The 51599-nt window shown below is 38.3% G+C and carries 46 protein-coding genes, 7 tRNA genes and 1 other annotated feature; of the genes, 7 read left to right on the top strand and 46 right to left on the bottom strand.

Annotated features, from left to right (window positions below; all coding sequences use genetic code 11):
- Window position 1 precedes the first annotated feature (1 nt).
- The 7 genes from MLOOGBEN_RS27785 to MLOOGBEN_RS27755 all read right to left on the bottom strand — a co-directional run bounded on the left by MLOOGBEN_RS27785 (window position 2) and on the right by MLOOGBEN_RS27755 (window position 1158).
- Window positions 2–77, bottom strand: a tRNA-Lys gene (locus MLOOGBEN_RS27785).
- A 1-nt stretch (window position 78) separates the two neighbouring features.
- Window positions 79–153 (bottom strand) — tRNA-Gln (locus MLOOGBEN_RS27780).
- A gap of 26 nt (window positions 154–179) precedes the next feature.
- A tRNA-Asp gene (locus MLOOGBEN_RS27775) sits at window positions 180–256 on the bottom strand.
- A 55-nt stretch (window positions 257–311) separates the two neighbouring features.
- A tRNA-Glu gene (locus MLOOGBEN_RS27770) sits at window positions 312–383 on the bottom strand.
- A gap of 8 nt (window positions 384–391) precedes the next feature.
- Window positions 392–482 (bottom strand) — tRNA-Ser (locus MLOOGBEN_RS27765).
- A gap of 8 nt (window positions 483–490) precedes the next feature.
- Window positions 491–565 (bottom strand) — tRNA-Asn (locus tag MLOOGBEN_RS27760).
- A 119-nt stretch (window positions 566–684) separates the two neighbouring features.
- The gene (locus MLOOGBEN_RS27755) at window positions 685–1158 is read right to left on the bottom strand and encodes a SprT family protein (RefSeq protein WP_179161489.1); all 474 of its coding nucleotides are present in this window, start codon (window positions 1156–1158) and stop codon (window positions 685–687) included.
- 94 nt (window positions 1159–1252) lie between these two features.
- Between MLOOGBEN_RS27755 and cmpA the strand changes: the two genes are divergently transcribed.
- Window positions 1253–1366, top strand: a complete 114-nt coding sequence (gene cmpA, locus MLOOGBEN_RS27750) for a cortex morphogenetic protein CmpA (RefSeq protein WP_095251326.1) — start codon at window positions 1253–1255, stop codon at window positions 1364–1366.
- A gap of 50 nt (window positions 1367–1416) precedes the next feature.
- Here the strand turns inward: cmpA and MLOOGBEN_RS27745 are convergent, their stop codons facing one another.
- The 6 genes from MLOOGBEN_RS27745 to acpS form a co-directional block, all read right to left on the bottom strand.
- A complete protein-coding gene (locus tag MLOOGBEN_RS27745) occupies window positions 1417–3606 on the bottom strand; it encodes a Tex family protein (RefSeq protein ID WP_179161488.1) in 2190 nt (729 codons plus the stop codon).
- A 173-nt stretch (window positions 3607–3779) separates the two neighbouring features.
- Window positions 3780–4130: a type II toxin-antitoxin system PemK/MazF family toxin gene (locus tag MLOOGBEN_RS27740; protein ID WP_034673264.1), complete on the bottom strand. Its 351-nt coding sequence runs from the start codon at window positions 4128–4130 to the stop codon at window positions 3780–3782.
- 4 nt (window positions 4131–4134) lie between these two features.
- Window positions 4135–4416 carry a CopG family ribbon-helix-helix protein gene (locus MLOOGBEN_RS27735; protein ID WP_095251323.1) on the bottom strand — a complete coding sequence of 94 codons (282 nt, stop codon included), beginning with the start codon at window positions 4414–4416 and terminating at the stop codon, window positions 4135–4137.
- Window positions 4417–4601: 185 nt separating this feature from the next.
- Window positions 4602–5765 carry an alanine racemase gene (alr, locus tag MLOOGBEN_RS27730; RefSeq protein ID WP_179161487.1) on the bottom strand — a complete coding sequence of 388 codons (1164 nt, stop codon included), beginning with the start codon at window positions 5763–5765 and terminating at the stop codon, window positions 4602–4604.
- A 126-nt stretch (window positions 5766–5891) separates the two neighbouring features.
- Complete coding sequence (locus tag MLOOGBEN_RS27725; RefSeq protein ID WP_179161486.1) at window positions 5892–6902, bottom strand: LolA family protein; 1011 nt, start codon at window positions 6900–6902, stop codon at window positions 5892–5894.
- 130 nt (window positions 6903–7032) lie between these two features.
- Window positions 7033–7383 (bottom strand): holo-ACP synthase, encoded by a 351-nt coding sequence (gene acpS / locus MLOOGBEN_RS27720; protein WP_179161485.1) that lies wholly within the window; start codon window positions 7381–7383, stop codon window positions 7033–7035.
- A gap of 99 nt (window positions 7384–7482) precedes the next feature.
- On the opposite strand from acpS, the gene MLOOGBEN_RS27715 reads away from it, so the two are divergent.
- Window positions 7483–8076, top strand: coding sequence for a rhomboid family intramembrane serine protease (locus MLOOGBEN_RS27715; protein WP_179161484.1), 594 nt, complete (start codon window positions 7483–7485; stop codon window positions 8074–8076).
- 14 nt (window positions 8077–8090) lie between these two features.
- Here the strand turns inward: MLOOGBEN_RS27715 and MLOOGBEN_RS27710 are convergent, their stop codons facing one another.
- The 8 genes from MLOOGBEN_RS27710 to MLOOGBEN_RS27675 form a co-directional block, all read right to left on the bottom strand.
- Entirely contained in the window at window positions 8091–9530 is a 1440-nt protein-coding gene (locus MLOOGBEN_RS27710; protein ID WP_179161483.1) for a PH domain-containing protein, read from the bottom strand.
- Entirely contained in the window at window positions 9523–10002 is a 480-nt protein-coding gene (locus MLOOGBEN_RS27705; RefSeq protein ID WP_179161482.1) for a PH domain-containing protein, read from the bottom strand. The genes MLOOGBEN_RS27710 and MLOOGBEN_RS27705 overlap by 8 nt, the downstream gene beginning before the upstream one ends.
- A 66-nt stretch (window positions 10003–10068) precedes the next feature.
- Window positions 10069–11031: a UV DNA damage repair endonuclease UvsE gene (gene uvsE / locus MLOOGBEN_RS27700; RefSeq protein ID WP_179161481.1), complete on the bottom strand. Its 963-nt coding sequence runs from the start codon at window positions 11029–11031 to the stop codon at window positions 10069–10071.
- Between the two features lie 102 nt (window positions 11032–11133).
- Entirely contained in the window at window positions 11134–12627 is a 1494-nt protein-coding gene (gene cshA, locus MLOOGBEN_RS27695; RefSeq protein ID WP_306430777.1) for a degradosome RNA helicase CshA, read from the bottom strand.
- Window positions 12628–12982: 355 nt separating this feature from the next.
- Complete coding sequence (locus MLOOGBEN_RS27690; RefSeq protein ID WP_179161479.1) at window positions 12983–13672, bottom strand: alpha/beta hydrolase; 690 nt, start codon at window positions 13670–13672, stop codon at window positions 12983–12985.
- 92 nt (window positions 13673–13764) lie between these two features.
- Complete coding sequence (locus MLOOGBEN_RS27685; RefSeq protein ID WP_179161478.1) at window positions 13765–15144, bottom strand: UDP-N-acetylmuramoyl-tripeptide--D-alanyl-D-alanine ligase; 1380 nt, start codon at window positions 15142–15144, stop codon at window positions 13765–13767.
- 60 nt (window positions 15145–15204) lie between these two features.
- Window positions 15205–16287: a D-alanine--D-alanine ligase gene (locus MLOOGBEN_RS27680; protein ID WP_179161477.1), complete on the bottom strand. Its 1083-nt coding sequence runs from the start codon at window positions 16285–16287 to the stop codon at window positions 15205–15207.
- Window positions 16288–16416: 129 nt separating this feature from the next.
- Window positions 16417–17193 (bottom strand): hypothetical protein, encoded by a 777-nt coding sequence (locus MLOOGBEN_RS27675; RefSeq protein ID WP_179161476.1) that lies wholly within the window; start codon window positions 17191–17193, stop codon window positions 16417–16419.
- 305 nt (window positions 17194–17498) lie between these two features.
- Here MLOOGBEN_RS27675 and mgtE point away from each other — a divergent pair, with 305 nt between their 5' ends.
- The 3 genes from mgtE (at window position 17499) to uptA (ending at window position 20893) form a co-directional block, all read left to right on the top strand.
- Window positions 17499–18857 (top strand): magnesium transporter, encoded by a 1359-nt coding sequence (gene mgtE / locus MLOOGBEN_RS27670; protein ID WP_179161475.1) that lies wholly within the window; start codon window positions 17499–17501, stop codon window positions 18855–18857.
- Between the two features lie 158 nt (window positions 18858–19015).
- Complete coding sequence (locus MLOOGBEN_RS27665; RefSeq protein WP_179161474.1) at window positions 19016–20197, top strand: FtsW/RodA/SpoVE family cell cycle protein; 1182 nt, start codon at window positions 19016–19018, stop codon at window positions 20195–20197.
- Between the two features lie 99 nt (window positions 20198–20296).
- Window positions 20297–20893, top strand: a complete 597-nt coding sequence (uptA, locus tag MLOOGBEN_RS27660; protein WP_179161473.1) for an undecaprenyl phosphate transporter UptA — start codon at window positions 20297–20299, stop codon at window positions 20891–20893.
- Window positions 20894–20914: 21 nt separating this feature from the next.
- Here the strand turns inward: uptA and MLOOGBEN_RS27655 are convergent, their stop codons facing one another.
- The 3 genes from MLOOGBEN_RS27655 to argS all read right to left on the bottom strand — a co-directional run bounded on the left by MLOOGBEN_RS27655 (window position 20915) and on the right by argS (window position 24533).
- Window positions 20915–22096, bottom strand: a complete 1182-nt coding sequence (locus MLOOGBEN_RS27655) for a NupC/NupG family nucleoside CNT transporter (protein ID WP_179161472.1) — start codon at window positions 22094–22096, stop codon at window positions 20915–20917.
- Window positions 22097–22353: 257 nt separating this feature from the next.
- The gene (locus MLOOGBEN_RS27650) at window positions 22354–22815 is read right to left on the bottom strand and encodes a DinB family protein (RefSeq protein WP_179161471.1); all 462 of its coding nucleotides are present in this window, start codon (window positions 22813–22815) and stop codon (window positions 22354–22356) included.
- 23 nt (window positions 22816–22838) lie between these two features.
- The gene (gene argS, locus MLOOGBEN_RS27645) at window positions 22839–24533 is read right to left on the bottom strand and encodes an arginine--tRNA ligase (RefSeq protein ID WP_179161470.1); all 1695 of its coding nucleotides are present in this window, start codon (window positions 24531–24533) and stop codon (window positions 22839–22841) included.
- 56 nt (window positions 24534–24589) lie between these two features.
- Window positions 24590–24798 (bottom strand) — a binding site (T-box leader).
- 102 nt (window positions 24799–24900) lie between these two features.
- Between argS and MLOOGBEN_RS27640 the strand changes: the two genes are divergently transcribed.
- Entirely contained in the window at window positions 24901–25155 is a 255-nt protein-coding gene (locus MLOOGBEN_RS27640) for an alpha/beta-type small acid-soluble spore protein (RefSeq protein ID WP_179161469.1), read from the top strand.
- Window positions 25156–25179: 24 nt separating this feature from the next.
- Here the strand turns inward: MLOOGBEN_RS27640 and MLOOGBEN_RS27635 are convergent, their stop codons facing one another.
- From MLOOGBEN_RS27635 to MLOOGBEN_RS27590, 10 genes are all read right to left on the bottom strand, one after another.
- Window positions 25180–25962, bottom strand: a complete 783-nt coding sequence (locus tag MLOOGBEN_RS27635; protein WP_179161468.1) for an ABC transporter permease — start codon at window positions 25960–25962, stop codon at window positions 25180–25182.
- 6 nt (window positions 25963–25968) lie between these two features.
- Window positions 25969–26772, bottom strand: a complete 804-nt coding sequence (locus MLOOGBEN_RS27630; protein WP_179161467.1) for an ABC transporter permease — start codon at window positions 26770–26772, stop codon at window positions 25969–25971.
- Window positions 26769–27746, bottom strand: a complete 978-nt coding sequence (locus MLOOGBEN_RS27625; protein WP_179161466.1) for an ABC transporter ATP-binding protein — start codon at window positions 27744–27746, stop codon at window positions 26769–26771. Before MLOOGBEN_RS27625 ends, MLOOGBEN_RS27630 begins: the two co-directional genes overlap by 4 nt.
- 242 nt (window positions 27747–27988) lie before the next feature.
- Complete coding sequence (gene tkt / locus MLOOGBEN_RS27620) at window positions 27989–29992, bottom strand: transketolase (protein WP_179161465.1); 2004 nt, start codon at window positions 29990–29992, stop codon at window positions 27989–27991.
- 33 nt (window positions 29993–30025) lie between these two features.
- Window positions 30026–30997: a class II fructose-bisphosphatase gene (glpX, locus tag MLOOGBEN_RS27615; RefSeq protein ID WP_179161464.1), complete on the bottom strand. Its 972-nt coding sequence runs from the start codon at window positions 30995–30997 to the stop codon at window positions 30026–30028.
- Between the two features lie 171 nt (window positions 30998–31168).
- Window positions 31169–31819, bottom strand: coding sequence for a dihydroxyacetone kinase subunit DhaL (gene dhaL, locus MLOOGBEN_RS27610; RefSeq protein WP_179161463.1), 651 nt, complete (start codon window positions 31817–31819; stop codon window positions 31169–31171).
- A gap of 13 nt (window positions 31820–31832) precedes the next feature.
- The gene (locus MLOOGBEN_RS27605) at window positions 31833–32837 is read right to left on the bottom strand and encodes a dihydroxyacetone kinase subunit DhaK (protein WP_179161462.1); all 1005 of its coding nucleotides are present in this window, start codon (window positions 32835–32837) and stop codon (window positions 31833–31835) included.
- 1 nt (window position 32838) lies between these two features.
- Window positions 32839–33300, bottom strand: coding sequence for a ribose 5-phosphate isomerase B (gene rpiB / locus MLOOGBEN_RS27600; protein WP_179161461.1), 462 nt, complete (start codon window positions 33298–33300; stop codon window positions 32839–32841).
- Window positions 33301–33530: 230 nt separating this feature from the next.
- Window positions 33531–34808, bottom strand: coding sequence for an MFS transporter (locus tag MLOOGBEN_RS27595; protein WP_179161460.1), 1278 nt, complete (start codon window positions 34806–34808; stop codon window positions 33531–33533).
- Between the two features lie 264 nt (window positions 34809–35072).
- Complete coding sequence (locus tag MLOOGBEN_RS27590; RefSeq protein ID WP_179161459.1) at window positions 35073–36188, bottom strand: MDR/zinc-dependent alcohol dehydrogenase-like family protein; 1116 nt, start codon at window positions 36186–36188, stop codon at window positions 35073–35075.
- Between the two features lie 488 nt (window positions 36189–36676).
- Here MLOOGBEN_RS27590 and MLOOGBEN_RS27585 point away from each other — a divergent pair, with 488 nt between their 5' ends.
- Complete coding sequence (locus MLOOGBEN_RS27585) at window positions 36677–37459, top strand: DeoR/GlpR family DNA-binding transcription regulator (RefSeq protein ID WP_179161458.1); 783 nt, start codon at window positions 36677–36679, stop codon at window positions 37457–37459.
- 139 nt (window positions 37460–37598) lie between these two features.
- On the opposite strand, the gene MLOOGBEN_RS27580 is transcribed toward MLOOGBEN_RS27585, so the two are convergent.
- The 12 genes from MLOOGBEN_RS27580 to MLOOGBEN_RS27525 form a co-directional block, all read right to left on the bottom strand.
- The gene (locus MLOOGBEN_RS27580; protein ID WP_179161457.1) at window positions 37599–38756 is read right to left on the bottom strand and encodes a mannitol-1-phosphate 5-dehydrogenase; all 1158 of its coding nucleotides are present in this window, start codon (window positions 38754–38756) and stop codon (window positions 37599–37601) included.
- A gap of 1 nt (window position 38757) precedes the next feature.
- Window positions 38758–39195: a PTS mannitol transporter subunit IIA gene (locus MLOOGBEN_RS27575; RefSeq protein WP_179161456.1), complete on the bottom strand. Its 438-nt coding sequence runs from the start codon at window positions 39193–39195 to the stop codon at window positions 38758–38760.
- Window position 39196: 1 nt separating this feature from the next.
- Entirely contained in the window at window positions 39197–41320 is a 2124-nt protein-coding gene (locus MLOOGBEN_RS27570) for a BglG family transcription antiterminator (protein WP_179161455.1), read from the bottom strand.
- A 204-nt stretch (window positions 41321–41524) separates the two neighbouring features.
- Complete coding sequence (locus tag MLOOGBEN_RS27565; RefSeq protein WP_179161454.1) at window positions 41525–42943, bottom strand: PTS mannitol transporter subunit IIBC; 1419 nt, start codon at window positions 42941–42943, stop codon at window positions 41525–41527.
- A gap of 238 nt (window positions 42944–43181) precedes the next feature.
- Window positions 43182–44984, bottom strand: a complete 1803-nt coding sequence (glmS, locus tag MLOOGBEN_RS27560) for a glutamine--fructose-6-phosphate transaminase (isomerizing) (protein ID WP_179161453.1) — start codon at window positions 44982–44984, stop codon at window positions 43182–43184.
- 455 nt (window positions 44985–45439) lie between these two features.
- The gene (glmM, locus tag MLOOGBEN_RS27555) at window positions 45440–46789 is read right to left on the bottom strand and encodes a phosphoglucosamine mutase (RefSeq protein WP_179161452.1); all 1350 of its coding nucleotides are present in this window, start codon (window positions 46787–46789) and stop codon (window positions 45440–45442) included.
- 38 nt (window positions 46790–46827) lie between these two features.
- On the bottom strand, window positions 46828–48057 hold the full coding sequence (locus tag MLOOGBEN_RS27550; protein WP_179161451.1) for a CdaR family protein: 1230 nt from the start codon (window positions 48055–48057) through the stop codon (window positions 46828–46830).
- On the bottom strand, window positions 48050–48883 hold the full coding sequence (gene cdaA / locus MLOOGBEN_RS27545; protein ID WP_179161450.1) for a diadenylate cyclase CdaA: 834 nt from the start codon (window positions 48881–48883) through the stop codon (window positions 48050–48052). Before cdaA ends, MLOOGBEN_RS27550 begins: the two co-directional genes overlap by 8 nt.
- Before the next feature lie 132 nt (window positions 48884–49015).
- On the bottom strand, window positions 49016–49639 hold the full coding sequence (locus MLOOGBEN_RS27540; RefSeq protein ID WP_179161449.1) for an anti-sigma factor family protein: 624 nt from the start codon (window positions 49637–49639) through the stop codon (window positions 49016–49018).
- Window positions 49640–49655: 16 nt separating this feature from the next.
- Window positions 49656–50219 carry an RNA polymerase sigma factor SigW gene (sigW, locus tag MLOOGBEN_RS27535; protein WP_179161448.1) on the bottom strand — a complete coding sequence of 188 codons (564 nt, stop codon included), beginning with the start codon at window positions 50217–50219 and terminating at the stop codon, window positions 49656–49658.
- A 184-nt stretch (window positions 50220–50403) separates the two neighbouring features.
- The gene (gene rocF, locus MLOOGBEN_RS27530; protein ID WP_179161447.1) at window positions 50404–51303 is read right to left on the bottom strand and encodes an arginase; all 900 of its coding nucleotides are present in this window, start codon (window positions 51301–51303) and stop codon (window positions 50404–50406) included.
- Between the two features lie 217 nt (window positions 51304–51520).
- A tRNA-Ala gene (locus MLOOGBEN_RS27525) sits at window positions 51521–51596 on the bottom strand.
- Between the last annotated feature and the right edge of the window lie 3 nt (window positions 51597–51599).

Below are 51599 nucleotides of genomic sequence, written 5' to 3'. Positions count from 1 at the left end.
TTGGTGAGCCATGAAGGACTCGAACCTTCGACCCTCTGATTAAAAGTCAGATGCTCTACCAACTGAGCTAATGGCTCTTGGCTGGGCTAGCTGGATTTGAACCAACGCATGTCGCAGTCAAAGTGCGATGCCTTACCGCTTGGCTATAGCCCAATATTATTTTAATTCCATTAAGAAAATGGCGGTCCGGACGGGACTCGAACCCGCGACCTCCTGCGTGACAGGCAGGCATTCTAACCAACTGAACTACCGGACCAAATGTGTTTTAAATAAGAAACAGGAAATGAGCTAAAATCATCTCCCGTCCCTGATGACCCCTACGGGATTCGAACCCGTGTTACCTCCGTGAAAGGGAGGTGTCTTAACCACTTGACCAAGGGGCCAATTTTTATGGCGGAGAAGGAGGGATTTGAACCCTCGCGCCGGTTACCCGACCTACACCCTTAGCAGGGGCGCCTCTTCAGCCTCTTGAGTACTTCCCCATAAAAAATGGCTCCGCAGGTAGGACTCGAACCTACGACCGATCGGTTAACAGCCGATAGCTCTACCACTGAGCTACTGCGGAATAATTAAACTTTTAGGTACCAAACAAGGACAATCACCTTGTCGACTCTTTACATTATAATGACGATGTATGATAAAGTCAACATGATTTTCAGAGAAAATAAGCTGCATATTATTTCCTTATACTTCATGTAACTCTTTTACCTTTTTAAGCTTGCCTCTACACTTTCCACACACATAGCGACTTGTATTAATACTTCGTTTTCTTTTATATTGCTGCAGGCATTTTGTACATTCATAAAGGAGAATTTTATTAGGGGTGCGTTTTTTAGGTTTGTCTAGCAGCGGGCTGCAGAATCTTGGTGCACCTACTTTTTTCAATAACATTTTAAAATCTGGATCACGGTGCTGATACCCTTTTCCTTCTATGTGGAGATGGTAATGGCAGAGTTCATGTTTAATAATCCCGATTAGTTCGTTTAAACCCAGTTGGTCTAAGTATTTTTTATTGATGTCGATGTTATGAGTCCCAAGTAGATATCTTCCCCCGGTTGAACGCAGCCTGCTATTAAAGGAGGCTTTATGCCTAAAAGGCTTGCCAAAGAATTCAATCGAGACTTTTTCGACTATTTTTTGTAGTTCTTTATCCTCCATTTGCTTTCCCTCCAAACATAAAAGCGAACGTGACAACCTATTATAGCATATATTGTAGATACCTATAATGATCTACTTTTCGGGAGGGTTAACTATGCCGACTTGGTTTCAGAACCAAATGAAAAGAGCTTTCTACGAGAAGGACCGATACCAAATTAAACTGCTAAACCAATGCTGGTTTTTTTACAGAAAAAAGCACATTTCATAAGAAAGAGTGCAACTCACTAGGTGGGTTGCATTCTTTCTTCTACATTACTCTTATTTAGCTGGCGGCAGCATCGTTAATGCTACTCTGCCTTTTTTCATATCAACTGAGTCCACCCAAACGGTTACCACATCACCAACAGATACGATATCCAAAGGATGTTTCACAAAACGATTACTTAGCTTAGAAATATGAACGAGACCATCCTGCTTAACGCCGATATCTACAAACGCGCCAAAATCCACCACATTTCTAACTGTACCCTGCAGTTCCATTCCTGCACTTAAATCTTCTAATTTAAGAACATCCTTTTTCAATAATGGACGCGGCAGGTCATCACGCGGGTCACGTTCTGGTCTTACCAGTGCGTCGATGATATCTTTTAGTGTTAATTCACCAATTGACAGTTCTGCAGAAACTGATTTTAAATCAAGACCACCAAGGGCATCTCTTAATTCAGCACTTCCTAAATCATCTGTTGAAAAGCCCAAACTCTCTAATAACTTTTTCACTTCATTATAGCTTTCCGGGTGAATTCCCGTCTTGTCTAACGGCTGTTTCCCATCTAATACACGCAAGAAACCAATGGCTTGTTCATATGTTTTAGCCCCTAGACGAGGGACTTTCTTTAATTGCACCCTGCTCGTGAACTTCCCTTCTTCTTCCCTTTTCTTCACAATATTGTGTGCCGCCGTTTTTGTCAGCCCTGCAACATATTGCAGCAAGGAGGCTGAAGCTGTATTTACATTCACACCTACACGGTTAACCGCAGTTTCAACAACAAAATGCAATGACTCGGAAAGGCGCTTTTGGGTAACATCATGCTGGTATTGACCAACTCCAACTGATTTCGGATCAATCTTCACTAACTCGGCAAGTGGATCCTGTAATCTTCTTGCAATTGAGACCGCACTTCTTTCTTCTACTTGAAAATTAGGAAACTCTTCTCTCGCTATATCAGAGGCAGAGTACACGCTGGCACCCGCTTCATTCACAATTAGATAATAGATTTCATCATCCATTTCTTTCAGGATGTCTGCTACGAATTGTTCGGTTTCCCTTGAGGCCGTTCCATTGCCTATGGCAGCCATCTCTACTTTATAATCCCGAAGAATTTGAATGAATTTTTCTTTCGCTTCCTTTGTCTTTGAGACGGGTGGATGCGGATAAATCACATCAATCTTCAACACCTTACCTGTTTCATCCACAACCGCTAGCTTACAGCCTGTCCGGTAAGCCGGGTCAACGCCAATAACCACTTTTCCTTTCAAAGGCGGCTGCAAAAGGAGGTTACGAAGATTTTCAGAGAATATATGAATCGCTTGCTCTTCACCTTTATCATTTAGTTCACCCCGAATTTCCCTTTCAATCGAGGGTTGGATAAGCCGCTTATAGCTATCTTCTATTGCTTCAATGACAAAAGGTGCTGCGGGTGAATGCTGGACGCGTACCCATTTTCTCGATAGATAAGAAAGGACTATGTCATTATTCATCTTTATGGATACCCTTAAGATATCTTCCTTTTCACCACGATTTAACGCAAGGATTCGATGGGGAACAATTTTATTTACTGGCTCCTCATATTCATAGTACATTTCATAAACTTTTTTCTCGTCTTTTTCCGCATCTTTTACTGTTGATTCCACTTTACCTGACTTAAATGTTTCGTTACGAATCCATTTCCGTCCCTCTGCATCATCGGAAATCATTTCAGCAATGATATCTTTCGCACCAGCAATAGCGTCTTCAACCGTAAGGACTTCTTTTTCATCCGATAAAAATTCCTTCGCCTTTTCCTCAATTGAAGTTTTAGGAAATGTTAATAACCATTCTGCTAATGGTTCTAGCCCCTTTTCCTTTGCAACCGTCGCTTTTGTACGTCGTTTTTGTTTATAAGGACGATATAAATCTTCCACCTCTTGAAGCTTTTCTGCTTTCGTTATTTTATGTGATAGTTCTTCGGTTAATTTTCCTTGTTCTGCAATGGTCCGAAGTACTTCTTCTTTCCTTTGCTCAAGGTTTTGTATGTATTGCCAGCGTTCCTGGATATTTCGTATTTGGACTTCATCTAGTGCCCCTGTCATTTCTTTACGGTAGCGGGCGATAAATGGCACGGTGTTGCCCTCATTCAATAACGAGATTACACTCTTTACCTGCTTATGAGGTATGGTTAACTCGGCAGCTACCTTCCCAAGAAGCTGTTCATCTTTTACAACTGTATCATTCACTTCACAAACCTCCATCCATTCCTATTACCATATTGTATCAAATTACCTCAATCGATTCATTAAAGGAGCAGTTTCTTCTTATAAATAAAAAAATAGCAAGCTAATGAGCTTGCTAAAGGCAGAAACAAATATGAGGTTAGAGCATACGTATAAAAAAACGCTCTTTCTAAAAAGAGCGTGCATTCATGCTAAAATTCGATGAGACCTATACTTACTCGCAAGGCTTCATCCACTTTTTCCATCATTTCGTCATCGAGATGGGTTATTTTATCGGTTAACCGCTGTTTATCAATTGTACGAATCTGTTCTAAAAGTATGACTGAATCTCGTTCAAAACCGTAGCGCTTCGCATCAATTTCTACATGAGTGGGAAGCTTCGCTTTTTGAATTTGTGCTGTAATCGCTGCAACAATAACTGTGGGACTAAACCGATTCCCGATGTCGTTTTGAATGACAAGTACAGGACGGACGCCGCCTTGTTCAGAACCAACAACTGGGGATAGGTCCGCGAAATAAACGTCACCACGCTTGACAATCAAGGGATTACCCTCCGCTTACAAGACGTTCAACTGTGTGCTCTGCCTCAAATTCTGCTTGAAATGCTTCCGATGCAATCGATAAATTGATCATTGCCATTTCCATGTATCCACGTCTCATGGATTCGCGAATTTGTCTCTTTTTTCGTTCGCGTAAATACATTTTAGTTGCCTGATAAATAAACTCGCTCCGGTTAACGTTTTCTAATTTTACAAAACCATCTAACTCGGTTAAAAGATGTTGCGGTAATTTTACTAAGATTTCCGTAGTTGCGCCGGATTCAGACACAAACATACACCTCCACCATCACTACACACCATTTTTTCTATCTACCATATTTTATAATACCACTTAATGCCCAACATGCATAGACTAAATATAATACTTCTGTATTATAGGCCAAACAAACTATCTTTTATGCACTAAAATTCCGCATTATCATAATTATGTTCCCATTTTTAATATTAAGCCATTTATTCGTGCAAAAGATAGTTTTTTAATACGACAATTTTCCCACCCTGTTTATATAGACGGGGTACTCTAGTTGAGATGATACATGGTACTTCATAATTAATTGTTTCTAGTTTTTGAGCAATTTCATTAACAGAGATAAATTCTCCATTTTCTCGACCAATTAACGTAACAGTCGTCCCAACTGGCACTTCATGTGGTAATTTTACCATACATTGATCCATACAAATCCTGCCAACAATTGGCACTCTTCTACCTTCAACCAATACTTCCTGCCCTTGGAGCCGACGAATCCAGCCGTCAGCATAACCGATGGGAATCGTACCAATCCACTCTTCGCCCTCGGCTTCATAAGTAGCACCATAACTTACTTTATCACCTTTATCGAGTTTTTTTACATGGACAAGCCTCGAGCGGAGCGAAAACGCCTCCTTAAGGGGAAAAGGCAGTTCATTTTCAATCTCAGGAGATGGTGTTAATCCATACATAGCAATCCCAAGACGTACAGCATTAAAATTAGCTTTTGAGAATCGTAAAGCAGCAGCACTATTACTACAATGGATATATTTGGGCTGTTCCTTCATGACAGAAAGCAAATCATGGAATAGCTCTAATTGTTTATCCAGGTAAGTTTGGTCTACTTCATCTGCTGTGGCAAAGTGTGTAAAGACACCCTCAATTGCTAGCCTTCCATCTCTAGATATCGTTTCTACAACCTGTGCTAACTCTTCCTTTGTACGGATACCAATTCTCCCCATTCCAGTATCAAGCTTAACATGAACGGGAAGTACCTTATCTTCTGGAAGATAGGATTGTGCCGCTGTTACCCACTCTAACCGGAACACTGTAATGGTGATGTTAAACTTGACTGCTAGCGCAGCATCTTCTGGACGTGTTGCACCTAAGACTAGAATAGGTGCAAGTACTCCCTTATTCCGGAGAGCGATTGCTTCATCCATAAATGCTACTGCTAGATAAGTTGCACCTGCTTTCAGTGCACTCTCGGCCACTTTCAAGTCCCCATGACCGTAAGCATTTGCTTTTACCACGGCTATAATCTCCACTTTGGGAGGCAAAAGTTTTTTGACAGAGGTAACATTTGAGAGAATATAATCCAAATCAACCTCTGCCCATGTGTCTCTATAAAAATAGCCCTGCTCTGTCATTGTTCCACTTCCTAATTACTTAAAGTCACTTTTATTATATTTATTTTTACCCTATTGATTATCAAACTACTTATTTTAATTGTCAAATGAAAAACAGGCCCTATTCAGAGCCTGTATCCTTTAATCCTATTTTTCTATATCACCTTGGACTGTTCTGGCGATCTCAACAAGTTCCTGTTCTGTTAAGTCGTTGGAGGCAATCATGTAGTCCACACCATCCATGGTCCAAGTAATCGAACCTTCAGAAACAGCACCGATGGTAATACCTAAATCAACTAAGTCTCCATCGATATAAGTAGGTGACGTTGAGGCTTCTTTCACGGTTACCTTTTCTTGTACAAGCGTGAATGACTTAGCACCTTCGTAGGTTAGGACAACCCGTTTTCCATCTTCAAGTTTGACAACTTTTTCATCCACTAACTTCGCACCCATATCGGCAGTTGGGTATTTAACAGTAAAGGCTTCATCCTTACTATCTGCCATGACAGGAAGGTTAAGGTCAGCACGAGTCATATTCTTTTTCATATCAAAATCGCTATCATCAAAGCTGGCGTTGAATTTAACCTTTGAGAATTCTACAGTCACTAGCGCATTTCGATCTGGATCCATTACTTTTACCATTGCCGGGGATAAATCTTCCTTGTTTAGTTTAATTTCCTGGATTGGTAGCATACTATTGTTTTGATAGCGGGTTTTGGTTTCAAATACATAATGTTCTTTTGTAGCAGAGAATTTTGACTCCTTATCTTCAACAATGTCTTTAATTAACGATTCATATAAATAGGCTTGGCTGCTGTTTTGCGGCCAATCGCTTTGGAATTTGAAACTCTTCTTTAGTGCAGGTGTTAATACAAATACCCCTTCATCGTTGCGTAATATCATCTGACTCTGATCTTTTTCTGCATTTTTTAAATTGACGCGGTAGAATGTTGGATCCTTATGCCAAATCTCAACGTTATACACCTGTGAATCAGTGCCCATTTTCAACGTCATTTTTGCATCTACTTTATAACCAGTTAAATCATTTAGTTTTCCATTTAACTCTTTCACCACATCATCTTTTGACTTAGAGCCACAGGCAGCTAGTAGAAAGATGACCATTAACCCCGTAAACAAAAGCAAAAACCTTTTCTTCAATTCCTTCAACCCCTTCTTGTCTCATTTTTCATATGAATATAAAGAAGACTCGTCTCTCCCATTTCCCTATGAATATATGAGACAACCTTAAGGAATATGATAAAAGGGTGCCAAGCTATTTATGATTTTTCTATTTTTCTTCGATAACTACCTGTGCAACAGCATAATCTCTGCTGTGTGAGATCGAAAGAAATCCATTCGTTTCAGGCCTTACGATGCAGGGCTTGCCGAAAGAATCTGCTTCAATTTCAATATCTAGAAAAGATAACTCTTTGCCGATTCCCGTGCCAGCAGCTTTAGAATAGGCTTCCTTTGCCGCAAATCTCCCGGCTAAAAATTCAATTTTTCTTCGCTCAGGAAGCTCTACGAACGTTCGTTTCTCATTCTCAGTTAAAATCCGATCTACCAGCTTCTTTTGTCTAGTGACAATTTCTTCAATTCTTGAAAGTTCAATAATATCAATTCCGATCCCTTTAATCATACTCAAGGTCCCTTCTATTTAAATTAAAAGATGCATAATAGTACAACAAGACCATATTTCAGTCTATTATAATTAGTAAGTATTCTCGGGGAGGTTATTATGTTTACGAGGACAGAGAGTTTTCGCGAATTCATCCGCTTTTATCCGGTTGTTTCTATTATTATCGCCATTCATTTCCTATTATATCTTTTTACAGCTTTACCGATATTCCCAAACTTTTGGTTTAAAGCGACTTTTTCAGGTGTAAACCTCTATATTATGGAAGGTGAGTATTGGAGGCTGTTTACTCCCATCTTTATGCACGGCGGGTTTACTCATGTTTTATTTAACAGTTTCTCACTCGTTCTTTTTGGTCCAGCACTTGAAAGGCTCTTAGGAAAGGGTAAATTCCTGCTCGTCTATTTTGTTTCCGGTATCCTAGCAAATGTAGCTACTTTACTGCTTGAACCTTTAACCTATGTACATGTTGGGTCTAGCGGCGCGATTTTTGGATTATTTGGTTATTATATAAGCATGATTCTCTTTCGTAAGCATATGCTCTCACAGCAAAATTCGCAAATTATCCTTATCATTTGTGCCCTTAGCTTAGTTATGACCTTCATCCAGCCTAATATTAATATCACTGCCCATATATTCGGTTTATTAGGCGGCTTTTTACTAGGAGCCATTTTTTATAATAAAAAGAAGGATTGAGCCAATCTTTTGGTTCAATCCTTCTTTTTAGCTTCCCTAGAAAACCAAGAGTAAACCTTCTTCACATCTTTTCGGTCCATATCGATTACAGTGCCGCCAGCACCACCGAAGCCAACTTTCACAAATGCTTCCAGCGTTCCTAGTTCTTTTCTTTTTTGAAAGTAGCTTTCTTTCATTTCTAGACTTTGGATTTTATTTTTCTTGATAAATACGGTAGATCTGACAATCTTTCGATACCGTAGATTTAATTGCTGCTCCTCCAATTTCCATCCGGCATCCTTATATTTTAATATCCCCCAAAAAGTAAACCACGCTAGGACTGCCAATGAGAGAAGCCCCCATACTTTTAGAAAGAAAATAGCTGCAGCCACTACCGGAACAATCATGATCCAGCTCCGAAAAACATAGCGAAGCATCGCTCTTTTAGGTACTGGATTAAAGCTTGAGGATAGTTGGTAATCCGTAAGATATGGCCCCAAAATATCTTTGATGGTATCTATCTTTACAAGCGGCAGGAGCAGTACCTTTGAACCTTCCTGATTACTAGCTGAACCACCTGCACTTTCTACCATAACCGCCCCATAACCCAGCCATTGGCGAACGATATTTTCATTAATCCTGATCGCTTGAATCCGAGTTAACGGAATTGTGATCTGTCTTTTTTCTAATAATCCTTGAGAAATAACCAAATCATGTTCCGTTTTTATGACATTAAAATTCGCATACTTTAGCATCGTTCCAATTAGAGCAATAACCCAAGCAGCCACAAAGCCTCCAAAAACAAGCAGGACAATGATAATCAGATTACTCACTGCCCATTGTTCCACTCCACGAAATATTCTGCCATAGGGAATCAAATCATCCAGCTGTGAGAAAAATGCCAATACTGCTGAAATGACCACTCCTACTCCACCCGATGTAAGTGATAGTAAGATTAACTGTGCTGGAGTCATTCTATACACTGTATGACTAGGAATTTCCTGAACGGATTCAGCTTCTTGAACAACCGGGTTTTTAGCTGCAGCTACATATTCTTGAATAAAGCGTGCCTCTTCTTTAGAGATAGCCGCAAGGACCGCTTCCGCTTCATCATTTCCGCTTCCTCCTGCGGTTTCTATCTTGACCTTTACCATCCCGCATAGTCGCTGTAAGATTCCTTCTGAAATATCCAGACTTTGAATCCGCTCTAAAGGAATATATCTTTTCTTGCGAATAAAAACACCATATTCGATCCGAAGTTCATTCTGCTCTAATCTATATGTGTATCGTAGCCAGGAAAGAATACTTGTCAGAACAATTGCAACCATTGCGATAGCGATAGCCCCAAATAGCAGCAACTTTCCTCCTCTGTTCCAAATAAAGATCAAGGCGATAAAACTAAAAATGGTGTCCTTTAACCTTTTGCCTATAGTCAGCACAATCACAATGGGATGAAGTCTTTTCGGTTCAAACATCTTCAACCGCCACCCTTGCAAGAGTAGAAATAAAGTGCCTTAATTCTTCTGCTTCACTTTCTTCTAATGCAGGAATTTCATGTGAAGTTGCAGCGGTATTAATAATAACAGAGGCTAATTGATATTTACGTAAAATAGGTCCCTGTACCGTATCAACATGCTGAACACGAATCATCGGAATTAATGTCCGCTTTACGATAAAAATACCTTCTTGAAGTTCAATTTCCTCATCCCTAACCTCATACCGCCAGCGTCGCCACTTTATTGACGGCAATAAAAATATGAATAAATAAGTAGAAATAAGTTCGATTCCGATTAATAAAACTGATATCCAAAATGGTCCTTTAAAGATATGTATTAGAAAAATAGCAACACCTGCCAGAATCCAGCTTATGACAATCTTTATCGCACCTGAAATTTTCCAAACCGTTAATGCCTTTGCAGATATTCGTTTTTGCGGCTCTAGTATCATACTGCCCCTCCTATTCACTATGCCTTCACTTAAGTATACATGGTAATCAGGAAGGAAACATCAACGTTATTCAACAACAAAACTAGATTGATCTATTGGCTTAATTCCTTTCCTGCCTTGCAAATCCTCCATCAGGCGAAAGAGAGCTGCATCCTTTTGTTTGGCTTCTATCATACAATGGATCTCAGGAACACTGCCCTTCATTTTATTTATGAAGTTCAAAAACATATCCGGATCAACAAAATCAGCATGAGCTCGGTATTCCTTCTCTGAACGGGGACTTGATATATGCATTTTTACCGGTAGTGGTGATGTCCTCCAGGTGTTAACAATTCGTTCCCAGTCTTCCTGCCACTCCTCCACTTCATGATTTGCCAAATGGTGGTGGTAATCAAATACCATTGGAATCCCTAACTTCTCGCAAAGGTATAGCGTCTCTTTTACCGTGAAAGTGGTATCATCGTTTTCAAGCATAATCATTTTTTGAATAGCTGGCTGAATATATCCCCAGTTATGAATAAATTGTTCAAGTGCCTTTTCCTTATTCTCATAGCCGCCGCCTACATGCAGTACACAACGATGTTCTGTATCAATCTTCATCCCCTTAAGCAATTTCATATGCATCACAAGTGTCTTTAATGCATTAGAGAGTATTTCTTTGTTTGGCGTATTTAGGACAACAAAATGGTCGGGGTGAAAATCAATTCGCATTGGGTACTGGTTAAGGTAGTCACCTATTTTTTTTAATGATTCCTTCAGTGGCTTCATATAATCCCAATCAAGCAGCTCCTCATGATTCGCCAGCGGGATTAGACGGGAGCTTAAACGAAAGAAATGAATTTGATTTCCGGCATTGTGTTTTAATAACCTTAAACAATTATCTATATTTGATTCAGCAATCCGCTCCAGCTTTTGAATCGCTGCTTCACGGTCCGTTATCTTGCTAAATTGTGCAAACGTCATCGTTTGGGATGGTGATGCATTTTGAAGCTCAACACTCATCGCCACATATCCAAGTTTAACAATCATCCTCATCACTCCTAACAGGCTATTACCATTAATGTTCCCATTAAACACCCCGTTAAAATAAAAAGAGAGCAATGGACATTAAGTCCATGCTCTCTATCTTTATTATCTGTTAAAGCTTCTTGGTTTTCCTGATGTGCGCTTTTCACCTGTTCTTGGCTTAGCAGGTGCCTTTTTACGATCGCGGTCACCACGTTCGCCGCCGCGTGAAGAATTATAGCTTCTATTGTCATCTCTTCTTCTACGGTCACGGTCTTGTGGTTTTCTATCTCTCTTATGATGAACCGGTGATTCTTCCGTTAACTTCACAGGAGTGGTATCTGGTTCTTTTGTTAACATTTTCAAAACAGCTGCAATGACAGTTGAAGCGTCATTTTCTTCAAGTAATTCATTAGCCGCTCTCTTATAATATTGAAGATTGTTTCCTTCAATCGTCTGCACAATTTTATCGACAACTGCACGTTGTTGACCTTCTAACGCTTCATCAAGTGTTGGAGCAGTCATTCTCTCCATCTTGCGTTTCGTTGTTCTTTCTAATACAGATAGGTAAGACTTTTCACGTGGAGTGATAAATGTAAGTGCCATACCTGATTTACCAGCACGTCCTGTACGTCCAATTCGGTGGACATAACTTTCAGGATCTTGTGGAATATCAAAGTTGTAAACATGGGTTACGCCAGAGATATCTAGACCCCTTGCTGCCACGTCCGTTGCCACTAATACATCAATGGTTCCTTCTTTAAATTTCCGAAGGACCTGCATCCGTTTCGCCTGCGTTAAATCTCCGTGAATTCCCTCAGCAGTGTAACCTCTTAAGGTTAATGCTTCAGATAATTCGTCAACACGGCGTTTCGTCCGTCCAAAAATAATCGCTAACTCTGGTGATTGAATATCAAGAAGTCTTGTTAAGACATCAAATTTATTCTTTTCCATCACTTCAAGATAGAATTGTTCAATCGCTGGTACAGTCATTTCCTTCATCTTGACACGTACAATTTGAGGGTCTTTCATAAACTTTTCTGCCATTCTTTGAATCGGAGCTGGCATTGTTGCTGAGAAAAGTAAAGTTTGACGCTCTGCCGGTGTAGAAGCAAGAATGGTTTCAATGTCTTCAATGAATCCCATATTTAACATTTCATCTGCTTCGTCAAGGATTACAGTATTAACTGTATCTAAGCGCATTGTTTTTCTGTTGATATGATCCAATACACGTCCAGGAGTACCAACAATAATATGTGGAAACTTCTTTAATGAACGGATTTGGCGGCTGATGTCCTGTCCGCCGTAAATGGATAGAACGCGGACTCTTTTTCCTGAACCGATTTTATAAAGCTCTTCTGATACTTGGATTGCAAGCTCACGCGTTGGTGCAATGATGATTCCTTGGATGGCATCCTTGGTTACATCAACCTTTTCAACTAAAGGAATTCCAAATGCAGCTGTTTTACCAGTTCCTGTTTGAGCCTGCCCGATCAAATCCTTGTTTGCAAGCCCCATTGGAATTGTTTCTGCCTGGATTGGTGTTGCTTCCTCAAAACCCATTTTGAGGACAGCTTCTAAAGTGGCCTGACTTAGACCTAAATCTTCAAACTTTGTCAATGTTTTCATTCTCCTTCATCTATGTGAAAATATTTTTAAAGTGCTGAATATTTTCGCCCGATACTCAGAAATGCGGAAAGCGTCTTGCTTAGGGGCGAAAAGCGTTGTAGGGCCTGACGGTGAAGTCACTTTTGACTCCAGCGTTGGACTGAAGCGGTCGAGCCCCTAGGCGCTGCAGCTAGACACGCATCAAAATGCCGCAAGTAGGTAACATCTATATTTTACCAAAAAAAGACATTCTCCTTCAAGGAGTATGCCCTTTATTCATCGTTCTTTAGACACGTTGCTGATTATCATAACACTTTAAGATGTTAATTGCAATTAATGCGGTTTACTTACGGTTCCCATATAAGCATTACCGATCCATCAAAAATTCATACACCTGAGAAAATAGGGCCTCTTTTTCCTCACAGTGACAAATATGATGGCTAGAATCCTTGATATACGTAAGTCTTTTTGTTTTTGCACTAATAGTCCGGTATAAGTATTCAGCACTTTTAGGAGGGACGATTCCGTCACATTCTCCCTGTGCAATCAATGTCGGCACTTCTACTTGAGGGAGAAGTGGTTTGATATAAGAGACAAGCCTGCGAAATTGTAAAGTCGCTTTTATGGGAGTTGCTTTTATTTTTCTTTTATATCGCTGAAAAAATTCATTATTTCCTAAGTTTCCTTTTAAAGAATCCAAAATCATTGACTTAATATCACTTGCCATTTGTTTTGGATTTAAATAATATGCAGCTGCACTAAGTAGTACAAGCTTGTCCACAGGGTGCTTTGCAGCCAAAAGACTTGCAATCATCCCCCCCATGGAAAACCCTATTACATAGACCTGATCACAGGTAGCAATTAATTTCTTTAATTCGGTCTCTGCATGTTCGATCCACTGTTGATAGTGGACACCTTTTAGGGAAAGATTTTCGCCATGACCAGGAAGAGTCGGAACACTGAATATCCAGTCTGTATGCTTCGTTAAATACTCAGCAAGAGGCTCTACTTCATATGGCGCCCCTGTAAAGCCATGAATACATAAACAGCCAATCATGTTCTCTTCACCTGCTTTATTTTGAAGAATATTTTTCTTTAGTTTTCCATTAACGGTTTTTCGCATACAATCTTATTTTTGGAATTAAATCCTTACTTTTTCTGTAATGCTGTTACGATTTCTTCTAACTTCATTCCTCTTGAGGCCTTTACCAAGACTAATGATTCGTTAGTAACATGCTGCTTTAACACTTTAATTAGCTCATTCTTGTCACTATAGGAAAAAACTCTGTGTTTTCCTATAGTGGAACGTGCTCCTTCAGCAATGTGTTCTGATAATTTTCCAAAGGTAAAGACCAAATCTATTTTACCGGGATTCAATCCTTCACCAATTTGCTGATGGTACTGTTCTTCCTGAGGACCTAATTCAAGCATATCACCGAGAACTAGAATGATTTTTTGATAACCCTTAAGGTTTGAAACCAGTTCAATTGCGGCCGTCATCGAGGTAGGGCTAGCATTATAGGCGTCGTTGATAATCTTTTCACCATGACTCCCCTCGACGATCTCCATCCTCATATTGGTAAGTTTAACGTTCGCTAAGCCTTCATTCATTTTACTAAATGATACATCAAAGTGTTGAGCAATGATCATTGCAGCAAGTGCGTTTAATATATTATGAGTTCCTAACACAGGAAGTTCGAAGTTTTCTGAGGACTCATTGATAGTAAACCTATTGCCTTGTTCTAACTGTATGACTTCTGTAGGATAAAAATCATTCCTGTTATTTCTTCCAAATGTTAGAACGTTAACATTCATCTTATATTTATTTATTCTGTCCATTAGAAGTGGTTCATCGCCATGAAGGACGGCCAATCCCCCCTCTTTTAAACCTTGCAAGATTTCAAGTTTAGCTTCGGCAATTCCTTCTCTAGACCCAAGATCAAGAAGATGTGATTCTCCAATATTTGTAATTACAACTGCATCCGGAGAAGCAAGTTTTGTGAGAAATTCTATTTCTCCTCTTCCACTCATTCCCATCTCTAATACGGCAATTTCAGTATCCTCATCCAAACCTAAAACGGTAAGAGGCAGTCCAATATGGTTATTATAATTTCCTTCTGTTTTTTGTACTTTATAGGTGGTGGATAAGAGGGATGCTGTCATATCCTTTGTCGTTGTTTTTCCATTACTTCCGGTAATTCCTACCACTTTCACTGGTAATTGTTTGCGATATTCTCTCGCTAATTCCTGCAAGGCAGCTAAGCAATCTTCAACAATAAGGATTGGTAAGTGTGTTGGTGGGTTTGGGACATCATTTTGCCACAGAGCAGCACCTGCACCCTTTTTAAGTGCTTCCTCTACAAATTTATGACCATCCGAGCTTTCCCCTTTAAAAGGAATAAACAAATTACCTGGTTCAATTTTTCTAGAATCAATGGAAACACCCGTAATTTCTATCTCGACAAATGAGGTAATATCATTTTTAACAGCTATCATTTCTGATATTTGCTTTAGGTTTCTTTTAATCATTATAAACCTCCAGTTAGTTATGACTTTAAATAAAGACACGGCACCAAGCCGTGTCAATTCTTAGAAAGTGTATTTTATGTTTTGTTTTTCTGCGTGTCGTTCTTTTGCAAGATTCACTAAGGTTTCAATCAATTGTGGATATTCAACACCTGTATGTTTCCATAACAAAGGGAACATGCTGAAAGGCGTGAAACCAGGCATCGTATTCACTTCATTAATTAATGCTTTACCGTCTTTTGTTAAGAAGAAGTCAGCACGAACAAGTCCTGAGCAATCTAGCGCTTTAAAGGCTTGAATGGCCATTTCTTTTATTTGTTGATACTCTTCCTCAGAAACATCTGCCGGAATGATTAATGCAGTATCACCATCTTCATATTTCGCTTTATAATCATAAAAATCCTTCTTTGGAACAATTTCACCGGCCACAGAGCACTTTGGTTCGTCATTCCCAAGGATACCCACTTCAATTTCACGGGCTACAACACCCTCTTCAATGATCACTTTACGATCAAATTGGAATGCTTCCACAAATGCTTCTTCAAGTTCTGTTCGGTTTGTACATTTACTGATACCGACACTTGAACCTAGGTTCGCTGGTTTTACAAAGCAAGGGTAACCTAGTTTTTCTTCCACTTTGGTATAAACAGACTCTTTCGCCTTTTCCCATTCCGTTCTAATAAAAGCAACATAATTCACCTGTGCCAACCCTGCTTGAGCAAATACATTTTTCATCATTACTTTATCCATTCCTGCCGAAGAAGCTAAAACACCGTTACCGACATACGGAAGGTTTAATAATTCCAATAATCCTTGTACTGTTCCATCCTCACCATTCGGTCCGTGCAGCAGTGGGAAGATTACATCTAAGGGTTCGTTTTCAGTTTGTTCGCTGTTCGGAAAGAGAGATGGTGCTAATGATAAAGGGGTTAACTGATTTTCATTTGAAAATTCTAATGCTTTTACGTTTTCTACAGGCGCAGTAAGCTGTGGTCCCTTGATCCACTGACCTTCTACATTTATGTAAATCGGATGTATTTCATATTTTTCAAGATCCAGTGCTTTAATTACCGCAAGAGCTGTTTGTAAGGAAACTTTATGTTCAGCGGATTTACCCCCGTACAATAAACCAATTTTTGTTTTCATAGTAAACCTCCATTTTCGCATTTCACGATTTTATTTTATCACTTTTATTATTTTATGAAACCTACAGCTTGGTTAAAAACTTCCTATTATTACTTACACAAACAAAATCTCCCCACTGAAATGGAGAGATTAGATTACGGTAAGCTTCCATTCTTTTGTTTTTTTATCAAAGATGATTTTAGCGTGGCAGTTTTCACCTGAAATTTGTTCATACTCCTCGTACATATCATCCATAGTGGCAAAATCACCTATCACCCAGATTGGGATTTCCAGTTTGGTTCGCTGATGATCCACATCTCTTAAGGAAATACAGATACCTTCCTTAATAAAAGGGGTCAGAGATAGGAGAATTTCCTTATTTATTGGTGGATATAGTCGCTTTTTCCTAATTCCAAGGATTGATTTCTCAAGCTTTAATTCTCCTAATTTACTTGAAAGTGATTGGCTTAAAAGTTGAAAAAAATCCTTAAAGCTCCGATAATATGTTTTATTAAAGAAACCATCATCATGTGCTAAATAAACAAAGCGATTACCAAGCTTATTATAAAAGGGTAGTTTTAAATGCTGCTTCTGGTGACCCAAATATAACAATTCTGCTATTTCCTGTCCTGTGAGTTCATTTAATCCTTCCTCTTCAACAAAGTCAATCCAGCAAAAGTCTCCGTAGCCATATATATCTTCGGCAGCAAGCTTCTTGATTCTGTCCTCCGGGCAATATTCGAGCAGTGTATGCATATTAAAGTCACCATCTTCAAAGTGGTGCTTTAATAATAGCAGCGGATTTAAAGCACCGGAAAAAGCAGCAGCAAATTCGGCAAATTCGATACCGTAAGACAGCACATACTGATCATTTTGATTTAGATGGACATAAACGAGATCCCGTATGTCTTGGTGATGCTTTTTCAAAACCAAACTCCTCCGATCAGGAAAAATAAAATCTATGATAATGAGTTAGACGTACTACATAAAAATGCTCACTGATATTAATCAATCCTTCATCATTTTATCATTAATAGTACAAATAGCTTATTTCAATTCTTTTACAATTCTATAGGTTTTTGTGATACTTTTGAAACAGTTAGCTTGATTAGTTTACAAATAACACATACTATTTTTAAACTCCTTACTAGTATTGGCATATTATCAACAAATCATTTTCTAGCATACTTGTATAGAGTGTAAAAACGCACCGTTAGAAAGGAGCGTATATAATGATCAAAGATATGACGCAGGATGAAATCACTCTCCATATTATTAAATTACTAAAGGAAAATAAAAAGGCTGACTTTATTACGATTCTTGAAGAATTACAGCCATATGACACGGCGAAGATCTATGAGGATTTACCTGAAAAGCATAAACTTCGATTTCTTTTATTCTTAAATTTCGACGTCCTTGCTGATTTAATGCAGGAACTTGAAAAGGAAGAACAGCTTGAAGTATTAAATAAACTTGGAATAGAGAAATCCAGCAAAGTCCTTGATTTAATGGACAATGATGACTTAGCCTTACTCCTGGATGAACTATCCCCAGAGAAAAAAGAGTCACTTCTCTCTGGTATGAAAGTAGAAGAGTCCAAAGCGGTTACCGATATCATGAATTATCCACCCGAAACAGCAGGAAGAATGATGACCAATCGTTTTGTGTGGATTCGCAGTTATTATAATGTTAGAGAAGCTGTTGATAAGTTAAAAACGTTTGCGGAGTTTGCTGAATCGATAAACTACCTGTATGTCGTCGATGAAGAACGAAAGCTTGTTGGTGTCGTTTCCTATCGAGATTTACTGATGGCGGATCTCAATGAAAGAATTCATAGTATTATGTATGAACGTGTTATTTCGGTATCCGTCACCACCGACCAAGAAGTAGTGGCCCGGATGACGGAACGATACGATTTCCTAGCTATTCCCGTAGTGGATGAAGAAAATGTGCTGGTTGGTATTGTAACGGTTGATGATATCATTGATGTAGTCATTAAGGAAGCAAATGAAGATATAGAAAAGTTATCAGCCTCTGGGAAATCCATCGACTTCGATACAAAGACATTTGTTGCTGCTGCCAGGAGGCTTCCATGGCTTATTTTGCTTTTATTTATCGGACTCATATCCGGGAGCATTATCAGCAGTTTTGAAAATACATTGAATCAGGTCGTCGCCATTGCCTTTTTCATGCCAATGATTGCTGGCATGACCGGAAACACTGGAACTCAATCACTAGCTGTTGTTGTAAGAGGTCTTATCTCTCATGATATAGATAGAGGAGTCATTGCACGCTTAGTACTGCGCGAACTCGGCGTAGGAGTGACAATTGGCGTTACCTGCGCCATTCTTATTTCAATCATTGCTTATATCTGGCAGGGAAGCTTTATCTTGGGCGCAGTTGTCGGTGTTTCTCTTTTCTTTACTCTTATTATCGGCACCATGGCTGGCACCATTATCCCGCTCATTTTATTCCGTTTAAATATAGACCCTGCCGTCGCTTCTGGCCCATTAATTACAACGATTAACGATATTTTTTCACTGCTCACGTACTTTGGAATTGCAACGATGTTCCTTCACTATCTTCTGTAAGCACGGACTTGGACCGTGCTTCATTTTTTTGAAACATTTTCCTTAATAGATTCGTCATAATAGTTAAGTTCCTGTAATAAACTTCCTAAATATATTGTTACCAAATCTTTTCTTTGTTAGCATAACACTATACAAACAGATAAAATTGGGTGTGGCATATGGACAATTTCACAAAAAAAGTAGATCGCTTTGATTGGACGTTAACATTAATTCTGTTTCTATTTTTTCTTGTTAGCTGTGTAGGAATTTATAGTGCACAAACTGCTGGGCAGTACGAGGATAATTTCTTAGTCAGACAAACCTTCTGGTATGTAGTTGGTGCCGCCATCATTTCCATTACCATCCTTTTCGACGGATATCAATACCGGCGGCTTTCTTGGTATTTGTATGGATTTGGACTTCTTTTACTTATTGGTGTTCTTGTTGCACCATTAGATATCGCACCAATTAGAAACGGGGCAAAAAGCTGGTTTATCACTCCTGTGGGCTCCATTCAGCCTTCAGAGTTTGTAAAAACGTTTTTAATCTTAGCGCTTAGCTCTGTTGCTGCCAAGCATCAGGAGAAATATCTTGAGAAAACATTTAAAAGAGATTTTGGGTTATTGCTTAAACTATCAATCACCACACTCGTCCCTATCTTCTTTATTATGAAACAGAATGATCTGGGCACCTCGCTCGTCTTATTATCGATCTTAGTTGGATTTATTCTAGTCTCGGGGATCACATGGAAAATTATATTACCGCTCTTTAGTACTGGAGCTTCACTTGGAGCTTTCATTATTTATCTAGTCGTACAAAGACCGGATATCCTTGAAAAGTATTTACATGTACAACAATACAAGTTTAACCGCATTTATGCTTGGCTCGACCCATTTAATCACTCCAGCAGCTCAGGCTACCACCTATTGAAATCCTTAAGTGCCATTGGGTCTGGTTTGATAACGGGAAAGGGCTTTGGAAACCGGGAAGTATACATTCCCGAAGGACATACAGACTTTATTTTCAGTGTAATTGGTGAGGAATATGGCTTTGTAGGCGGCAGTATTGTCATTGGACTATTTTTTCTATTAATTTATCATTTAATAAAAACGGCCTTAGATACGAATGAACCGTTTAATACATATGTGTGTACAGGAATCATTTCAATGCTGACTTTTCATGTTTTTCAAAATGTTGGTATGACCATTCAGGTCCTGCCGATCACAGGAATCCCCTTACCTTTCATCAGCTATGGCGGAAGTTCGTTAATGGGCAATATGTTTGCAATGGGGATTGTTTATAGTATTCGTTTTCATCATCGCAATTACATGTTCACATCATCAAGGTCATTAAGTAGTTAAATGAAGGACAGCGGGTTGTCCGCTGTTTTTATTTCTTTCTTAACGAAACTGTTATAAACTAATAAAAGCAATGAACATATATAAAAGTGTAGGTGAACTATGAAGGAATTTATTTTTTCAGTATTGGAGTTCTTATCAGAGTTAGGTTACTTCGGAATTGCATTAGGCTTAATGATTGAGGTTATTCCAAGTGAAATAGTCTTAGGATATGGCGGTTATATGATTTCAGAAGGGATTCTCGGCTATCCAGGAGCGATTATTGCAGGTACCATCGGCGGGACCTTTGCACAGTTATTCCTCTATTGGGCTGGGTATTATGGCGGTCGTCCGTTCTTGGAAAAATACGGGAAGTATGTCTTTATTAATAAGAAGCAAATTGACCTATCCGAACTATGGTTTAGAAAATATGGAGTCGGCGTCATTTTCTTTGCCCGCTTTATCCCCGTTGTTCGGCACGCGATATCCATTCCAGCTGGAATTGCAAAAATGTCGGCAGCAAAATTTACTTTTTATACGATAGCAGCTGTGATTCCATGGACCATTCTATTCCTTTACTTAGGACATGCGTTAGGCGAGAATTGGTCACATATTAAAGAGTATGCAGCGCAATATACACTGCCAATTATTATTGGTGCCGTTATTCTTGGTGTCATCTACTACCTAATAAAGAAAACGAAAAAAACAACCACTGATTAATAATCGGTGGTTGTTTTCAATTTATAACATAATACTTGTAATTGCTGCTGTTAATAAACTTACAAGTGTAGCTCCGTAAAGTAATTTAAGTCCAAACTTAGCTACTTGATTTCCTTTTGCTTCGTTCAATCCTTTTACTGCCCCTGTAATAATCCCAATGGATGAGAAGTTTGCAAACGATACCAGGAATACGGAAATAATCCCAACTGTTCTGCTTGATAGAGAATCTGCTATTTTTGCTAAATCCATCATTGCAACAAACTCATTTGACAATAATTTAGTAGCCATAATCGTTCCGGCTTTAACCATATCAGCCGCAGGTATTCCCACAATAAAGGCAAGCGGTGAAAACACATATCCTAGAACTGTCTGGAAGCTTACACCAAAAATGGCATCAAATACATGGTTAATCATACTAATTAACGCAACAAAACCAATTAGCATGGCTCCAACAATAATGGCTACTTTAAATCCATCCATTATATATTCGCCAAGGACTTCGAAGAAGGTTTGTTTTTCTCCTTCTTGAACATCTATAATATCTTCTTCTGCTGAAACCTCATAAGGATTAATGATATTGGCAACCATGAAGCCGCCAAATAAGTTTAAAACCAATGCGGTTATAACATACTTCGGATCTATCATCGTCATATACGCCCCTAATATGGAAGCAGAAACCGTTGACATTGCTGACGTACATAATGTATAAAGGCGGTGTTCAGGAATATAAGGAAGCTGTTTTTTCACAGATATAAATACCTCTGATTGGCCGAAAACGGCTGATGCAACGGCATTATAAGATTCAAGCTTACCTAATCCATTTACCTTGCTTAATAGAATTCCAAGATAGCGAATGATAAAAGGAAGAACCTTAATATATTGCGCAATTCCTATTAATACAGAAATAAAGACAATGGGCATGAGGACATTTGTGAAGAATGGACCTGCACCTTCATTCGCCATTCCACCGAAAACAAAGTTTATTCCCTCTGCAGCATAGCTCAAAAGATGGTCGAACAAACTAGAGACTGCTGTAATAATAACAAACCCAATTTCTGTATTAAGCAGCAAAAAGGCAAAAATAAGCTGTAATACTAGCATAGTGATAAGCGGTTTAACCTTGATTCTTTTCTTGTTGTTACTTACGATAAAGGCTAACAAAAAAATGATAACGATTGCAGCCAAAAATAGTAGATACTTCAAACAATCCCTCTCCTATTCATGATGTTCTATCAATTTTATGTAAGAAGATAGAAAACACAATTTATTTCGACATTTTTTGACAAATATCGAACACACCAAAGATTATAGAAGTACCTATATCCAGTGTCAATCCATTCAAGGAAAGTAATAAAATTCAGGTTTTTCACTTTTTATTATTCCATCCCCCCCTTTTCTTACTCTTTTAGTAAAAAAAAATCCACCAGGAAGGTGGATTTTCAATATTATTTTCACTGCTGCTATTTAGCAGTTTCGATAACACGTTTCATAGCTTGGATATGTCCTAAATGTAAATTCTCGTGGAACAGTGCAAAATTTACGAGTTCACCATATGTTTTTTGACCAAGAAATGGCTCTTTTAACTCCACACTGAGGCTTTCAACGGAAATCTCCTTCATTCTTGCTAATTGTTCTTTTAACTGGCTAGTCAGAACTGAAATAGAAGGAACATCTCCTTCCCAGTCTGCTGGTTTCGTTCCCCTTGCGAATAATTCCATATAGTTCGCTGGTATATGGCTTGTATTTTTAGGAAAACCAAAAACCAAACTCTCAGCAGTCGTTAATACGTGTCCAATATGCCAATGAATGGTGTTGTTAAACCCATTGGGTTGTACTTCGGCCAGACCTTCCTCAATTGCTGCTACATTCTTGATAAAGAAACTTCTTGTAAGCTCCATATTGTTAAACAAAAGTTCACTCATTCTACTATTCCTCCAAATATTTATTACATTTCTTCTGGTGCTTCGATCCCTAATAATCTCAATCCTTCTTTTAAAACAATCGTCACGGAATATACAAGTGCTAAGCGTGCTTGTTGTTCTGGACCATCTTCAAGAATTTTTACCTCGCCGTAATATTTATTAAAGGCTTGCGCGAGGTCCACAATATATTTTGCGATTTGCGATGGATCGAACTGTTCATACGCCCTTTTAATCGCGTTTGTAAACTCCGTAATTAAACTTACAACCTTCCACTCCTTTTCCCAGGTTGGAGACGATGTTCCGGCACCATGCTCCTCCTGCCAGTTTGCTTTGCGTAAAATAGAACATGCCCTTGCATAAGTATATTGGACATAAGGACCGGTTTCTCCTTCAAAACGAAGCATTTCTTCTAACGAAAATTCTATATCATTCATTCTATGGTTTTTTAAGTCATGGAACATGACTGCCCCGACACCCACCTGCTTTGCTACAACGTCTTTGTTTGTGAGGTTTGGATTCTTTTCTTCAATGTTATGTTTGGCCATCGAAATGGACTCATTTAGTACTTCCTCTAGTAAAACAACCTTCCCTTTTCTGGTCGACATTTTCTTTCCGTCCTTAAGCATCATTCCGAACGGAATATGGATCATATTCTTTGCCCAAGAATAGCCCATCTTTTCTAATACAGCCATTAACTGTTTAAAATGAAGACTCTGTTCATTCCCAACGACGTATACTGACAAATCAAAGTCATAGTTTTCTTTACGGTAAAGGGCTGCTGCTAAATCACGCGTTGCGTAAAGCGTTGCTCCATCGGATTTTTTAATTAAACATGGTGGTAATCCTTCGGCTGACAGGTCAACGACTTGAGCCTGGTCAGATTCTACTAGCATTTCTGTTTCCTCTAGCAGCTTGACAACTCGATCCATTTTATCATTATAGAAAGCTTCACCTGCAAAAGAATCAAATTGAACATTCATTAACTCATATATTCTTGAAAACTCTTTTAAAGACTCTTCACGGAACCATTGCCAAAGCGCTAAGGCTTCCTCATTGCCATCTTCAAGTCTTTTAAACCAGCTCCTGCCCTGTTCAACAAGTGCATGATCATTTTCTGCCTCATCGTGGAACTTAATATAGAGGGCTAATAATTCCTTAATCGGGTTTTGTTTAACCTTCTCTTCTTCCCCCCACAGCTTATAGGCAGTAATTAATTTACCGAATTGAGTACCCCAGTCACCTATATGGTTAATTCGAATAGGCTTATATCCGCATTTTTCTACAATGAATGCCAAAGAGTTTCCGATAACCGTTGAACGCAAATGACCCATTGAGAATGGTTTTGCGATATTTGGTGATGACAAATCAATCGTTACATTACGGTTTTTCCCGATGTCTTGCGCACCATACTTCTCCTTTTGCTTGATAATTTCTGCAACCGTATCTTCTGAAACTAATTTTCTATTTAAGAAGATATTCAGGTAGGCTCCCACCACTTCGACCTTTTCGAAAATTGGGGATTGGATTCTTTCACTTAACTCCTCCGCAATAATATTCGGTGACTTTCTTTTTACCTTTGCTAATGAAAAACATGGAAAGGCTAAATCACCGTGCTGTGGATTTTTTGGTTTTTCAATTAGCATTTCGAGTTCTTTTATCTGCATTTCCTGTCCAAGCAATTCATTTAAAACCTCTGCAAGCTCCTGTTTATATTTCATTTTTGTAGACCTCCTAATTCTCTCTTTTAAAAAAACAAAAAACTCCCGTCTCTATACGAAGAGACGAGAGTTAACTCGCGGTACCACTCTACTTGTTCCAAAAGAACCAGCTTGATTTGTTAACGGAGGATTTCTCCGGTTTGCCCTACTTTTTTCAGGCAGACATCTCAAAAGTGCGCTTCATCCTCTGCTTCGTATCAGGCTCCCACCATCCCTGACTCGCTTTGACTTCCCAAAGGATTACTCTCTTTTTCATTGATTTTTTCCGACTTGATTTGTAGTTATTATACTGGATAAAAAAGGATTTTTCCAGTCGTTGCTGATTATTTTTTAAAATTGGTCATCCTAACCCTAAAGGAGGGATAATATGGCCAGAAGAAATAAAATCCTCATCCCTGAAGCTAGAAATGGATTAGATGCATTAAAGGCAAGGGTCGTACAGGCACAGAATCCAGAAAATGCAAAATTTGAGGCAGCCGAAGAGGTAGGTGTTCCATTAAAGAAAGGCTACAATGGTCAGCTCACTTCTCAGCAGGCTGGGAAGGTCGGCGGCAGGTTAGGCGGCAGCATGGTCCGGGAGCTTGTGAAAATGGCACAGGAAAATATGGTTAAAAAAAGGTAAGCAGTGGGAATCCCACTGCTTACCTTATGATCCGGTGGACCGATAATGCCTTACTCCAAATTGCCATACAAGAAAACAAGGAAGGATAAATAGGCTACCCGCAATAGGCGTGAGCATATAAAGCAGCTCATTCCCAGTCGTTTTTCCCAGAATAAACAGCAGCGGCAGATAATTTACGGTCCCAAAGGGGATGACATAGGTGAAGAAACGTGCCACCCACTTTTGATAAATATTTAACGGATACTGCGCCATCTCTCTGCCGCCATCCGTAAAGATATTTGCTATTTCCAAACCCTGAACTGTCCAAAAACACATCGTCGCGGCAAGCATATAAATTCCCGTAAATATTAGGACACCACTGGTAATCATAAAAAATAGGGTAACAGCTTTCACGAAGCTCCATTCGATGGGCAGACTATTCAATGCCCATATAAGAACCATGGCACTTTGCAGGAGCCTGCCTATTCGCGTAAATTCAAATTTCGACCCTAGTATTTGAAGAAAGGTACTTCGGGGACGTACCAGCACCCTGTCAAAATCCCCCTTCACAATTAAGCTGGAAAAAGTGTCAAATCCCCGTGCAAAACACTCACTTAACGAAAACGCCATGTGAATAACCGCAAAACAGAGGGCAACTTCGAAGAAATCCCAGCCTTTGATCTGACCAAATCGCTCAAACAAAAAGTAGAGTCCCGCAAATATCGAAAAAGGAATAAAGAACTGTCCAATTGATAATAGCCAAAACGATGTTCGGTATTGCATTTGTGATTTAAATAAGATAAGCAAATACTTTAAATAAAGATTCATTTACTATTATCCCCCCTGTACGACAACTCTTTTTAGGACACTGTTAAGCGCCCATTTTCCTATCCAAAGGAGACCTAAAAGGTATCCTAATTGAATAAAAACTCCGATTACAGCGTCACTTTGCGCTATATGTCCTGAATATACACGAAATGGAAAATCTGCGGTCCAGCGAAAAGGCAGGACGTAGGCAATTTTTTGGAGCCATAGAGGCATTAAAGGTATAGGTAAAAACAACCCTGCAAAGAATTCCCCTAGCACCCCAAATATCAACAGTGACCCCATTGGAGATAAGGTTACAAAGACGGATATATATAAGAACATTGAAATGGCTACTAATAGCAGTAAGCCTAATACAAGGGTAATGACAAATAAAACAAAGGTTATTACATTGGGAGGCAGTGTCATGTTGTAGGGTTTTGGTAAAAGGAAAGCCACGATTAAGATAGGATAACAGCGTAGTAATGCGCTTGATAGTCGTTGTGCCAGAAGTTTTGCATACCAAAAACCATATAAATCTGTAGGACGGCAAAGTTCATAGGCGATATTCCCGCTTGTGATCAGATCAAATAATTCATTATCACGAAACCAAAGCATGATAAAAGCAAGGAAAGCCTGCTGCAGCCATATATAGGTGATTAACTCTTTCAATGAGATTGGCGGTGTTACAGCAGCAAATTCATAGAATGCTTCAAATACCATGATCGAAATAAATCCCCAGAAGAATTGCGTTGCCACTCCAGCCAGTGCAGCAGAACGATACTGCATACCAATTAAAAGTCTAATTTTAAGTACCGATGCGTATACCTTCATATTTGGAACTCCTTATACAGCTGTACGATAATATCTTCTATTGGCTGTGATTCGATTGTCACATCTAATAGGTCCACTTTTTTAGATAATTGGGTAATGACGTCGGAGGTAAGAATCTGTTCTGTATCGATACTGAGTACAGCGTGCTCAGGAGACCAGTGGATGATGGTAGTCCCTGGTATATCAAAGCTATTGGTGTTTTTACGATAGTCTGCGGTAATGGTTTTATGTGTACCAAAACGTTTTCTCAATTCCTCTATTTTTCCATCATAGAGCAAGCTGCCCTTACCAATTAGAATCACTCGAGTGGCTAGAGCTTCAATATCATTCATATCATGGGTAGTCAGGACAACGGTGACGCCCTTTACTTGATTGATGGTTTTGATAAACTGGCGGACTGCTATTTTCGAAACGGCATCGAGTCCAATAGTCGGTTCATCTAGAAATAGTATCTGAGGATTATGTATTAGAGAAGCTGCTATTTCACAGCGCATTCGCTGACCTAAACTTAATTGTCTTACTGGAGAGTTTATGATGTTTTTTATTTCTAATGTTTCTATGAGCAGGTCAAAGGTAGATTTATACTCTTCTTGTGGAACCTTGTAAATATCTTTTAAAAGCTCAAATGAATCGATCACCGGAACATCCCACCAAAGCTGCGAACGCTGGCCGAAAACGACACCAATATTTTTTACATACTCGACCCGGTTCTTCCATGGTGTGAAACCCATGATGCTGCAGGTTCCCCCGTCAGGAACTAAAATGCCGCTCATGATCTTAATCGTTGTCGATTTGCCCGCACCATTTGGACCAATGTAACCAACAATTTCACCAGGTTCGATTGTAAATGAAATATCTTTTAGAGCTTCCACAATCGTATGCTCCCGGTAAAAAAGGGATTTGGTCGCTTGCAGTAATCCATTTGACCGCTTTGCCACTTTGAAGGATTTCGTTATGCCCTCTAATTTTATCAACTGTTTTCCCTCCTTTTGTCACAGAGGAAAATAATATCACCCATCGATTATAAGTGTCAAGAATTTTTTGAATTGTTTTTCGTGGATTCTTTGTCACAACATTTAAGAAAGAAAAACGTCAAAATTTAGGCTAATAATACAAAATGCCTCGACCAATATATATTGGTACGAGGCTAAGAGTTTAGATTTGTTAACTACATTTTTCGATTTAACAATATTTATGAGCAATTTTCTTCTTTATATTAAATAAGATTTTTAAATTGAGAAACAACATTTTCAACCGTAAAACCATATTCTTTCATAATCCTATCTCCAGGTGCTGAAGCCCCAAATTGATCAATAGCTAGAACAGATCCGTGATCTCCAACATATTTACACCATCCTATAGATGAACCCATTTCAATTCCAAGACGTGCTTTTACATTTTTAGGAATAACACTTTCTTTATATGCATGTGATTGCTTTTCAAAACGATCCCAGCTCGGCATGCTAACAACTGAAACCAAAATCCCCTCAACTTCTAAAGCCTTTTGCGCTTCTACTGCCAATGGAACTTCAGAACCAGAAGCTAATAATAAACCAGAGATCTCCCCTTTTGCTTCGGAAATGACATATGCTCCTTTATTAACACCTTCATATGCTTTGTCTGAATCAACAAGTGTTGGTAGGTCTTGACGCGACAAAACAAGAGCGGTTGGTTCACTTTGGCTTTCTAATGCGAGCTTCCATGCAGCTGCTGTCTCATTTGAATCCGCTGGGCGAATTGTTGATAGACCTGGCATTGCACGTAATGATGCTAGCTGCTCGATTGGTTCATGTGTCGGTCCATCCTCACCAACTGCTATGCTATCATGTGTAAACACATAAGTAACTGGCAGCTTCATTATTGCAGAAAGTCGAATTGCTGGACGTAAATAATCTGAGAAAACAAAGAATGTTGCTCCAAAGACTTTCACACCGCCATGTAAGGCCATGCCGTTAACAGCTGCTCCCATCGCAAATTCACGTACACCAAACCAGATGTTTCGACCACTATAATCTGTACTGCTAAAATCTATTTCTCGCTTTAATAAGGTTTTATTCGATGAAGCTAAATCAGCTGACCCACCGAATAATTGAGGAATATTTTTTGAAAGTGCGTTCAGAACTTCACCACTAGATGCACGAGTTGCAAGTTTATCTTCCCCTACACGATACGCCGTAACATCTGCATCCCATCCATTTGGCAGCTCACCATTAATCGCTGTTATTAACTCATTAGCAAGTAATGGATATGAACTTTGGTATATAGTGAATAGTTCATTCCATAATTGTTCTTTTTGTTCTGCAGCTTCTTTAAGTTCAGCAAAATACGACTTTACTTCTTCTGGTATATAAAAATCTTCTTCATAGTTCCAGTTATAATGTTCTTTCACAAGTTGAATTTCATCTTTCCCAAGTGGTGAACCATGTGAAGCAGATTTTCCTCCTTTATTTGGAGAACCATAACCAATGACTGTTTTCACTTCAATTAAGGTAGGTTGATGTGTATTTTCTTTTGCTTCTGAAATTGCTTGAGAAATTGCTTCTAAATCATTGCCATCCTCGACACGAATTACTTGCCAGTTATAAGCTTTAAATCGATCTTCAACACTCTCACTAAATGACATATTAAGATCGCCATCAAGTGAAATATCATTTGAATCATACATAACAACCAATTTCCCAAGCTTAAGATGCCCTGCTAATGAAGCCGCTTCAGCAGAGACACCTTCCATTAAGTCTCCATCTCCACAAATGCTATATGTATAATGATCAATAACGTCTAAGCCATCACAGTTATAAGTTGCTGCTAAGTGTCTTTCAGCCATTGCCATACCAACGGCCATTGCAATTCCTTGTCCTAATGGTCCAGTTGTTGCGTCGATCCCTGGTGTATGACCAAATTCAGGATGTCCAGGTGTCTTGCTACCCCATTGACGAAAGTTTTTCAAGTCATCTAATGTAACATTAAAACCGGTCAAGTGTAGTAAGCTATATAGCAGCATGGAGCCGTGACCCGCTGATAACACAAAGCGATCGCGGTTAAACCAATTTGGATTACTAGGGTTATAATTCATAAACTTGGTCCAGAGTGCATAAGCCATTGGGGCAGCTCCCATTGGCATTCCAGGGTGTCCAGAATTCACGTTTTCAATTGCATCTATTGATAATGTTCGGATTGTCTGAATGGATAACTGATCAACATTTACTTTTTGTTTGATCATGCTAATTCCTCCTAATTTTATCTTGTTAAGTATTTAATTTCGGGATTCAATAAATTGATAAATATTATTTTTTCCACCAATCGCAATAAATGAATGAGTTAACATAACGCCATCTTCTTTTTTCCTTACACCCTTTAATAGGCTACCGTCAGTAATACCAGTTGCGACAAAAATGCATTCATCTGTTTTAACAATTTCATCTATTGTAAATATTTTATTAGGATTAGAGATTCCCATTTTCACACACCGATTAAATTCATCTTCATCACGCGGAACGAGTTGTGCCTGAAAGTCTCCACCTAAACATTTCAAAGCAGTTGCTGCTATTACTCCCTCCGGAGCCCCACCTGTTCCTACTAATATATCAACATCCATTTCTTCTATTGATGTTGCAATAGCTCCCGTTACATCACCATCAGAGAATAACTTGACTCTAGCACCTAAATTAAATACCTGTGTTATCAGATCTTCATGACGTTCACGATCTTGAATCATAACCGTTAAATCACTTACATCTTTCCCGATAGCTTTTGCTACATTAATCATATTCTCTGTTAATGAAAGTTTTAAGTCGATTGCACCCTTAGCTTTCGGTCCTACAGCAATTTTTTTCATATACATATCAGGGGCATGCAATAAACTTCCACGACTTGCAACTGCGATGACAGCTATTGAGTTATCCTGTCCTTTTGCCATTAAATTTGTTCCTTCAACCGGGTCAACTGCAATATCAACGCTAGGGCCATTACATGTACCTAACTCTTCCCCAATATATAGCATAGGCGCCTCATCCATTTCACCTTCACCGATCACAATTACTCCACTCATATCAATGGAGTTTAATCTAGTGCGCATCGCTTCAGTTCCCGCTCCATCTGCTTCTAGTTTATTCCCTTTTCCAACCCATGGTTGTGATGCAATCGCTGCTTGTTGAGTTACAGCTAAGAAATCCATTGCTAATACTTGGACATAATCTTTACTGTTAATATTTGATTTAGGGCACATATTTTTCCCCTCCTAAATTGTATGATCTACCATAAAAATGAATAAATATACAATTATAACAATAAACATACATTGTATTCATTAAATAACATTTCATTTCCCCAAAAGTTCACCCATCTTAAATTTTATAAGACAGGTGGACTTCGACCTAAATCCTACCCATATTTGGAATTAAACAGTTTGAACTGATTTAACGGTTGTTAAAAATGTTTCAAGAATTAAGTACGCTGATGTTGCACCTGGATCCTGATTTCCTATTGATCTTTCACCTAATCGACTTGATCGTCCACGTTTTGATAGTAAATCTTTTGTAGATTCCATACCTTCTTTCGCTGAAGCAGCCGTCTCAGTAAATGAAGCAACGAAATCATTAGAACTTTCAAAAGTAGACTTTAACGTTTTCAAAGCAGGGTAAAGTGTATCAATCATCGTTTTATCACCTACTTCTGCTCCTCCACGCTCCTTAATTCCTTCAATAAAAGCAACCCAGAATTCCTTTAAGTCTTCACCAGTTAATTCTGTTTTATTTTGGAATACTTTTGCTCCTCTTAGGAAGCCAGTTGCATATAACGGTCCAACTGAAGATCCTACCGCACTTAAAAATGTACGACCTGCAGTAATACAAATTTTCCCACAATCATCTTCTGTTACTAGCTCTTCATTTAATTTTTCATTAATTGCTTGCCATCCGATTGACATTGTCACACCATGGTCACCGTCACCAAGTTTTCGGTCTAGCTCTGATAAATATTCTTTATTATCTTCCATTACATTTACTACATTTTTTAAGAAAACTTTAAGGTCTGCTGCTGCAAATTTCATTTTATTTTCCTCCTTATCGTTGAGCGTACATGGGGCAATCAGCTGGATGATCGATAAATTCACTTAATTCATCATCTAATTTTATGATTGTAACTGAGCATCCGCCCATTTCTAAAGATGTACTATAGCTTCCAACATATGATCTATGGATTTCAATCCCTTTTTCACTAAGGATTTGTTCCACTTTTCTAAACATAATATATAGTTCCATTTGCGTCGTAGATCCTAAACCGTTTACAAGTACGGCAACTCTTTCACCATTATCAACTGGCATATCAGCTAATATAGATTGTACTAAACGATCTGCTACAGCATCAGCTGGTTGGAGCTGACCTTTTTCAATTCCTGGTTCACCATGGTGACCAAGACCGATTTCCATTTCATTATCCTCAAGTTCAAAGCTAGGCTTTCCTGTCTGCGGTAAAGAACATGGGGTTAAGCCAACTCCCATTGATCGAGTGTAGTCGTTTGCTTTTTTAGCAACACGTACCACATCTTCTAAACTGTATCCATTATCTGCTGCAGCACCAGCAGCTTTTGTTACAAAAAACTCTCCTGCGATTCCTCTGCGCTTTTCCTTTTCTTCTTTTGGTGCAGATGCCACATCATCCGTAACAAGAACTAATCCAACATTGATACCATATTCTAAATCTGCTAGCTCAGCAGCCATACCGAAATTCATAACATCACCAGCATAGTTACCGTATATGTAAACAACTCCTGCACCTTTATCAATTTCTTTTGTTACTTCTAAAATCGGATCTGGTGGAGGTGAAGCAAAGATATTTCCTACAGCAACTCCGTCTGCCATCCCATCTCCAACATAACCCATAAATGCTGGTTCATGGCCAGATCCTCCACCGATAAGTACTCCAACCTTGTTTTCAATTGTTTCTTTTGCTGTAACAATTGAACGTTTATTTTCAGGTAATAGTTTTACATGCTTTGGAAACGCCTTCACATAACCTTCTATCATTTCATCTACAACATGCGTTGGATTATTAATTAGTTTTTTCATATTAAACCCTAGCTCCTTTCAAAAACTCTTGTTCTTTATCCATGATTTGTTGAACTTTTCTTGCTGAATTTCCGCCTGGGAATTCTGACTCTAAATACGCTTTAACAACTTGTTTAGCAGTTTCAATTCCGATGACCTTAGCCCCCATAGTCAATACTTGAGCGTTATTGCTTTTTTGGGCTCTTTCAGCTGAATACGTATCATGACATAATGCTGCACGAATTCCAGGTACTTTTCCAGCTGCAATAGCAACACCAATACCAGTACCACATACTAATATTCCTCGGTCTATCTTATTATCATTTATATCGACCGCTACTTCAAATGCTACTTCTGGATAATCAACTTCAACACATGCTTTACAACCATAATCATAAACTTCATGACCTAATTCTTTCATATATTCTCTCAAAGCTTCTTTCATTTCAAACGCGTTGTGATCGCAACCTAATCCAATTTTCATTTTTTCTCTCCCTCACTATCATTCATTTTCTATAGCTGTTTATTATTTTTTATAATTTTATTTTTTCACTTTTACACATAAAAGTCAATAATATTTTTTATTTGTTTTCATTTACTTTTGTTTTATTTCAATTTAGGTTAAACATACTAATTTATTGTAAATAATAAGAACGTCTGTATTTAGACGTCCTTATTTATTTTCATATTAATTTTCAATAAAACGAATTAAATTTATTGTGCCGCTTTAAGGTCTACTATATCAGTAGAGTGCTTTTCTTTTTCAGACTTAGGTAAATTTACAAAGATCATTAAGAACGAACTAAATAGATATAATCCTGTGAAAATCCAGATGATACCAACTGTACCAACACTTGCAATGAAAGTACCAACAATAACAGGTCCAATAAATTGACTTAAGCCTGCACCAAGATTAAGGATAGACATTGCAGCACCTTTGTTTTCTGGAGCCAATGATGGAATTAATGCAGAAAGTGGTACATACGCTGCTAAGCAAGCTCCAAAACAAATTGCAATGATGGTTGTCGCCATATAATTTGGCCCCAATGCGAAAGGTACATAATAAAGACCTGCTGTAAAAATAGCGCATCCAATTCCACCAAACCACATAATCGTATTACGCCAACCTAATTTATCTCCAACAATCCCCCAAATTAGATTAAAAATAACATTACTTGACCAAAGTGCACCATAAATTTGTAGCCATTCTGTTCTAGTAAATCCAATTTCCATCATATAAGCAGGAAGAAAAACAACGAAGCCATATGCGCCTGCTGTATTGATTGTTCTAACAATTCCACCTAAACCTACTTTTGGTTTTTCAAAAGCAATAGTAATTCCTTTTGCTAGGTATTTCAGTGCCTCTGCCTTTGTTTCAAATTTCTTATTATTGTTGCTCTTATCTTCTTTATTTAAAAGAATTGCAATTGTTGCACCTAATGCAACGAAAATCAGTGCACTCCAAAGGGTTTTCATTTCTCCTAAAATCGGGAGTGCAAAACTTGAGTAATACGCACCTAATACATTCAAGCCACCCGCAAATGCAACCCAAAACCATCCAACAGCTGTTCCAAGTTTTTCACTTGGTGCATAGTATGTAATCCAAACTAAGAATGAATAGGCAAAAAGTGGATAGCCAAGTCCTCTGAGAGAATAGGTTGGAATCATTACCGCTAAATTCATCGTTGGAATTCCAATGGTTAAAAAGACAACCGTTCCTAAAACAAACATCGAAACACCGATCATCATTGCTTTTCTAGGTCCTAAAATTTCTGCAAGTACCCCTGATAACCATGCAGCAATTGCAACTGCAAAACCGTAAACACTAAATAATAACGCAGACTGTTGTACAGTCAATCCGTTATCTGTTAAATAAGAAGACATCCATCCTAACTCGAGACCATCCCCCATCATAAAAATTAACACCCCTAGATATCCAAGGGCCATCTTGGAATCCATGCCCAATTTACCTAAAATACCACCCTTATTCATTATTTCTCCCCCTTTTTCCTGAGTTCTCCAGAAGAATAATCTCATTGTTATCCCCGCACTGCATAATAAGATGTCAATTGCTTTCTAGTGATAATCTCAATTTCTCACATTAGGTAAATCTGGCTGGATTTATCATTACAGAAAGATTAAGCGCTTACTTTGTCTTTTTATCAATCCCTTTATTCAAGTGCTAAAATAGTAGGGGACTTAGTATCCGCCCCCTAACCTAGGAAATTTATTTTCCTGAGTGAAACTTTATCTTTCTTATAAATTTGGATCAAGAACTACCTTTAATGATTTAGCACCATTTTTAACTAATTGGAAGCCTTTTTCAAATTCCTCTAAAGGTAACGTGTGTGTTACAACACCCTCAGTTGGAAGATCACCATTTGCAATTCCCTTAATGACATGCTCATAGCAGTATGGTCCTAAATGAGATCCTAATACATCAAGTTCTTTACGGTCACTAATAATACTCCAGTCAACTGTTACTGGATCTTTAAATACACTAAACTCAACAAATGTGCCAAGCTTACGAATCATTGTTAAGCCCTGTTCAACAGATTTTTGCGCCCCAGTTGCTTCTATATAAATGTCACAACCATAACCATCTGTAAGCTCTTTAATAATTGAGATTGCATCCTCTTTTGCTGGATTAATAACCATATCAGCTCCGAATTTTTTTGCCATTTCTAAACGATCTTCAAATAGATCTAATACGATTAATTTTCCTGGTCCTGACTTCTTAATAGCACCGATCATGCCAAGACCTAAAGTTCCTGCACCCGCTAGAACAACAATATCGCCAAGTTGAATTTTTGCACGTTGAACAGCATGGAAAGAACATGCATATGGTTCAATTAAAATTGCTTTTTCAATTGGTAAATCTTCCGGAACTTTATAATTAATTGCTTCTTTAGTAAATTTCATGTACTCAGCCATTGCACCGTTTACATTGTTTTGGAATCCGTAAAGATCGTGCTTTTCACACATCCAATATTGACCACGGTTACAGAACCGACATTTCCAACAAGGGACGATTTGTTCAGAGATAACACGATCTCCGATTTCATAACCTTCAACACCTTCACCTAAAGCAACAACATGTCCGATAAACTCATGGCCAGGAATCATTGGCGCTTTAATGTAAGCAGGTTGCTTTTCATCTCCCCAGAAACTTGGAGCTCCTTCAAACGCTTTCAAATCTCCTGCGCAAATCCCACATGCTTCAACTTTTACTAGCATTTCTCCTTCAGCGATCTCTGGAACAGGTACTTCTTCTAAACGATAGTCTCCTGGTGTATAAGCTACAACTGCTTTCATTGTTTTTGGAATTACCAAATTCGTAAAGTCTTGCTTAGTTAGTGTGTTTGAACCCATTTCTTATCTCTCCTTTAAAGTAGAAAGTCTGTTCCATTCAAAAGAATCATAGTTTCAATTATAAGTAAAATTAAAGATTATTGTATCTTTTTTTACTTCCAACTAAATCGAAACAACCATTAAATCGCTTACATTCTTAGACGCATTGGTCTTTCCATTTAGAAGGTGAGACTATTAAATAAAAATATTGTCAGGTTACTATTATTTTCATGTTCTTTTGAATGAAATGATTTTGCTTTCATTTACTATCATTTACTTTCGAAAATGTTATTTATAGAACCTATTGTATTATTATAACTATCGTTTCGTCAATATTATTTTCATTCTTTTTTATATTTTATTTTCATTTACTTTTGAAATTTTGCAATTTACATTAGAACTAATTAATGATGTAATGTTATTATAAAAGTAATTAAAAAATTTTTTTCACTTATCCTTAACTTTTACAATAAAATTTTCTTAATTAAACTAACATATAGGGTGATTTGATGGGAAAGATGTTTGCAGCAGAGAGAAGAAACCGTATTATGGATATATTAAATGAACGACAAAGGGTTACGATTAAAGATCTTTCCTCAGAGATTCACGTCTCTGAGGCAACACTTAGATCAGATCTTACAAAATTAGAAGAAGACGGTTTACTTTTACGAACTCATGGAGGAGCCATGCTTTCTGATCAAACGGATAGTGACAACAGCTTTTCTTCAAGAGAAAGAAAAAACAAAAACGAAAAAACTGCCATTGCCAAACAAGCTGTTGAATTAATTTCTGATGGACAATGTATTATGCTCGATGCGAGTTCAACGGCTCTAGAGCTTGCTCGTATATTAGCGGATATGAATATTAGGTTAACTGTCGTTACAAGTGGTATTAAGACCGCATTAGAGCTGAATGAACATCCAGATATAACCGTTATCTTACTAGGTGGTATTGTAAAAAGAGGTTCCCACTCTCTTGAGGGTAGTTTGGGGGTAGCTATTTTGAATCAAATCCATATAGATATTATGTTTACATCTGCAAATGGTTTTTCTCTAGATTCTGGATTAACTGACTTCAGTGTTTATGAAGTAGAATTAAAAAAGGCTATGGTTAAGGCTTCCGAAAAAGTAGTTGCATTACTCGATCATTCTAAGTTGAACAAAAGTTCTATTGCTTCTTTTTCATCCATTCATCAAATTGATACCATAATAATAGATAAAAACATTTCTGATATGGATATGAAAAAAATAAAAGATCACAACATTAAAGTAATAACCGTTTCTACAGATTAGAATAAAAAGTGACACATTTTTTAGCATTTCCTTTGGTTAATAAAACACAAAAACTCGCCGTGAAATATGGCGAGTTTTCTTTATAGGTTCTTTTCGGAAATATTGTTGCAAATTCCAGACTACTTCACCATTGATTATATTATTTTTGTTTTTTTAATTGTTGATACTGCTCGATGATTCCTTTGAACAACGGTGATTCTGGCACAAGCTGCGTAAATGTCTGAATAGCAGCCTCTAATCCTTGCCCATTAATCGTTTGCTGGACTTTAACCGCTTCCTCATCCCCTTGGAAATCGTACATCAGTGCAGCAGCAATTCCCTTTAGCAGATAAACCGGTTCTTTTCCAACGACTTCTGAATATTGTCTGGCAGGACTAACCAGACGATCGTTTGAGCCTAGCTTACGGATCGGTGAACGAGCAACTCTCGTTACTTCATCAACAATATAGGAGTTAGAGAAACGTTGAAGAATCTTTTGAATATATTTCCCATGTTCCTCTTGGTCAAAGCCGTATTTCCCAACTAAAAACTCGCCGCTCTCCTTTATTGCCCCTTCAACCAACTCGCTTATTTGCTTATTCTCCATTGCGCTATTAATGGTTTCCACTCCAAAATAATAGCCAAAATAGGCAGCCAGCGCATGGCCGGTATTAACCGTAAATAGTTTTCTCTCAATATACGGCACTAACTCTTCAACGTAGGTAATTCCATTAATCACCGGGCGCTCGCCAACCATTTTAGGTTCTTCGACAACCCATTCGTAAAAGGGTTCAACTTTTACCATGAGCTTATCTTCATTGACTTGATTTGGAACAATCCGGTCCACAGCAGAGTCAGGAAATCCAAAGCGTCCTTCAAATTGTGCTTTTTCCTCTGCCGTTAATTTTTCAAAAACCTTTTCTTTTAATAGCGTACTGCCGCCAATCATATTTTCGCAGGCGATAATGTTTAGTGGTTTATCTGACACGGAAACTCGTTTCCGCAATCCATCTGCAATTAAATTCGCAATCAGCGGGAGGATGTTTGGACCAATAGCAGTAGTAACTAAGTCCGCTTCAGCAATAGCCGCAATGACTTTTTCAGGATTTAGCGCACTATTTATCGCTCTTACGTTTCCAACCAAAACTTCCTCCTGAGAAGGTTCAGCAAGGACAACTCGATACTCTTTTTTCTCATTGAGTAAATCTACGATTTCGCGGTTTACATCGACAAAGCAAGTTTCATATCCCGAATGAAATAATAAATTCCCAATAAATCCACGACCGATATTCCCTGCCCCAAAGTGAACAGCTAACAAATTAATTCACTCCTTCAAAAATTGCCATAATCTCATCTGCTGACTTTGCTTTTACAAGTGTTTCAATATTTTCTTCTTCTGAGAGGACAATCGCAATCTTAGATAGAATGTCTAGATGTTCATTATCTTTTCCAGCGATTCCAACCAGAAGTTTAACGGTATTTCCGCCGCCAAAGTCTACCCCTTCAGGAACTTGCACAAATGAAATTCCTGAATCTTTAACAAACGACTTTGAATCCTCAGTACCATGAGGGATAGCTACAAAATTACCCATATAGGTTGAAGTGAGTTGTTCTCTTTCTAACATTTTATCGATATAGTTTACATCCACATATCCCTTTTCTACTAGGATGCTTCCTGCTAATCGAATGGCTTCTTCTTTCGTTCCAACGGCAGCATTTAATAAAATATTTTCTTTTGATAAAATTGATTTTGACATATTATACACTCCTAATTTCATTTAATTTTTCATTAAAAAACTGATCCAATCTAGCTGTAAGTAATGCCCCTATTTTACCCTTGTCATGTGACTGAAACACAGAAATACTCTCATCATTCTCAATTAACAATGTGCTAAGGTAACTTAATACTTCTAATACACATTCTGAAGCACTTTCCGGTGATAATAGTAAAACTAAATATTTCATTTCCATTTTCATCTGATCCATGCCGGTAACCTCAATAGGTTCTTGCGTGACATAAATGGAAAAGCTTGGCTTTAGTATATGGGATGAACGTGTATGGAACAGAGCCATTTCTGTCCCCGGAATACCCAAACCTCCAAGTTTTTCCCTTTCGTTGATCGCTTCCATCACCGATTCTATATTATTAATCTTTTCCTTTTCAAATAGCTTTCGACAAGCTTTATTTAATATTTCTTCCGTTGTTAGCATGTCTGAAACATCGGATACGTCAAACCCTTTGAGTATGAGAGAAATGGTTTGAGCATATTCTTGAATATGATCCATTTCTTCAATAAGCTTCTTTGCATTTTTCTTCGTATTGCTTTTATTTAACGCCATGGAGAGTTTTTCCTCTGACCCGTTCACAATGATTTGTTCATTTATAAAAGAGCGGATTCCCTCAATCTCATCTTTGTTTAAGATAGGGCTTACCAGGATATATTCCAAATGATAATCAGGTATCGGAATCGTAGAAATTATTAATTGATAATCCGTTGTTTTCATTTTCTTAAATTCCATTACAGAAACATTTTGAACCTGTTTCAGCTCAGGAAACTCTTTTTTTAATCTGGTTACAAGCATTTTCGATGTGCCAATTCCACTCGAGCAAATAACCAAGGTTTTAAAATTATCAAGTTCCTTATTTCCTAAAACTACAGCACCAAAATGCATCACAAGATAGCCAATCTCTTCATCGGGTACATATAGCTCATGAAACACCTTATCCACAGCTTGTTTTACGATTGAAAATAGCTCTGTATAGTCTCGTTTGATTTTATCTAACAAAGGATTACTTATCCCCATCTTTTCTTTGATTCGGTAGACAGCAGGCTTCAAATGCATAACCAAACCTTCAAATAATGAACGATTCGTTGTTAAATCCATCCCTACTTGCCTTCCAACCAATTCAACTAAATTTCTAGCTTTAATCGCAACCTGATAGCTAGAATCCTCAATCAGATATTCATTATCATGGCGGAGCTTCGCACCCTTTAAGTGCATAGTGATATAGGCAATCTCTGCTTGTGGAATGTTAATTTTAAAAACATTTTCTAATTCCCTAACAATCTTTTCTGCAAATTTATATTCCTTCGATTCCTGTTGATTCTCAAGATAGGCCTGGTTGATTGTAATCCCTTCGCCTTTTTGAATTCGTTCTACCGCCAATGCCAAGTGTACCACTAAGCCAATATAGGCACTATCAGCCATCGCAAACGGCAATTCTTGTACAATGGAATCCACTATTTTTTCAACGATCAAAAGCTTTTGTTTTTCAACAAGTCCCAATAGTCTTTCGGAAATAGTGTTGATTTGCTGGGTGGACCTCTTTTGGATATTTTCTCTTGCTAGGGAAAGAATTTCTGATTCATCTAGGTTTTCAGAAATGAGGTGACTCATTGCTCTTCGCTTAGCACCTTCATCACCTTCGATTTCTACTCCATAGCCTCTTTTTCTTATGAGCGACAACCCGAAATGTTGTAACCTCTCTTCTAGCTTTGTTAAGTCTGCACTGACCGTTGCAATCGTAACATTTAAATCGTTAGCAAGGCCAAGCAGTTTTACAGGTCCGTTTGTTTCGAGGAGTTCACATAATATAATCGTCTGTCGTTCATCAGGGGTGTATTCTGTATGAAAAAGATTGAATAAAAACAGCTCTAATTCGCGTATTTTACTTTTATCTCCTGTGATTTGAACGCCGACACCTGATTTTTTTTGTAAAGAAAGATTGTATTCCACTAGAATGTCTTCTACATTTTTCAAGTCACGGTGCACGGTTCTCCCGCTTACCCCAATTTGATCAGCGAGGTCTTTCACAGTGATCTCATCTTTTTCAGTTAACAAGATTTCAAGAACTTGCCTTTCTCTTGCAGAAATATACATGGTTCACCCCCCGTGTCAGGAATTGGATTCCTCGGTTACTATCTTATGATGTTGCCAAATTTAAATAATCATACCCTCAATATTATTTTATTAACAATTGAACCTTAATACAACAAGTTAAAAAGGTCCTTTAGTCATTTTGATTGTTGACAAAATTAAAATAAAAAGAGCCTAAACTTATGATCAGCTAGGCTCTTGGCAGGATTACTTCTTTAAGCTATTAATGAGTTCATCATATTTGGGACTATTTAAAAAGTTTTCTACTGAAATATGTGTCGCATTAGGAAGCTTTGCTTTTGCACGGTCAGTTAGATCCTTATGTGTGATAACAACATCCGCATCTTCCGGTAAATTGTTTATCGCTGTGTTAATGACCGTTACATCTAATCCAGCTTTTTGTGTTTTGTTTCTTAAAATGGATGCACCCATGGCACTTGAACCCATACCTGCATCACATGCGAAAACGATTTTGTTTACGTTTTCTGGATCTACAGTAGATTGTGTAGTTAATACAGAAGAAACTGAACTTTTCTTACCTTTCATTTCTTCCATTTTTGCTGCTGCAGAAGATAAATCTTCATCTGTCGCTTTACTTGTCTTCAAAATTAATGAAGCCACTGCAAAAGAAACAGCTGTTGCTACTAAAACCCCTGCCAACACGCCAAGATAATTTCCTTTTGGAGTCATTGCAAGAAGGGCAAAAATACTTCCTGGTGATGGAGCAGCTACAAGACCTGCATTGAACAGATTGAATGTGAAAACTCCACTTACTCCCCCTGCCATTGCAGCAAGAATTAACATCGGTTTCATTAAAATGTATGGGAAGTAAATCTCATGAATACCACCTAAGAAGTGGATAATCACTGCACCTGGTGCTGTTTGTTTCGCTGTACCTTTACCAAATAACCAGTAAGCAAGCAAGATCCCTAATCCTGGACCAGGGTTTGTTTCTAATAAGAATAGAATTGATTTTCCAGCACTTGCGGCTTGATCAATTCCTAATGGACTTAAGATTCCATGATTAATTGCGTTATTAAGGAAAAGCACTTTTGCTGGTTCAATTAAGATGTTTGCTAGCGGCAATAGATTAGCATTAACAATCGCTTCAACACCCGCAGCTAATGCATTACTCAATCCCGCAACAACTGGACCAATTACCTTATATGCGATTATAGTTAATATCCCTGCAATGATACCGGCTGAGAAGTTGTTAACAAGCATTTCAAATCCAGATTTGATCTTTCCGTGAACCATTTGATCAAACTTCTTAATTGCGTATCCACCGATAGGACCCATGATCATGGCTCCTAAAAACATCGGAATATCTGTTCCGACAATGACACCCATTGTAGCTGTGGCACCGACAACTCCACCGCGGATATCATAAACCATTCTACCACCGGTAAAACCAATTAATAATGGCAGCAGGAAAGTAATCATTGGTCCTACTAACTTAGCCAAATCTTCATTTGGCCACCAGCCTGTTGGAATAAATAATGCCGTGATAAGTCCCCATGCAATAAAGGCACCGATATTCGGCATGACCATTCCGCTTAAATAACTGCCGAACTTTTGTATTTTAACTTTTACATCTGATTTATCTTTAACTTCAGTTTGATTCATTTTTCTTTTCCCCCTCCAACTTATTTGTTGAACTTTCTACCTTTATGATAAAGCGTTTTCAGACCTGTATCAATTTATACAAAAATGCATTTTGTCATAGTGATTGTTGACATCTATATATATCAACTCAACAAAAAAGGACTGAAAGGCAGCAAATCGAGTATTGATTATAAAAAAATGGCCCTATCTAATAAAAATTAGATAGGGCCATTCTATGTTCGTTAAAAATTTTCACCTCTTACTCAACTGTCACGGATTTAGCGAGGTTACGTGGTTTATCAACGTCGCAATCGCGATGCAGTGCAGCATAGTAGGCGATTAATTGCATTGGTATTACAGAGATAAGCGGTGATAGTAATTCATGTACTTCCGGGATGACAAAGCTGTCTTCATCCATGTTTAGACCCTTCATCGAAATGATGCAGGTGTTTGCACCACGTGCAGCCACTTCCTTGACATTACCACGTATGCTTAAATTTACACTTTCCTGGGTCGCTAGTGCAATAACTGGTGTTCCTTCTTCAATCAAAGCGATTGTGCCGTGTTTTAATTCTCCGCCAGCAAAACCTTCAGCTTGAATATAGGAGATTTCTTTTAGCTTTAATGCACCTTCTAAGCAGACATAATAGTCTACTCCACGTCCAATAAAGAAGGCATTACGAGTAACAGAAAGAAATTCTCTAGAAATATGCTCGAACAGTTCTTTTGAGTCACAAAGGACTTCCATTGCGTTCGCAATAATACCAAGCTCGTGTATAAGATCGAAATCGACATTTATATTTTGGCTTTTCGCTGTTACATTCGCTAAAATCGCCAATACAGCAAGCTGTGCAGTGTATGCTTTTGAAGAAGCAACTGCAATTTCAGGACCCGCATGCAGCAATAATGTAAAATCTGCTTCACGAGATAAAGTTGAACCAGGAACGTTCGTAATCGTTAACGTTGGATAACCCATTTCTTTTACTTTTACAAGAACGGCACGGCTGTCTGCTGTTTCACCACTTTGTGTAATGAAGATAAACAACGGCTTCTTGGTTAGTAATGGCATGTTATAGACAAATTCACTAGCAATATGCACCTCTACCGGTACTTTCGCAATGTTTTCAATAAACTGCTTACCAACGAGTCCTGCATGATAGGATGTTCCTGCTGCGACAATGTAAATACGATCAGATTCATTCACAGCAGAGATGATTTCAGAATCAATCGTTAATTTACCTTGTTCATTTTGGTATGCTTGAATGATTTTACGCATAACTGCAGGCTGCTCATCAATCTCTTTTAACATATAATGAGGGTATGTGCCCTTTTCAATGTCGCTGGCATCTAATTCAGCAGTGTAAGAAGTACGGGTAATTGTTTCTCCATCAAGATTCTGGATGGTTACTTCGTCCTTCATTACGATAACGATTTCTTTATCCATAAGCTCTACGTATTCGTTTGTTACTTGAAGCATTGCCATCGCATCGCTCGCAACCACATTGAAATTAGAGCCAAGGCCTACCAATAATGGACTTTTGTTTTTTGCAACAAAAATAGTCTCACTGTTTTGTTCATCTAATAAAGCAAGGGCATAAGAGCCATGTAAAAGTGAAAGTGTTTTACGAAATGCTTCTAAAGTCTCCAAGCCTTCGTGAACAAATTTTTCTACTAATTGAACAATGACTTCTGTGTCTGTTTCACTCACAAAAGTTACATCTGCTAAATATTCACGTTTTAGAAGATCATAGTTCTCAATGACACCATTATGAACCAGCGTGAATCGGCCAGATGCACTTTGGTGTGGATGGGAATTTGTTTTGCTTGGCACACCATGTGTAGCCCAGCGTGTATGTCCAATTCCGATGTTAGCCATAACATCCAATTCTACTATCTCACGTAAATCAGCAATACGTCCCTTTTCTTTAAAAACATGAACTCTATTTTCGTTCATTACAGCAATACCAGCTGAGTCGTAGCCTCTATATTCGAGCTTTTCTAAGCCCTTTAATAAAATTTCTTTCGTATCATTTATTCCAATATATCCAACAATTCCACACATTTTCTTTTCCTCCCTGATATAGGGGGCAAGAACGCTTTGGAGGCTCACCTTGCCCCCTTATCTCTGTTTTTAAAGGTATCTGTATATACCTTTTTCTTTTATTGCTATGTTTAGTATGCGCATTTTCCTCTCTTTGTGCACCGAGTTGCCTCGGTGTTTTAAAGAAGAAATAATCGGTTGTGCGTTCAACCGGGAGGTATCCGCCGAACATTCGATAAACCTCCTCCTCGTCAACTAACCCACACTGGTTAGTTCAGGCGCTTTTATTAAACGTAAACTTTCTTATCAACTATCCTCCTTCATAGTTAGTTTTGCCTTTTAAGAAACAAAGCAAACTAATCTTAACTGATGAATCACCATTCGTCAATAAAAATGGGAAAGCTGTGTTGATTTTCCCCTTACATAATAAAATATGCATAAGGGCTCATTATCGTCCCTTATGCATATACAATCATCTATTCTTTTAATTCCATTTCAGCTTTTACAACAGAAACAATTCGGTCTACATAAGCTTCACATAATTCTTCTGTAGGTGCCTCAGCCATAACACGGACTAGTGGTTCTGTGCCTGATGGACGAACAAGAATACGGCCGTTCCCATTCATTTCTGCTTCTACCTGCTCAATGACTGCTTTTACCTTCTCATTATCTGTAACATGGTGTTTATCCGTTACACGTACATTAACAAGCTTCTGAGGAAACTTTTTCATATCTGCCGCTAGTTCAGATAATTTTTTCTGAGTTGATTTCATAATATTTACTAATTGCAATCCAGTTAATAAGCCATCACCAGTCGTATTGTAGTCTAAGAAAATAATATGACCAGATTGTTCCCCGCCTAGATTAAACCCGTTTTTCTTCATTTCTTCTACCACATAACGGTCTCCAACTGCTGTTGGTACACTTTGAATTCCATAGCCTTCTAAACCTTTGTAAAATCCAAGATTACTCATTACAGTCGAAACAATCGTGCTATGTTTTAGACGGCCCTGTTCTTTCATATACTTTCCACAAATAAACATTATTTGGTCGCCATCGACGATATTACCTTTTTCATCTATAGCAATTAAACGGTCCCCATCACCATCAAATGATAGCCCTACATCTGCACCCTTTTCCTTAACCATTGCTGCTAAGGCTTCTGGATGTGTGGAACCCACACCAGCATTAATATTGATGCCATTAGGCGAAGCACCCATAACAGAAATATCCGCATCTAAATCCGCGAATAGGTGGGTGGCGAGTGAAGAAGTAGCTCCATGCGCACAATCCAAGGCAATATGGATGCCAGAGAAATCCTCATCAACTGTATTTTTTAAGTATTGAAGATACTTTTGACCACCTTCAAAATAATCCATGACCTGACCTAGGTCCGGACCAACAGGTCTAGGTAATTGATCTTCTGACATATCGATTAATTCTTCAATCTCAAGTTCCTGGTCATCCGAAAGCTTGAATCCATCAGGACCAAAGAACTTAATTCCATTGTCCGCAACCGGATTGTGTGAAGCGGAAATCATTACACCGGCTTCAGCTCCCAATGCCTTTGTTAAATAGGATACCCCAGGAGTTGAAATGACTCCTAAGCGCATTACCTCCGCACCAATAGAAAGTAAACCAGCTACTAATGCCCCTTCTAGCATATGTCCGGAAACACGGGTATCACGACCTATTAGCACTTTTGGTCTGTCCTTATCCTTTGTTAAGACAAAACCCCCGAAACGTCCTAATTTAAATGCTAATTCAGGTGTCAATTCACTATTTGCAACGCCGCGGACGCCATCGGTACCAAAGTATTTTCCCATTTTAAAAATCGCTCCTTGTCATGTTTACTGCAGTATGTTTATGCGTTGTCTCTCGTTATTGTAATTTTTGCAGATGATTTATCAGGTTCCCACTTTACATTAGGCGGCCCATTCACTTGAATGTTCACATTATGCACGCCCTCTGTAAGTCCGTTTAGGTCAATAAATATATCGAAGTTGCTTGGTCCTAGCTCAGTTACTGCTGTCCCTGGTCCAAAGACGAATAAATTTACTACTCGATTTGCTGGGTCATTGATGACAGCCTCATATTGTTCCGGTAAATTTCTAATCTTAATTGGGACATCAGAGACCGTTTTCTCTGCTTCACGGTTCACCACCACGGTTACCTTCACCGTTTCAGGTGTTACTTTTGTTATTCCGTTTGAAATAATAACCGGTAAAGTCAGAGTTGTATTTTCACTTATTTTACTTACATCCACTTCAACACGGACATTTTCCGTATCCTTTAAAACATCCTCATCTCCTGAAATAACGGCTTCCTTAACATCTAATTCCATTGATTCAATTGTGAGTCCTTCTTGCGGAGTACCTTTTTCTAGGATGTTTATTGGGACGGTTTTTGTATTGCTCTTTATTGGAATCGTAACTTCTACGATTTCCGGCTCAACGACTACATCCAGTTTATTTAGTTCTTTATCAAGTACTTGTACCTGTGCCTCTTTTGTCACAGTACTTTCGAGTAAATCTCTGCCTTCAAGTGCTGCTTTAACATATGTAATTCGATCGACTACATCTTTTGCACCTGTGATTTTTACCTTATTTGGCTTAACGGCAGGTTGTCCCGCAGAATAACCCTCTTTTATCAAATCATTATCAAATTCTGCCTCCACCGTAAATTCACTCGTAACCTTTTCTTGAACCGCTACGGTTATGGAGCTAGGCTTGATGGTTGCTTTTAATTTTTCGGATAAACCGCTGACTTCTAAAGTTACCTTTTGGTCTCCAATTTTAGCATTGGTAATATCCACAAATACCTCGAAGTTTTTTAAAGCCTTCGCTGACTGAACATGGGGCATTGGTCCTTCAATTGTTACATCAACCATATCCGGGATTCCTGTAACTACAAGGTTTTCTGTATCAAAATAAGCTTTTACAGGAATATCAACTAAGGTTTCAGTGGTATTTTCCCCTGGTACATTAATTTCGTTTGTCTTGCTTGCAGAATTAGGAACGGCAGAATAAAGTAGAACTGCCAGTAATATTGCCATTATTTTAATAAACCAGGGATTATCCATTAGTTTATCCATTACTCTTTCCCCTCCAGTTCCAACGAGCTGAAGAAGCCGGTTTTACCTTCGTGCTGGTAACGATTAAATCATGAGAGATTAATTCCTTAAATCCCTCTAATGTTAAGTTCCGGTGAAGCTCTCCGTTTCTCGTGAGAGAGATATTTCCGGTTTCTTCTGAAACGACAACGGTTAAACTGTCTGTCACTTCACTTATTCCTAGAGCGGCACGATGTCTTGTACCGAGCTCCTTTGAGATAAAAGGACTTTCAGATAAAGGAAGATAACACGCAGCCGCCGCTATATTGTTTTTTTGAATAATGACAGCACCATCATGAAGTGGTGTATTTGGAATAAAAATATTTATGAGCAATTCAGATGATATTTTCGCATCTAGCGGGATACCTGTTTCAATGTAATCACTCATCCCTGTTTCCCTCTCAATGGAAATCAAGGCGCCAATGCGGCGTTTCGCCATATAATCTGCTGCTTTAATAATTGCGTCCACCATTTTCTCTTGTTCCTCATCATCAGGCCCACTGCTTCTTGAAAAAAACCGCCCTCTTCCTAATTGCTCAAGGGCTCTTCGAAGCTCTGGCTGAAAGATGATGATTACGGCTAAGAATCCCCAATCAATAGCTTGCTGCGTTAACCAGCTTAGTGTATTTAGACCAAAAAACTCACTGACAACTCTTATCAGGAGAATCACTACAATTCCTTTTAATAATTGTACAGCCTTCGTTCCTTTTATAAGGTTTAATAACTTATAAATGACATACGAAACAAGGAGAATATCAACAATACTAGCTAGGTACTTCCATATTGTAAAATCTTCAAAAAACGGCATTGTTTTTCCTCCGTAAATTTGTCTAACTTATAACCAACTTATTATACCATAAATGCAACCTGTACCTATTATTTGTCATGTAAATACTTATCATTAAAAAAGAAATCACCCACTGTGAGTGACTTCTTTTTATTATTCTTCAGTTTCATTAAAGATATCAATTACATCAAAGGCTGTCTTTTTCAGGTGATACCAAATCCAATCAAATACTTCATTAACCTCTTCAATTTGACCCGTTACATGTCCGGCAGAAGCTAAATACTTTTCCCCGTTTATAACCGTTACATCGCCTTGTACTTCACCCTCGATTTTTAACTTTCCGTTTCGAACGATAACATCACCCTTAACGACTTCTCCTTCAGGAACAATCACTGTATTGTTTTGTACCACTAAATTTTCCTGTTTGGAAACAGAAAATTCCCGTTCTTGATTCCATGTTGATAATATACTTCCCATCATTAAAACCAAAAATAAGGAAGCAGCAGCAATGAGTGGATGATTTCTCAGCCATCTTTGCATACCTACCTTTTTCTTTTCCTTTGGCAGGCTGGCCATCACTTTCGCTGTAAAATCAGGTGGTGCCTGCATTCTTGACGTTCCTTTTACAACAGCGATCGTCTTCTTAAATTCATTGAATAGTGTTTCACATTCCTTGCAGCCTTTGAGGTGTTCTCTTAAAATCATCTCATTTGTAGGATCAATTTCTTCATCTAAGTATTCATGCATTAAGTCAACGATTTCATCATTACACTTCAACGTGTTTCACCTCTTATCAGACATAACGTAATTGTTGTCGCAATGCCTCGCGTCCACGATGGATACGGGTTTTGACTGTGCCTAATGGCATATCAAGGATTTCACTTATTTCATTTAGTGACAACTCTTCCATATATTTTAGAACAATAACTGACCTGTATTTTTCAGGCAGCTTTAATATTTCAGTTTGAACCGTTTCTTGGAGTTCAAGACTTTCCAATTCATTCTCAGGTAAAGGGGAGTTCGAAGAAAGCTGTGAATACATGGTAAGACCATCCGTTCCAGAAACTTCTGCATCAAGGTAGTAATCTGGCTTCTTCTTTCTAATTCTATCGATACATAAGTTGGTTGCAATCCTAAATAACCAAGTAGAAAATTTTAAATCCTGATTAAATGATTTGATATTAACATATGCACGTATAAAGGCTTCCTGTGCAATGTCCTCTGCCTCATGACGGTTTCCCAGCATTCGATACCCCAGCTGGAAAATGCTGTTACTATAGATTTCAACAATTTCTGCAAATGCGTCCTGATCGCCTTTTATAACTTGTTTAATTCTCTTTTTGATGAGGGCTTCCATTAATTTATCTCAGCTCCAATACGGCTATACAATATTACGAATCATAAGCAAAAAAGTTTCAATATAAATAATATCTTCTTACATACTTTTTATATTAACAAAAATTAACTAATTTTGGATAATAAGAAGACTTATTTTATTGAAATAATAACAGCAGCTTTCTTGGAAAGCTGCTGCTTAATGATTATAATAATTTTTCCCCGAACAAGGAGCCCATTAATGCGACAGCTGCTCTAGCAGTTTTGTTTTTCTCATCTAAAATAGGATTGACTTCTACAAATTCTGCTGAGGTAATAATCTGTGCCTCTTCGAGCATTTCCATCGCCAAATGACTTTCACGATAACTAATGCCGCCCATTACTGGAGTTCCTACACCCGGAGCATCATTAGGGTCTAATCCGTCTAAATCCAGTGATAAGTGAACACCATCTGTTCTTTCTTTTAAATATGTAATGGTTTCCTCCATCACTTGTGCCATCCCTAGACGATCAATCTCATGCATTGTATATACTTTAATGCCTTTTTCTTTAATTAAAATCTTTTCACCTTCATCAAGGGCCCTAGCACCAATGATAACTACGTTTTCTGGTTTTACTTTTGGTGTATACCCTGCGATATCTGTTAAGGAGTGATGACCAATTCCCAAACTCGCAGCTAACGGCATACCATGTATATTTCCTGAAGGCGAGGTTTCTGCCGTATTTAAATCACCATGTGCATCATACCAAATAACCCCTAGGTTCTTATAATGCTTCGAAACACCCGCTAATGTTCCAATGGCAATGCTGTGGTCTCCTCCCAAAACTAGTGGAAAGGACCCTGATTGAATAACTTCATCCACTTTTTCTGCTAGTAGAGTACTTTTTTCAGCGACGAGGTCTAAATTCCTCAAATTTGATTCTTTATCGATCACTACTTCTGGTCTTCCAATTGGAATATCACCCATGTCATGAATTTGTTCAAAAAGTGGTTTAAGTCTCTCGTAGATTCCCGCATATCTGATAGCACTAGGACCCATATCAACCCCACGTCTCATTTGACCTAAATCCATCGGCATTCCAATAATAGATAATTTTCTTTTCATACTTTACCTCCACCCCTTCATTACTATTATTTTAACCGTTTTCATACTAATGACTCAACTCGACAAAATTATGTATATATATACGTTTGCCGTAGATTGTGTTTGAACACAAAAAAGCCTTAAATCATTATGATTTAAGGCGAAGTTATTTATGTAGTGTGATGGTTATTTTGCCTTGCAAAAAACTTTGGTTAATTTCACTATCGGTAAATTAACTTGGTGGAGCCTAGCGGGATCGAACCGCTGACCTCCTGCGTGCAAAGCAGGCGCTCTCCCAGCTGAGCTAAGGCCCCATA

It is taken from the genome of Bacillus sp. EB106-08-02-XG196, from assembly GCF_013396335.1.
Lineage (GTDB): Bacteria > Bacillota > Bacilli > Bacillales > Cytobacillaceae > Neobacillus.
This window is presented reverse-complemented; position numbering and strand designations above follow the sequence as displayed.

Excerpts from the sequence above, each read along its gene's own strand:
- MLOOGBEN_RS27715 (WP_179161484.1), top strand. The coding sequence starts at position 7,483 with ATGTTTACGAGGACAGAGAGTTTTCGCGAATTCATCCGCTTTTATCCG.
- glmM (WP_179161452.1), bottom strand. The coding sequence starts at position 46,789 with ATGGGAAAATACTTTGGTACCGATGGCGTCCGCGGCGTTGCAAATAGT.
- MLOOGBEN_RS27630 (WP_179161467.1), bottom strand. The coding sequence starts at position 26,772 with ATGAAGGTATACGCATCGGTACTTAAAATTAGACTTTTAATTGGTATG.
- MLOOGBEN_RS27650 (WP_179161471.1), bottom strand. The coding sequence starts at position 22,815 with ATGAGTGAACTTTTGTTTAACAATATGGAGCTTACAAGAAGTTTCTTT.
- glmS (WP_179161453.1), bottom strand. The coding sequence starts at position 44,984 with ATGTGTGGAATTGTTGGATATATTGGAATAAATGATACGAAAGAAATT.
- uvsE (WP_179161481.1), bottom strand. The coding sequence starts at position 11,031 with ATGATTGTTAAACTTGGATATGTGGCGATGAGTGTTGAGCTTCAAAAT.
- MLOOGBEN_RS27585 (WP_179161458.1), top strand. The coding sequence starts at position 36,677 with ATGGGAAAGATGTTTGCAGCAGAGAGAAGAAACCGTATTATGGATATA.
- alr (WP_179161487.1), bottom strand. The coding sequence starts at position 5,765 with ATGACAGAGCAGGGCTATTTTTATAGAGACACATGGGCAGAGGTTGAT.
- MLOOGBEN_RS27640 (WP_179161469.1), top strand. The coding sequence starts at position 24,901 with ATGGCCAGAAGAAATAAAATCCTCATCCCTGAAGCTAGAAATGGATTA.
- MLOOGBEN_RS27595 (WP_179161460.1), bottom strand. The coding sequence starts at position 34,808 with ATGAATAAGGGTGGTATTTTAGGTAAATTGGGCATGGATTCCAAGATG.
- MLOOGBEN_RS27755 (WP_179161489.1), bottom strand. The coding sequence starts at position 1,158 with ATGGAGGATAAAGAACTACAAAAAATAGTCGAAAAAGTCTCGATTGAA.
- tkt (WP_179161465.1), bottom strand. The coding sequence starts at position 29,992 with ATGATCAAACAAAAAGTAAATGTTGATCAGTTATCCATTCAGACAATC.
- dhaL (WP_179161463.1), bottom strand. The coding sequence starts at position 31,819 with ATGAAATTTGCAGCAGCAGACCTTAAAGTTTTCTTAAAAAATGTAGTA.
- MLOOGBEN_RS27550 (WP_179161451.1), bottom strand. The coding sequence starts at position 48,057 with ATGGATAAACTAATGGATAATCCCTGGTTTATTAAAATAATGGCAATA.
- cmpA (WP_095251326.1), top strand. The coding sequence starts at position 1,253 with ATGCCGACTTGGTTTCAGAACCAAATGAAAAGAGCTTTCTACGAGAAG.
- MLOOGBEN_RS27565 (WP_179161454.1), bottom strand. The coding sequence starts at position 42,943 with ATGAATCAAACTGAAGTTAAAGATAAATCAGATGTAAAAGTTAAAATA.
- MLOOGBEN_RS27685 (WP_179161478.1), bottom strand. The coding sequence starts at position 15,144 with ATGATTAAAAGAAACCTAAAGCAAATATCAGAAATGATAGCTGTTAAA.
- MLOOGBEN_RS27575 (WP_179161456.1), bottom strand. The coding sequence starts at position 39,195 with ATGTCAAAATCAATTTTATCAAAAGAAAATATTTTATTAAATGCTGCC.
- mgtE (WP_179161475.1), top strand. The coding sequence starts at position 17,499 with ATGATCAAAGATATGACGCAGGATGAAATCACTCTCCATATTATTAAA.
- acpS (WP_179161485.1), bottom strand. The coding sequence starts at position 7,383 with ATGATTAAAGGGATCGGAATTGATATTATTGAACTTTCAAGAATTGAA.
- sigW (WP_179161448.1), bottom strand. The coding sequence starts at position 50,219 with ATGGAAGCCCTCATCAAAAAGAGAATTAAACAAGTTATAAAAGGCGAT.
- MLOOGBEN_RS27710 (WP_179161483.1), bottom strand. The coding sequence starts at position 9,530 with ATGTTTGAACCGAAAAGACTTCATCCCATTGTGATTGTGCTGACTATA.
- uptA (WP_179161473.1), top strand. The coding sequence starts at position 20,297 with ATGAAGGAATTTATTTTTTCAGTATTGGAGTTCTTATCAGAGTTAGGT.
- MLOOGBEN_RS27680 (WP_179161477.1), bottom strand. The coding sequence starts at position 16,287 with ATGAAAACAAAAATTGGTTTATTGTACGGGGGTAAATCCGCTGAACAT.
- MLOOGBEN_RS27665 (WP_179161474.1), top strand. The coding sequence starts at position 19,016 with ATGGACAATTTCACAAAAAAAGTAGATCGCTTTGATTGGACGTTAACA.
- MLOOGBEN_RS27745 (WP_179161488.1), bottom strand. The coding sequence starts at position 3,606 with ATGGAGGTTTGTGAAGTGAATGATACAGTTGTAAAAGATGAACAGCTT.
- MLOOGBEN_RS27635 (WP_179161468.1), bottom strand. The coding sequence starts at position 25,962 with ATGAATCTTTATTTAAAGTATTTGCTTATCTTATTTAAATCACAAATG.
- argS (WP_179161470.1), bottom strand. The coding sequence starts at position 24,533 with ATGAAATATAAACAGGAGCTTGCAGAGGTTTTAAATGAATTGCTTGGA.
- cdaA (WP_179161450.1), bottom strand. The coding sequence starts at position 48,883 with ATGCCGTTTTTTGAAGATTTTACAATATGGAAGTACCTAGCTAGTATT.
- MLOOGBEN_RS27570 (WP_179161455.1), bottom strand. The coding sequence starts at position 41,320 with ATGTATATTTCTGCAAGAGAAAGGCAAGTTCTTGAAATCTTGTTAACT.
- MLOOGBEN_RS27605 (WP_179161462.1), bottom strand. The coding sequence starts at position 32,837 with ATGAAAAAACTAATTAATAATCCAACGCATGTTGTAGATGAAATGATA.
- rocF (WP_179161447.1), bottom strand. The coding sequence starts at position 51,303 with ATGAAAAGAAAATTATCTATTATTGGAATGCCGATGGATTTAGGTCAA.
- MLOOGBEN_RS27705 (WP_179161482.1), bottom strand. The coding sequence starts at position 10,002 with ATGATACTAGAGCCGCAAAAACGAATATCTGCAAAGGCATTAACGGTT.
- MLOOGBEN_RS27690 (WP_179161479.1), bottom strand. The coding sequence starts at position 13,672 with ATGATTGGCTGTTTATGTATTCATGGCTTTACAGGGGCGCCATATGAA.
- rpiB (WP_179161461.1), bottom strand. The coding sequence starts at position 33,300 with ATGAAAATTGGATTAGGTTGCGATCACAACGCGTTTGAAATGAAAGAA.
- MLOOGBEN_RS27590 (WP_179161459.1), bottom strand. The coding sequence starts at position 36,188 with ATGGGTTCAAACACACTAACTAAGCAAGACTTTACGAATTTGGTAATT.
- glpX (WP_179161464.1), bottom strand. The coding sequence starts at position 30,997 with ATGTGCCCTAAATCAAATATTAACAGTAAAGATTATGTCCAAGTATTA.